At 39.3% G+C, this 57671-nt stretch carries 58 protein-coding genes, 1 pseudogene and 1 other annotated feature (1 of these 60 running past the window's edge); of the genes and pseudogenes, 18 read left to right on the forward strand and 41 right to left on the reverse strand.

All coding sequences use genetic code 11. From position 1 onward, the window contains the following. Positions 1 to 394: the 5' portion of a hypothetical protein gene (locus tag G8782_RS15190; protein ID WP_172372732.1), read on the reverse strand. 23 nt of this gene lie to the left of the window's left edge; the window shows 394 of its 417 coding nt (coding positions 1-394); the start codon lies at positions 392 to 394; the stop codon falls past the left edge of the window. A gap of 176 nt (positions 395 to 570) precedes the next feature. Between G8782_RS15190 and G8782_RS15195 the strand changes: the two genes are divergently transcribed. Further along, a complete protein-coding gene (locus G8782_RS15195) occupies positions 571 to 762 on the forward strand; it encodes a CsbD family protein (RefSeq protein ID WP_172372733.1) in 192 nt (63 codons plus the stop codon). A 50-nt stretch (positions 763 to 812) separates the two neighbouring features. Here G8782_RS15195 and G8782_RS15200 read toward each other — a convergent pair whose 3' ends face one another. After that, positions 813 to 1283 (reverse strand): general stress protein, encoded by a 471-nt coding sequence (locus G8782_RS15200; RefSeq protein ID WP_172372734.1) that lies wholly within the window; start codon positions 1281 to 1283, stop codon positions 813 to 815. A gap of 129 nt (positions 1284 to 1412) precedes the next feature. Here G8782_RS15200 and G8782_RS15205 point away from each other — a divergent pair, with 129 nt between their 5' ends. Continuing rightward, the gene (locus G8782_RS15205) at positions 1413 to 1661 is read left to right on the forward strand and encodes a hypothetical protein (protein WP_172372735.1); all 249 of its coding nucleotides are present in this window, start codon (positions 1413 to 1415) and stop codon (positions 1659 to 1661) included. 62 nt (positions 1662 to 1723) lie between these two features. On the opposite strand, the gene G8782_RS15210 is transcribed toward G8782_RS15205, so the two are convergent. From G8782_RS15210 to G8782_RS15225, 4 genes are read right to left on the reverse strand one after another with little or no spacing between them, the layout of a single operon-like run. Beyond that, positions 1724 to 2020, reverse strand: a complete 297-nt coding sequence (locus G8782_RS15210; protein WP_216667900.1) for a hypothetical protein — start codon at positions 2018 to 2020, stop codon at positions 1724 to 1726. A gap of 54 nt (positions 2021 to 2074) precedes the next feature. Further along, positions 2075 to 2857, reverse strand: coding sequence for an ABC transporter permease (locus tag G8782_RS15215; RefSeq protein ID WP_172372736.1), 783 nt, complete (start codon positions 2855 to 2857; stop codon positions 2075 to 2077). Then, the gene (locus tag G8782_RS15220; RefSeq protein WP_172372737.1) at positions 2854 to 3759 is read right to left on the reverse strand and encodes an ABC transporter ATP-binding protein; all 906 of its coding nucleotides are present in this window, start codon (positions 3757 to 3759) and stop codon (positions 2854 to 2856) included. The genes G8782_RS15215 and G8782_RS15220 overlap by 4 nt, the downstream gene beginning before the upstream one ends. After that, entirely contained in the window at positions 3756 to 3956 is a 201-nt protein-coding gene (locus G8782_RS15225; protein ID WP_172372738.1) for a PLDc N-terminal domain-containing protein, read from the reverse strand. Before G8782_RS15225 ends, G8782_RS15220 begins: the two co-directional genes overlap by 4 nt. A 258-nt stretch (positions 3957 to 4214) precedes the next feature. On the opposite strand from G8782_RS15225, the gene G8782_RS15230 reads away from it, so the two are divergent. Beyond that, positions 4215 to 5126 carry an EamA family transporter gene (locus G8782_RS15230; RefSeq protein WP_172372739.1) on the forward strand — a complete coding sequence of 304 codons (912 nt, stop codon included), beginning with the start codon at positions 4215 to 4217 and terminating at the stop codon, positions 5124 to 5126. Next, positions 5113 to 5673, forward strand: a complete 561-nt coding sequence (locus tag G8782_RS15235; RefSeq protein WP_172372741.1) for a GNAT family N-acetyltransferase — start codon at positions 5113 to 5115, stop codon at positions 5671 to 5673. Before G8782_RS15230 ends, G8782_RS15235 begins: the two co-directional genes overlap by 14 nt. 35 nt (positions 5674 to 5708) lie before the next feature. Here the strand turns inward: G8782_RS15235 and G8782_RS15240 are convergent, their stop codons facing one another. Continuing rightward, positions 5709 to 6263, reverse strand: coding sequence for an NADPH-dependent FMN reductase (locus tag G8782_RS15240; protein ID WP_172372743.1), 555 nt, complete (start codon positions 6261 to 6263; stop codon positions 5709 to 5711). 159 nt (positions 6264 to 6422) lie between these two features. Here G8782_RS15240 and G8782_RS15245 point away from each other — a divergent pair, with 159 nt between their 5' ends. Continuing rightward, on the forward strand, positions 6423 to 6953 hold the full coding sequence (locus G8782_RS15245; RefSeq protein WP_216667901.1) for an RNA polymerase sigma factor: 531 nt from the start codon (positions 6423 to 6425) through the stop codon (positions 6951 to 6953). Further along, positions 6953 to 7699, forward strand: coding sequence for a hypothetical protein (locus tag G8782_RS15250; RefSeq protein ID WP_172372745.1), 747 nt, complete (start codon positions 6953 to 6955; stop codon positions 7697 to 7699). The genes G8782_RS15245 and G8782_RS15250 overlap by 1 nt, the downstream gene beginning before the upstream one ends. Before the next feature lie 69 nt (positions 7700 to 7768). On the opposite strand, the gene G8782_RS15255 is transcribed toward G8782_RS15250, so the two are convergent. The 18 genes from G8782_RS15255 to G8782_RS15340 form a co-directional block, all read right to left on the reverse strand. After that, positions 7769 to 8155: a hypothetical protein gene (locus tag G8782_RS15255; RefSeq protein WP_172372747.1), complete on the reverse strand. Its 387-nt coding sequence runs from the start codon at positions 8153 to 8155 to the stop codon at positions 7769 to 7771. Between the two features lie 6 nt (positions 8156 to 8161). Continuing rightward, positions 8162 to 8671, reverse strand: a complete 510-nt coding sequence (locus tag G8782_RS18415; protein WP_216667902.1) for an MFS transporter — start codon at positions 8669 to 8671, stop codon at positions 8162 to 8164. A 183-nt stretch (positions 8672 to 8854) separates the two neighbouring features. Further along, complete coding sequence (locus G8782_RS15265; protein WP_172372749.1) at positions 8855 to 9076, reverse strand: hypothetical protein; 222 nt, start codon at positions 9074 to 9076, stop codon at positions 8855 to 8857. Positions 9077 to 9098: 22 nt separating this feature from the next. After that, positions 9099 to 9815 (reverse strand): hypothetical protein, encoded by a 717-nt coding sequence (locus G8782_RS15270; RefSeq protein WP_172372751.1) that lies wholly within the window; start codon positions 9813 to 9815, stop codon positions 9099 to 9101. A 73-nt stretch (positions 9816 to 9888) separates the two neighbouring features. Then, positions 9889 to 10611 carry a hypothetical protein gene (locus G8782_RS15275; RefSeq protein ID WP_172372753.1) on the reverse strand — a complete coding sequence of 241 codons (723 nt, stop codon included), beginning with the start codon at positions 10609 to 10611 and terminating at the stop codon, positions 9889 to 9891. A 170-nt stretch (positions 10612 to 10781) separates the two neighbouring features. Beyond that, a complete protein-coding gene (locus G8782_RS15280) occupies positions 10782 to 11204 on the reverse strand; it encodes a hypothetical protein (protein WP_172372755.1) in 423 nt (140 codons plus the stop codon). 63 nt (positions 11205 to 11267) lie between these two features. Beyond that, a complete protein-coding gene (locus G8782_RS15285; protein ID WP_172372757.1) occupies positions 11268 to 11777 on the reverse strand; it encodes a DUF5085 family protein in 510 nt (169 codons plus the stop codon). An 8-nt stretch (positions 11778 to 11785) separates the two neighbouring features. Continuing rightward, positions 11786 to 12229: a DUF5085 family protein gene (locus tag G8782_RS15290; RefSeq protein ID WP_172372759.1), complete on the reverse strand. Its 444-nt coding sequence runs from the start codon at positions 12227 to 12229 to the stop codon at positions 11786 to 11788. Between the two features lie 4 nt (positions 12230 to 12233). Then, positions 12234 to 13022 carry a hypothetical protein gene (locus G8782_RS15295; protein ID WP_172372761.1) on the reverse strand — a complete coding sequence of 263 codons (789 nt, stop codon included), beginning with the start codon at positions 13020 to 13022 and terminating at the stop codon, positions 12234 to 12236. A gap of 18 nt (positions 13023 to 13040) precedes the next feature. Then, positions 13041 to 14645: a T7SS effector LXG polymorphic toxin gene (locus G8782_RS15300; RefSeq protein WP_172372763.1), complete on the reverse strand. Its 1605-nt coding sequence runs from the start codon at positions 14643 to 14645 to the stop codon at positions 13041 to 13043. A 38-nt stretch (positions 14646 to 14683) separates the two neighbouring features. Continuing rightward, entirely contained in the window at positions 14684 to 14959 is a 276-nt protein-coding gene (locus G8782_RS15305; RefSeq protein WP_172372765.1) for a TIGR04197 family type VII secretion effector, read from the reverse strand. Between the two features lie 6 nt (positions 14960 to 14965). Then, positions 14966 to 15379 (reverse strand): YwqH-like family protein, encoded by a 414-nt coding sequence (locus G8782_RS15310; RefSeq protein ID WP_172372767.1) that lies wholly within the window; start codon positions 15377 to 15379, stop codon positions 14966 to 14968. A gap of 16 nt (positions 15380 to 15395) precedes the next feature. After that, positions 15396 to 19847: a type VII secretion protein EssC gene (essC, locus tag G8782_RS15315; protein WP_172372769.1), complete on the reverse strand. Its 4452-nt coding sequence runs from the start codon at positions 19845 to 19847 to the stop codon at positions 15396 to 15398. A gap of 30 nt (positions 19848 to 19877) precedes the next feature. Continuing rightward, entirely contained in the window at positions 19878 to 21161 is a 1284-nt protein-coding gene (essB, locus tag G8782_RS15320) for a type VII secretion protein EssB (RefSeq protein ID WP_172372771.1), read from the reverse strand. 30 nt (positions 21162 to 21191) lie between these two features. Next, the gene (locus tag G8782_RS15325; RefSeq protein ID WP_172372773.1) at positions 21192 to 21443 is read right to left on the reverse strand and encodes an EsaB/YukD family protein; all 252 of its coding nucleotides are present in this window, start codon (positions 21441 to 21443) and stop codon (positions 21192 to 21194) included. A gap of 13 nt (positions 21444 to 21456) precedes the next feature. Beyond that, positions 21457 to 21957, reverse strand: coding sequence for a type VII secretion protein EssA (gene essA / locus G8782_RS15330; RefSeq protein ID WP_172372775.1), 501 nt, complete (start codon positions 21955 to 21957; stop codon positions 21457 to 21459). Beyond that, the gene (gene esaA, locus G8782_RS15335; RefSeq protein ID WP_172372777.1) at positions 21932 to 25375 is read right to left on the reverse strand and encodes a type VII secretion protein EsaA; all 3444 of its coding nucleotides are present in this window, start codon (positions 25373 to 25375) and stop codon (positions 21932 to 21934) included. The genes essA and esaA overlap by 26 nt, the downstream gene beginning before the upstream one ends. Positions 25376 to 25512: 137 nt before the next feature. Continuing rightward, complete coding sequence (locus tag G8782_RS15340) at positions 25513 to 25809, reverse strand: WXG100 family type VII secretion target (RefSeq protein ID WP_172372779.1); 297 nt, start codon at positions 25807 to 25809, stop codon at positions 25513 to 25515. 490 nt (positions 25810 to 26299) lie between these two features. On the opposite strand from G8782_RS15340, the gene G8782_RS15345 reads away from it, so the two are divergent. Beyond that, a complete protein-coding gene (locus tag G8782_RS15345) occupies positions 26300 to 27487 on the forward strand; it encodes an alanyl-tRNA editing protein (protein ID WP_172372781.1) in 1188 nt (395 codons plus the stop codon). Between the two features lie 164 nt (positions 27488 to 27651). Here the strand turns inward: G8782_RS15345 and proS are convergent, their stop codons facing one another. From proS to G8782_RS15360, 3 genes are all read right to left on the reverse strand, one after another. Beyond that, positions 27652 to 29088, reverse strand: a complete 1437-nt coding sequence (gene proS, locus G8782_RS15350) for a proline--tRNA ligase (RefSeq protein WP_172372783.1) — start codon at positions 29086 to 29088, stop codon at positions 27652 to 27654. A gap of 45 nt (positions 29089 to 29133) precedes the next feature. Beyond that, positions 29134 to 29345: a binding site (T-box leader), on the reverse strand. 29 nt (positions 29346 to 29374) lie between these two features. After that, positions 29375 to 29875 (reverse strand): DUF3231 family protein, encoded by a 501-nt coding sequence (locus G8782_RS15355; RefSeq protein WP_172372785.1) that lies wholly within the window; start codon positions 29873 to 29875, stop codon positions 29375 to 29377. A gap of 195 nt (positions 29876 to 30070) precedes the next feature. After that, positions 30071 to 30688 (reverse strand): cyclase family protein, encoded by a 618-nt coding sequence (locus G8782_RS15360; RefSeq protein ID WP_172372787.1) that lies wholly within the window; start codon positions 30686 to 30688, stop codon positions 30071 to 30073. 337 nt (positions 30689 to 31025) lie between these two features. Here G8782_RS15360 and zwf point away from each other — a divergent pair, with 337 nt between their 5' ends. The 7 genes from zwf to G8782_RS15395 all read left to right on the forward strand — a co-directional run bounded on the left by zwf (position 31026) and on the right by G8782_RS15395 (position 37467). Then, positions 31026 to 32477, forward strand: a complete 1452-nt coding sequence (gene zwf, locus G8782_RS15365) for a glucose-6-phosphate dehydrogenase (RefSeq protein ID WP_172372886.1) — start codon at positions 31026 to 31028, stop codon at positions 32475 to 32477. A gap of 25 nt (positions 32478 to 32502) precedes the next feature. Beyond that, the gene (locus tag G8782_RS15370; RefSeq protein ID WP_172372789.1) at positions 32503 to 32844 is read left to right on the forward strand and encodes a zinc ribbon domain-containing protein YjdM; all 342 of its coding nucleotides are present in this window, start codon (positions 32503 to 32505) and stop codon (positions 32842 to 32844) included. Positions 32845 to 33241: 397 nt separating this feature from the next. Next, on the forward strand, positions 33242 to 33838 hold the full coding sequence (locus tag G8782_RS15375; RefSeq protein ID WP_172372791.1) for a GNAT family N-acetyltransferase: 597 nt from the start codon (positions 33242 to 33244) through the stop codon (positions 33836 to 33838). A gap of 242 nt (positions 33839 to 34080) precedes the next feature. Continuing rightward, positions 34081 to 34929, forward strand: coding sequence for an alpha/beta fold hydrolase (locus G8782_RS15380; protein WP_172372793.1), 849 nt, complete (start codon positions 34081 to 34083; stop codon positions 34927 to 34929). A gap of 76 nt (positions 34930 to 35005) precedes the next feature. Continuing rightward, the gene (locus G8782_RS15385; RefSeq protein WP_172372795.1) at positions 35006 to 35692 is read left to right on the forward strand and encodes a CoA transferase subunit A; all 687 of its coding nucleotides are present in this window, start codon (positions 35006 to 35008) and stop codon (positions 35690 to 35692) included. Continuing rightward, on the forward strand, positions 35689 to 36330 hold the full coding sequence (locus G8782_RS15390; protein WP_246231709.1) for a 3-oxoacid CoA-transferase subunit B: 642 nt from the start codon (positions 35689 to 35691) through the stop codon (positions 36328 to 36330). The genes G8782_RS15385 and G8782_RS15390 overlap by 4 nt, the downstream gene beginning before the upstream one ends. Positions 36331 to 36351: 21 nt before the next feature. Continuing rightward, entirely contained in the window at positions 36352 to 37467 is a 1116-nt protein-coding gene (locus G8782_RS15395) for a muconate cycloisomerase family protein (RefSeq protein ID WP_172372797.1), read from the forward strand. Positions 37468 to 37523: 56 nt separating this feature from the next. On the opposite strand, the gene G8782_RS15400 is transcribed toward G8782_RS15395, so the two are convergent. From G8782_RS15400 to G8782_RS15440, 9 genes are all read right to left on the reverse strand, one after another. After that, positions 37524 to 38438 carry a nucleoside hydrolase gene (locus G8782_RS15400; protein WP_172372799.1) on the reverse strand — a complete coding sequence of 305 codons (915 nt, stop codon included), beginning with the start codon at positions 38436 to 38438 and terminating at the stop codon, positions 37524 to 37526. A 29-nt stretch (positions 38439 to 38467) separates the two neighbouring features. Beyond that, a complete protein-coding gene (locus G8782_RS15405) occupies positions 38468 to 39427 on the reverse strand; it encodes a nucleoside hydrolase (RefSeq protein ID WP_172372801.1) in 960 nt (319 codons plus the stop codon). Between the two features lie 29 nt (positions 39428 to 39456). Beyond that, positions 39457 to 40386 (reverse strand): ribokinase, encoded by a 930-nt coding sequence (rbsK, locus tag G8782_RS15410; RefSeq protein WP_172372890.1) that lies wholly within the window; start codon positions 40384 to 40386, stop codon positions 39457 to 39459. A gap of 18 nt (positions 40387 to 40404) precedes the next feature. After that, complete coding sequence (locus G8782_RS15415) at positions 40405 to 41382, reverse strand: LacI family DNA-binding transcriptional regulator (protein WP_172372803.1); 978 nt, start codon at positions 41380 to 41382, stop codon at positions 40405 to 40407. 221 nt (positions 41383 to 41603) lie between these two features. Beyond that, the gene (locus G8782_RS15420; protein WP_172372805.1) at positions 41604 to 44015 is read right to left on the reverse strand and encodes a heavy metal translocating P-type ATPase; all 2412 of its coding nucleotides are present in this window, start codon (positions 44013 to 44015) and stop codon (positions 41604 to 41606) included. A gap of 96 nt (positions 44016 to 44111) precedes the next feature. Beyond that, on the reverse strand, positions 44112 to 44312 hold the full coding sequence (gene copZ, locus G8782_RS15425) for a copper chaperone CopZ (RefSeq protein WP_172372807.1): 201 nt from the start codon (positions 44310 to 44312) through the stop codon (positions 44112 to 44114). 68 nt (positions 44313 to 44380) lie between these two features. Further along, the gene (locus G8782_RS15430; RefSeq protein WP_172372809.1) at positions 44381 to 44668 is read right to left on the reverse strand and encodes a metal-sensitive transcriptional regulator; all 288 of its coding nucleotides are present in this window, start codon (positions 44666 to 44668) and stop codon (positions 44381 to 44383) included. A gap of 221 nt (positions 44669 to 44889) precedes the next feature. Next, complete coding sequence (locus G8782_RS15435; protein ID WP_172372811.1) at positions 44890 to 46074, reverse strand: MFS transporter; 1185 nt, start codon at positions 46072 to 46074, stop codon at positions 44890 to 44892. Between the two features lie 87 nt (positions 46075 to 46161). Next, positions 46162 to 46539 carry a hypothetical protein gene (locus G8782_RS15440; protein WP_172372813.1) on the reverse strand — a complete coding sequence of 126 codons (378 nt, stop codon included), beginning with the start codon at positions 46537 to 46539 and terminating at the stop codon, positions 46162 to 46164. Between the two features lie 413 nt (positions 46540 to 46952). Here G8782_RS15440 and serA point away from each other — a divergent pair, with 413 nt between their 5' ends. Further along, on the forward strand, positions 46953 to 48545 hold the full coding sequence (gene serA / locus G8782_RS15445) for a phosphoglycerate dehydrogenase (RefSeq protein WP_172372815.1): 1593 nt from the start codon (positions 46953 to 46955) through the stop codon (positions 48543 to 48545). A gap of 14 nt (positions 48546 to 48559) precedes the next feature. Next, positions 48560 to 49657: a 3-phosphoserine/phosphohydroxythreonine transaminase gene (gene serC / locus G8782_RS15450; protein WP_172372817.1), complete on the forward strand. Its 1098-nt coding sequence runs from the start codon at positions 48560 to 48562 to the stop codon at positions 49655 to 49657. A gap of 94 nt (positions 49658 to 49751) precedes the next feature. Here serC and ahpF read toward each other — a convergent pair whose 3' ends face one another. Both ahpF and ahpC read right to left on the reverse strand, forming a co-directional pair. Then, entirely contained in the window at positions 49752 to 51287 is a 1536-nt protein-coding gene (gene ahpF / locus G8782_RS15455; protein WP_172372819.1) for an alkyl hydroperoxide reductase subunit F, read from the reverse strand. 134 nt (positions 51288 to 51421) lie between these two features. Further along, the gene (gene ahpC / locus G8782_RS15460; protein WP_172372821.1) at positions 51422 to 51991 is read right to left on the reverse strand and encodes an alkyl hydroperoxide reductase subunit C; all 570 of its coding nucleotides are present in this window, start codon (positions 51989 to 51991) and stop codon (positions 51422 to 51424) included. A 489-nt stretch (positions 51992 to 52480) separates the two neighbouring features. Here ahpC and G8782_RS15465 point away from each other — a divergent pair, with 489 nt between their 5' ends. Further along, positions 52481 to 53113: an FMN-dependent NADH-azoreductase gene (locus tag G8782_RS15465; RefSeq protein WP_172372823.1), complete on the forward strand. Its 633-nt coding sequence runs from the start codon at positions 52481 to 52483 to the stop codon at positions 53111 to 53113. Between the two features lie 325 nt (positions 53114 to 53438). Continuing rightward, positions 53439 to 53909 carry an inner membrane protein YiaA gene (gene yiaA, locus G8782_RS15470; RefSeq protein ID WP_172372825.1) on the forward strand — a complete coding sequence of 157 codons (471 nt, stop codon included), beginning with the start codon at positions 53439 to 53441 and terminating at the stop codon, positions 53907 to 53909. 398 nt (positions 53910 to 54307) lie between these two features. Here yiaA and tnpB read toward each other — a convergent pair. Both tnpB and pdxR read right to left on the reverse strand, forming a co-directional pair. Beyond that, positions 54308 to 55458, reverse strand: a pseudogene (gene tnpB / locus G8782_RS15475) (IS200/IS605 family element RNA-guided endonuclease TnpB). A gap of 717 nt (positions 55459 to 56175) precedes the next feature. After that, a complete protein-coding gene (gene pdxR / locus G8782_RS15480; RefSeq protein WP_172372827.1) occupies positions 56176 to 57612 on the reverse strand; it encodes a MocR-like pyridoxine biosynthesis transcription factor PdxR in 1437 nt (478 codons plus the stop codon). Positions 57613 to 57671 lie beyond the last annotated feature (59 nt).

Raw genomic sequence — 57671 nt, forward strand, 5'->3', positions numbered from 1 at the left:
TTTCAAATCCGAGGATTGGAATTCGATCATCTTTAATTTCAAGAGCAGTATACGGAATTTCAATTATGTATTCTGATTTACCATACGGACGTACTGGCAATTTATTTTTAACAAACGGGTTATTTGTTACGAGCGAAACCATCGCAGTACATTTATTATAGCCTTCTACCGCAAAACGATGCCCTTTAACCATTGCATATGGAAAGACCTCATAAGCATCCTCCAATTCATCAATGTCAATATTCTTAATGAATATATTTTCATCATTCCGCATCTTTATGAAGCCGTTTTTCAAGTCATCCGAATCATTAGACTTTAAATAATACTGGCCTTGATATGAGGCAAGTTCATATTCCTTGCTGTTTGATAGGGCGAAGCGTCCTTTTTTTAACATGATAACCCCTCCCATATTTTTCATATCCTTATTTTTAAGTATACAATAGGAAGCAGGAAAAAAGATACATTCATTTTGTTCCATTTTTCAAAAAACTTATTGGGCATTATTCCCTATTGTTTACTGTGTTTTATATGCGGGTATACAGTAAACACATTACAAAGGAGGGCTTTTCAATGACAGACAATGGATTTTCCGAAAAATTAAAAGGTGTAGGGAATAAAGCCAAAGGCGAAGTTAAAGATGAATTTGGTAAAGCCACGGACAACACGAAGTTGCAAGCCGAAGGTAAATTTGATAAAGCTAAAGGTGAAGTGCAAGAAAAAATCGGAGAAACAAAAGATAAGATTTCTAATCGAAACCATTAATAACAATAAAAGAGCTATTTCTCAATGAGAAATAGCTCTTTTTATTTATTTTACAGATTTTCTGTTTTCATTCGAGGTGTGGTTCCATCACTATGCAGTAATTGTTCGTCGTTTCCTCGACCATCCAGCACTTCACCACTAGAACTAATGTCCGCGCTGCTATCTGCATCGTTCAATTCATTCCCAAAAGCAGCATCAACAAACATGGCAATTCCGCCATTTTCAACTTCATCTAGGTAATGCTTTGATTCTTGCTCTGAGAATCTCATCGAATTGAATGCATTATAAACCGGTTCTTCAATTCCTAAAAACTCATTAAAACCCTTTCTCCAATCTTCGCCGTAAGATCCATTTAAATTCATCTTTGTCTGTCCTTCTAGCATTGCAATATTATCTTGTTCACGTGTAAATACATGAATCGTTTCCTCTTCATAGCCATTCGCTTTCATTTCCATTAGTTTATAAAGGACCGTATCAATCGAATGGAATATGCCAATAAACTTCCTGTGTGACATTGTCATAATAACTCCTCCTATGAACGTTCTTTCTATTATTTTACCCTTCAAAACTCTTTGAAAACATCTAGTGTGTTATGTATGTTTAGCCTTGCCCATAAGCGTGAATCATATAAGTAAGGAGGATGACTTGTTATGACGAAAAAGAAGCCCTTTACTGAACGAGACCGAAAAGATGCAGAAGGTCCATTCATGGACAATCCTGAATATCTTAAAACGGACAAACAAAGCATTTACGATATGCACGAAGACATGAAGTTCGTTGACCCGATTCCATTAGAGGATGCACGAATGGAATGGCGCGAGGAAGAAGCTCATCTGGATACAAAAAGTAATTCATCCACTGAAGAAATGTCACCCGGATCAGAAAAAATGGATCGCTAAACAAAAAAACTACAACCCATTTCGAACTTAGGGTTGTAGTTTTTATTTGATTGCCAAAGGGTTTAAAAGAGGTGAACATAACTAAAGTTCGAGAAAATTCCCGAAGACATTCCCAGCAATAGCATCAAAATGATAAGGAAAATCCATAACGCCAACACGACTCCAATAATAATTAAATTCGCGCGCGCAAAGTTTCGCCGTTCACTCGTTACATCGAAAGCCCATATGAATAACATAATAAAATTAACAAGTGGGATGGCTAGTATTATTAAGGTAATAATCCAGCTTCCTAGGGACATTTGCGGTGGAATTTGTTTTGATGATACGTGCTGTTCGTTTACCCGATCGACCGCTTCCATAACCTACACTCCCATTCAAGCAAACTAGAATTCTTTTCACAACCATGACACTCTTTAGACAGTCGTTTTGGCTGCATTCCGCTTAGACATATTAACACCGGCAAAAATCGAGACCAAAACAGCAATAAAAGTTATACAAACGCTCCACCACAAGCCTGCCGCATCATTGTTCCCGTTAAATACAGACGTTGCGTAAAACGGCAATTTCCACGGCGATATTGTCCAATACTCACCAATGAGCGAATCTACAATTTGAAAACCGATTGTCAATAACAGCGAAAGCGTTGCTGCAATACCTGTTGAAAACGAAGCGCTAAATGCCAAAACTGCTGTGACAACGAACATAATCCAAAGACTATACGTCGCAATAAACCCAAAAACTTCGAGCGCATTTACGCTGTTGAACAAAATAGAGATATAATACCATGCTGCAAGGAATCCTAGCCATACGCTAGCTAGCACGATACCATTCAGTACAATCCACTTACTTAAAAAATACGCGCGATATGAGATGGGACGAACATACAGAAGCGTTGCCGTTCCAGTTTTCCTTTCACCTGAAATCGACCCCATAAAAGCGAGCACGATGACCAAAATCCCAATGAATTGATATTGCCCAAGCAGTGACATGAAAATTTCTTCACCCGTGAATTCAGGCCATAAAAATTCCGCCCCTTCAGGCATATTGCCGACACTCTTCATAATTTCCGGCAAATAGTAATTGCTAACAGGCTCCAAGATTCCAAGAATGATAAAAACAAGCGGAATCCATAATACTTTAAAGTTTCTCGTCTGCTCTTTCCATTCTTTTTGCAGCAACGTCATAAATCCAGTCATGATTGAATCACCGCCACTTCCATGAATATCTCCTCGAGGCTCGCTGTTTGTCGTTCCACTTTCCGTATTAAGAAACCTTCTTTATAAAGTATCGCTAAAACGGCTGGCATTTCAACCTTTTCTGCAACAATATCGATTGCGATCGTACGCCCTGTTACCGTGAGTTCCCATGGAGTGAGCGCTTTAAAGCGTTGTATATCCTCTAGTTTTTCGAATTCAATGAGGATTCGCGGTTTCGCATAGCGTGTACGCACATCCTCAAGTGAACCGTGTTCAACAAGAGCCCCTTGGCGCAAAAATAGAAGCTGGTCCGTCATCTCTTCCGCGTCGTTTAGTATATGTGTGGAATAAAGAATTGTTGTTTCAGCTTGCAGTTCCTTCAATAGATTCATCACTTGTCGACGGCCGGCCGGATCTAATGCCGAAACGGGTTCATCCAGTAATAGAAGTTTCGGCTTATGAACAATCGCTTGTGCAAGTCCAAGCCTTTGTTTCATCCCGCCCGAAAAAGCGCTCGTTTTCTTTTTCATTGCATCGCCAAGACCTACGAATTCTAACGTTTTCCTTGCCTCTAGTGTCGCTTTTTTTGCTTCTACCCCGCTCAAACGCGCGGCCATTTCTGTGAATTCCAGTGCCGACAGCCAAGGAAAAAACTTCGGGTATTGTGGCAAAAATCCAATGATTTCACGAATGTCCGATGTTTTATTATTATGAAATGCGATTGTTCCGTTGGATGGTGAAACTAATCCGGCAAGCATGGATAACGTCGTCGTCTTCCCTGCCCCGTTCGGACCAATAAGTGCTGTTGAAGTATGTTCTTCTAAAGCAAATGAAATATTGTCCGCAGCTTTCTCTTGACTATATGATTTCGTTAGATTTTTCACTTCGAGTAATATGCTCAATCGTTTTTCCTCCCGAAGACAAAATAAATAATCGAACCAATCAGACTTCCGAAGGTAATGATAAAAATCCACATAATGTACGGTCCATTTGTGCGCTTATTCCGAATGACGTCAATTAGCGCAACAATCATCAGGATAAATTGAAGCACGAGTAGCGGAAGGATTAAGTTCCATGGAACATCAGCAAGTTCTGACATAAGATCAATCCCTTTCTTTCACTATTTTATGAATCTAGCAAATATATATTTCTTTCTCTCAATATACCACAACTGTTCTATTCAGTATATAACAAAGTGCCCTTTTTTATTACATAAAACATTCTTCTCAATTTTTTCCATCGTAACATGAAGCGACTATGGGGGCTAGGATTGGTAAATGATAAGTTTCAAAACATCCAGCAAGTCATTGTTTATCATTCATGGTATACTGTCATGATGGAACAGGAGGGTTTTCACATGAAACAATGGATATATCCGTTAATGATCGTCTTTGCGGCGAGCTCTTACGGTATTCTTTCAACAATTATAAAGCTAGCCATTCATGATGGCTTTACGGCATCTGAGGCCGTAACAAGTCAATACTTTACGGGTTTTGTTCTAGCGGCCCTGATTTATATACTAGTAAATCGTTCGATACCTAAATTTGGCGGTGGCATGACATTACTTCTCGCCGGATTATTTACTGCGACAACCGGGACTGTATACGGACAAGCCGTCACGTATATGCCCGCATCAATCGCTGTCGTCATGCTCTTTCAATTTACATGGATTGGAATGTTTCTGGATTGCATCGTAAGCCGCCGTCTGCCAAAACGAATCGAAGTAATTTCGCTTATTCTTCTATTCGGAGGAACGATTTTTGCAGCAGGCGTCATTGGTGCAGATATTAGCGGGATTCCATGGCAAGGTTGGGCATGGGGCATGGCATCAGCCGTTAGTTTTTCACTATTCGTTTTGATCAATCAAAAACAAGTGAAAGGCATGGATACGGCAACGCGCTTATTGTTCACGTCATTTTTTGCGTCGGTAGCAATCTTTTTCTTCCAATCACCTGAAATCGTTTGGAATGGAACACTATTTGGCAGCGGACTTTGGATTTACGGCTTGATTTTAGGCTTCTTCGGAATCGTTATTCCCATTTATTTATTCTCAATCGCAGTGCCAAAAGTGGGAACGGCCACAGCATCGATATTGAGCGCGATAGAACTTCCGGTTGCCGTTACGGTTTCGGTACTGTTATTGAGCGAACCCCTTAGTGTTTCTCAAGTTATCGGGATTATCATTATTCTTATCGGAATGACATTGCCCACATATCTTCAGCGGCGGAAAAATAATAAAATCGTAGGTGAACAAAATGACAGTCATTAGAAAGTCAGTCCCGTCTGACGCAGAAAAAGCGGTTCCGCTTATCATCGATGCGATCGGCGATATCGCAAAGCGGATGACAGGTGAAAATGAACCTTTAGAAATCAAAGAAGGTTTATGTGAATTATTTAGACGCAGCGATAATCCTCATTCTTACTTGTATACTTATATCGCGGAAATCGACGGCGATGTCGCGGGAACAATGGTGTTGTATTCCGGAAAAATTGCACCGCAACTCGATAGGAACTTGAGTAAATGGTTAAGTGAAAAAGGCGCTGAGGTTTCAGAGATTGACCCTGAATCGCTTTCCGATGAGTTATATATTAATACGATTTGCGTCAATCCGGGATTTCGCGGAAAAGGGATTGGTTCACAATTACTCAGGTTTGCCGAAGAGGTTGCAAAAGAAACAAACATTTCAAAAGTATCCTTGAATGTGGAAACAGAAAAAGATGCAGCTATCAGACTTTATAAGCGAAGCGGCTATGAAATCGTTTCGCCTTGGACAATTATCGGTGAACCGTTTTATCATATGGTGAAAATTGTTTAATGAAAAACCCCACACAAAAATGTGTGGGGTTTTGCTTATCTTTCCTCTTTATCACTTAGCTCTCTCACAAATCCAACAAACCGCTCCATCACTTCATCCAAAAACTCTAGCGTGACTTCATGTTTTAGTTCTCCGTTTTCAAATTTCTTATTAGCAAATCCAATAAGAATTTCATTGCCAGCGGGTGGTAGTGTGATGGCTTGGATGCTCAGTAGGACTTGTCTCAAATGCAATTGTGCTCGAACAGTTCCAAGCCCGCCTTGGGTGACCCCCATCGGAATTACCGGCTTGCCTTCGATCGGCTTTTCCATTCTAGATAACCACTCCAACGCATTTTTTAACACACCTGGAATTGACCAATTATATTCGGGTGCACTTATAAGTACCGCATCCGCTTTTGCGATCAACTTCTTAAATTGTTCGACCTCCCTGGGCGGAGCGACTTCGTTGTCTTCATTGTAATAAGGCAAGGTTCCAATTTCCGCAATATCAAGATCAAAAAGCGTGCTATATCTTTCTTTAATCGTCTTCACCAACTGCATATTAAATGAATCTTTTCGAAGGCTTCCGACCAATGCTACTATCTTCATAACCAATCTCCTCTTTCACCCTAATTTAATATCCAGTATGTACAATAATTCATTCGCGTAGTAATAAATATATTTATTCCCGAAAACTTTTCAGGCTTGCCGAGGGTATATATAGTAAGAGCAACAAAGTTCCGTTTTTCCGAAAGGAGTGAGTGTCTCATGGAAATAGACGAATGGATTGTCACGATAAAAAACGGCGACAAGGAATCATTCCGCCATTTTTATAACGCTTATTCGGAGTCTGCCATCCGAACAGCCAACGCCATTACACGCAATCGAGAAAAAGCAAAAGATGCTGTACAGGAGACTTTCATACGCGTCTATCGCCAAATCAGTAGCTATAATTCCGAATTGCCATTTGATCCGTGGTTTTATCGAATATTGTCGAATGAATGCCTGCGATTGTTGAAGAAAGAGGCGCCTCTTTCAAAATTCGCTCCTGATTTAGAAAATGATCCGTCATTATCGGGAGAATCTTTCGATCAGCTATCCGATTTATACGCCATAATCCAATCGCTAGATGATGCACACCGAATCCCACTCATTTTAAAATATGTAAAAGGATTTAGTGAAAAAGAAATTGCAACAATACTTTCGTTGAACCAAAACACAGTAAAATCACGGCTGTTTAAAGGTAGGAAACGACTGAAAGAACAGTTGAATCCGGCCGGAAAGGAGGATTCATTATAATGAGCGATTTCGACAAGCGAGTAAAAGATGAACTCCATAAACGAACCACTGAAGAGTCAAACGGGTTGAAGGATGAAATATGGAATGAGCTCGAGAAGAAATTATTTAACGAAGAAAGAGGAGACGTGAGGAAATTGAAAAAGAAAGGCCGTATTATTTCAGTGATTGGTGTCATTGCAGCCGGTCTGCTTATCGCATTGAGTTTACAAACCGATACGGGCAGCGCATTTATTAAAAGTGTGAAGGATATGTTTGCACCAGAAAAAGAAATTACGCAAGGGACCGAAGGACAAGACGAGGAAACCGAGGTCCATTTAAATGAAGGAAAAGATTCCGAGTACATTATCTATGTCGACGAAACTCGCTATAAAATGATAAAAGGCGAAGACTCGGACGTCATTACGACAATAGAACCCCTTCCAGAAAAGTACCCGGAAGTGAAAATGGAAATAACACAAGTGGCGAATGAAAAACCAGAAGATCTCGTAAAGAAAATCGAAGCCGAATTGAAAGCAGATTTTCCTGAACTACGTGAAATTGAAAATGTTACCAAACCAGTGGAAGGCTATTTACTCCACGGCATAAACGGCAGTGAATGGGACTCAAATGTTGTACATTTGTATGTAATTAGTAACGGAAACGAAGGAAGTTTTGTTATCAGGGAAGATTATTTCCTTGAAGCCGCGGAAGGTCACGGCGCTAGGTTCCACTTTATGCTTGAGAGTTTTGAGATTGTGGAAGAATAAAAAAATGGAGGGTGCGTAAGCCAAAATGGTTTTGCACTCTTTTTCGTTAACTTTTATAAATAGCGTTTTTTAAATGAGCTTTATATCTTTTCTATCTTCAAATATTTCCACTTCATTTTTCGGGACCCATTTTTCGTAATAATACTTATCCGTTCTCTCTAAACCTAATTTTTGAGCAAATTTCGTGTTTGAAGTGCCTACATAATATTTATCCTTATCCTCATTTGAAACATTAATAATTTCGCCTTTAAATTTCCCTTTGGTAGTGACTTGATAACAATTAATTAATTCACTAGGTTTGACCCTCTTGCTATACACGCCATTCCTATATTTATCTACAAACCCTTCTTTTATCATATGAGGATTTTCAGAAACAATTAATAAATTCCCTTCCATATCGCTTGTAAATTCAAATTCTCTATTTTTATATATACAATACTCCCCATTTCTAATCATTCTTTCTCACCTCACAATGATCTGTTCCCTTTTCCCACTAGGTTTTTCTATTTCTGGTTTCAGGTTATTTATCCACTTAATTAATATGATAATATGAAGAATAAATCCACTGATCAAAACAGTTATAACTAGAGGTAGGAAGGAGTGATATCTTCCCTCGTCTTTGCTAAACATTAAAACCATAAGAAATGGATCTAGTGCTGCCTTATACGTGAAAACCACCATACCAACACTTAACAGCTTTTGACTAAAAGCGTTATTCCACCAACAAAGTAAGAGTACAAGCAAATGGATAATGAACAAAACCGCTTCAGCGTAGTAAATCCTGTGCCAACCAGTAGATAGTGTATCCCAGCCAACAGTATTGGCATTTGCAACAGCCAACGATATACCTACGAAAATACCAGAAGCAATAAACAGACCAATAAGATAGACCCTCATCCCAGATATCGTCAGTCTGCCATCTATTAGTTCTTCTTTAATAGCTGAAAAACTTTCTTCCGATAATTTACCCATCAATATCACCCCGATTTTGTAATGCTGATTAACAAACAGGGATATGCCCACCTAATTTTGGAGTGAAAATCCCAGAATTAAGTAACATACCCCCTGCTTACCAATCTTTTATTTGGCCGATTCAAATGTAAAATTATCGAATTTCATTACTTCTAGTTGTTTAAAATCATCAGCATCATCTACTTAAACCATTGTATTAAGCCCCATATAATAAGTGTATTTTCCAAAAGCAGGCTCATTAGCCATCTCTTCAACTGTAAAGATTACCAGACTTGTACTATACACTTCTTGATTTCCTATATTACTTCTTAAACTAAAGGCATGTTTGAACCAATCTTCATGCGGTATTATTTCTTCAACGCAAATAGCGTTCTGAATGACTAATGCCTCTTCCCTAACAACCATTATGTTTCCATCTTTTCTATTTTTACTTATCAAAATTCCTTACCAAAAATGAAGGGTATTTAAAAATGCAATACATGGCAATCAAAAACTCAACAGCAGCAATTAATAGACCAAATGAGACAACTGTTACAAGAAACACCCCAAAACCAAGTTCGTAATCCCCTAGCAAACCATTTTTAATCACCGTGGATGTTAATGCTGTTAACAGGAAAATGGCTGGAAATAATATGATAAACTTCGAGTCTTTTTTCCCTTTTGATTTTCCAACTTTGTTGTTTTTCTGTTTCAAACTATTTATCCACTTAAACAAGACGGTTAGATGAATTATTATTCCGATCAATAAAATAATTAATACCACCGGTAAATACGCGTCATACATTCCTCTATCTTTACTAAACATTAATATCACCAGATAAGAATCCAACACGGCCTTGTACGTAAACAATACCATCCCAACACTTAACAGCTTTTGAATAAAAGTATTATTCCACAATAAGAGTATCAACAGCAAATGTAGACTAAATAAAACTGCTTCAATATAGTAGATTGTATGCCATTTTGCAGACAACGTATCCCACCCTATTGTATTAAGGTGTGCAGCAAAAAAAGATATCCCAACTACTATTCCAGAATAAAAAAATATGCCAATTAGGTATTCCCTCATTCCCGACACTGTTAATCTTCCATCGTGTATTTCACCTTTAATTGCTGCAAAACTTGCTTCGGATAATTTAGTCATGAATATAACCACCTAACATTACAATCTTTTGAAACTGAACAATTGTAACCGATGTATCATTTTTCTTCTTTCTCTACTTAATATTAAAATTTTTCACAGAAAATGAGGGATATCTAAAAATGCAATACATTGCAATAATAAATTCACAAGCGCCGATTAACAGGCCAAGATACATTACAGTCATAATAAATACAACAAAAACAAGTTCATAATCTCCTAGTATACCGTTTTTAATTACCAGAGTTGTTAGTGCGGTTAGTAAAAGGATTACTGGAAATAATATGAGATGCTTCGAATCTTTTTTCACATTTGACTTTCTTCCATTCCCAGTTTTCGGTCTTAGGCTGTTTATCCATTTATCTAACACAACTATATGAAGTATCAATCCGCTAGCTAAGATAATAAGAGTAATCGGTAAATATAAATGATAATTACCTTCATCTTTACTAAACATTAACACCGTAAGATAAGGATCCAATGCCGCCTTATACGTGAAAACCACCATACCAACACTTAACAGCTTTTGACTAAAAGCATTATTCCACCAACAGAGTAAGAGTACAAGCAAATGAATACCGAACAAAACCGCTTCGGCGTAGTAAATCCTGTGCCAACCAGTAGATAGTGTATGCCAGCCGACTGTATTAGCATTGGCTACAGCTAATGACACGCCTACAAAAAGAGCCGACATAAAAAACAGACCAATAAGATAGCTCCTCATCCCAGACATCGTCAATCTGCCATCTATTAGTTCTCCTTTGATAGCAGAAAAACTTTCTTCCGATAACTTTCCCATTAATTTCACCTCAACTTTGAGGATTGTTGATTCCGTCTAGCACCATTTAAACAAAACAGGGATATGTCGCTCCTAATTTTGAAGTTAAAAATCCAAATTAAGGTAACATATCCCCCTGCCAACTATCTTCATTTCTTATTTATGTATTTTCTATTGAATCACTTATGTCTTCATATAAAGCTATTTGTTTCTACTACTTGTAAAACATTCGGTAGGTTTCTCTTATGCCAACCTGCACCTATCATTATTTTATTTAATTTAAATCCTGCGTTTCCTGCTGGCGTTTCAATTGTAAGGCGATGGTGGGTTAACTTACTTTTCAAATCTAGTTTATTAATTTGTTCTTTTGGAATAAATGCATGCTCTCCCTCCACTATTTTCCCAGTAACATTATCTATTGCTAGAATAGCAATCCCCTTATCTGATAAATTAATAACATTATATTTCGTCGAGAGAACCGACGCTGCACCAAATAAAATATAGTCCAATGTGGAAGGCATGGTTATTCCAAAAACCGTATGATTCTCACCTGATGGATCAAATAAATCGTGCTCCTTTAAATAACTAACAATCTGTTCTTCTTTTAATAACATTTTAAAACCTCCATTTTATAATTATCTGACGCTGAATTATCTTGATTTAATTCGAATAAAATATTACTGATCAAACATGCCTAATAAAGTATCCCAGCTTCTTGCTTCCTTCTCAAAAAATTCATCATCGTTTTCTGAAAAAACTTTTGCTTTTAATTCTACCCACTGCATCTCGTCGTCCCCTCTCATTACATGAAATATCGGGGAGACTATCTTATACTCATTATCAATAGCATATTGCAGTAATTTTTGATAAGCAAACTCTGTATCAACTTCAAAGTTACCTTTTACTCTCGTCATTAGCATCTGATCGATATAAAAATAGCTTTGAAAATGTAAATCCATGTCTTTGGGCACATAAGATTGCTCTACTGGCATATAAATATCAATCACCATAATCTCATCTAAAGGAATATTGTTTAATGCATAAAACAGTGGCCCTGTTACTGTTAATTTTGCCCGTACCAATTTGTCATTGAAGTCTTCCAACGCCCTTTGAAATTGACTATAATGAATCTCATATGTGTGCCAGACAACATTTTTATACATAATTGTTTCATATTCCATAATCATTACTAAATCTACTCCCCTTTTATCCGGGCATAAATGTCCATTACTACACCATCGAAGACATCAAAACAGACATGATAAAAAGAATCTTCTATTTCTAAATCATTCTTTTCCGCATGTTTTCTCAATAATTCATATGCCTCATCCAATTCTTCTATTTCAGCGCAACGTACATAGATGGCAGGATATATTTCTAAAAAGTCTAGTTGTCTAAACTCTGCATCCTTTGCTACTTCTACTTCCGTGTTGATCCCAATATAATACGTATACTTACCGAAGGCAGGTTCATTTTCCATCTCTTCTGCTTTAAAAACTACCGGGCTTGTATAGTAAATATCCTCATTCACCAAATTCCTACGTAAGCTCAGCGCGGGTTTGAACCAGTCTTCATGCGGGATAATCTCTTCTACACAAATCACATTCTTCAAAATTAACGATTCTTCCCGTACAATCATTTTGTCACCTCCTTTTTCGATTCCTATTCTTTTTCTTTTTCTTATTCTTTTTATTATTTGCATGTTGCACATTTTTTCGTTTAGGTGCATTCACGGAAAAGGATGGGAAGCGGAAAATACAATAGCAAGCGATTATCAATTCACAGACTGCATATAGCAAACAAATAGTTAGAATTACAAATATAAACAAGATTATCAGGAGTTCACTATCTCCAAGAATCCCACTTTTAAAGATTCCGCCCGTAAATGCAACTAATAAGAATAAGATTGGCATTAATATTATAAATCTTGATTTAGCAAGTTTTTTTGATTTACTATTATTAAACACTCCCGCCTTTAAATCTCTCATCCATTTCACTAAAAAAAACACATGAAGTATTAAAGCCCCCACAATAATCATTAAAATCCAAGGAGCAAAAGAATCAAAAATCCCTCTATCTTTACTAAACATTAATATAGTTAGGTATGGGTCAAACGCTACCTTATACGTAATTACCACAACTGAAACACTTAATACTTTTTGATTGAATGCACTATAAGACCAACAAAGTAGAATGATTAGTAAATGGAGGCTTAGTAAAATTCCCTGCACGTAAAAAAGTGCATGCCACCCATTGGATAATGTATCCCAGCCTACCGTATTCGCATTAGCAACTGCAAATGCTAATCCAACGAGAAAAACTGAGAAAGCAAATGTACCAAGAAGGAACCTCCTCATTCCCTGGATGGTAAGCCTGCCTTTCAAAACCTCTTCCTTTATTAGTACAAAGTCCTTTTCAGTAAGTTTCCGCACTTTTACACCTCAAACTTTTTATTTAAACCAACCTGTTATCTTTTTCCCAATTTCCTTGCAAGCCTTCTGCGCAGTATCCACTGAACTATTAACTAAGTCTTTTGTTCGATCAGTAACACTCTTTGGTGGATCCCCCCACCCAATGTTCGTCAGAGCATTTACACCCACGCCAACGACAGCCCCAGCGACTGTTCCTATAGGCGGTATTATAAATGAACCAAAAGCTGCACCTGTAGCGGCTGCACCTGCACTAAATGCAGTATCAACAGCAGTACCTACAACAATCTTTTGAGTATCCCCTTTATTGTCCTTAATATTTTGGTCAACAATAATACCCAAAGAGAGGACACCAAGACCTTTACCGGCAATTTTCGCACCTTTACCAAGTGGATTCTGGGCCTTAAAATCAGTTATAGCTGATTTCACACTTTGTTTTGTATTTTCAAACGCCACTTTCGGATTTTTCCACTCTGTTGTTGCCCTAACCTTATTTAATACAAATTCATCGGCAAATGTAGTAACTGCTGTTTTTGCTTTTCCTAGCTTCGTAAGTTTTTGTAGTTCCCTATACTTATCTAGTCCATACAATTTGTCAAACTCTTTACTCATCGCCAGTTTTCCACGTTCTGTTCCATAGGGTTCCCATCCTTGAGTTAATCCCTTTAACGTATCTTTATTTAGCGCCTTTGTTTGATGCTGTTTAAATAGATTCATTAATTCTTTTGAATTGTACTTATACATCCCGAATGATAATTTATTATTTATCATTCTATAGGCTTCTTTTGTAAATAAATACGTTCCCTTACTTTTCAAAAGACTTCTGGTTTTCTTATCTAGTTTAGAATGAATATATAATTGACTAGGTAACTTCAAATAGTTTTCTGAATCGATATTAGTCATAAAATCTAGGAACAAGCCCGCTCCCAGGTATATTCCTTTTGATTGTTTTTTCGAATCGCCTTCAGAATCCAATGACAATTCATTTATTTCATTGTTATTCCGTTGAATCAAATTAATTTGGTCGGCATATGAGTGAATTCCCATTAAACGGTTCAATGTTTGCACACCTATTTTAGATTGGATTTGTCCCACCGCTTCTTGACTATCTTCAATTATTTTTAATGCACTTTTATCAAATTCGTTCAACTTTTTATTAACACTAGTAACATACTTTTGTGAAGTATCTACACTCTTTTTGAAACTCGTAATGTTTGGATTTGGCAACGGAACGATATCTGATACATTTTGAATCACTTGTTTTCCTTCTTCATGTGTATCCAATATACCATTCTGTATTGTTACTACATTTTTATTTAGTTGATTCAAGTAATCATCAGTAATGACTGCCGTGGAAGAGTTGTCTATAGTATTTGCAAATTCGATAAGGACCTTGTCATAATTCTTCCGTAAACGGTTAATCGTTTGTTCTAACTCATCCAAAGAATTAACATGGACCGATTGAAAATATGCTTTAGCCGCAGTAGCTGTTTTCCCTTGAAATGACGCTAGTTTATTAATGTCGTTTGTTTTACTTTTAACAATCTGTAGTTTGGCAGTTATCATTTTGAGTTCTTCATGCAATTTTGTTTGAATATCTATTAATTCTACGATTGCTATTTTCATTGAATTATTACAACTCCCTTCCCTGATTTAACAACCAATCATTTTAGTAATGCTGATCCTAGTTGCTCGTCTTGTGTCACCATCTCATTACCTACTGTTGTTAATTTTTCCAAATCTATTTCTAACAACTCAATATATGAATCCATTACTTTTTGAAAATCCTTTATTACTTCTAACTGTTGTTTGATGCTTTGTAAATCAGTCTTTTCCAGCGATTTATCACTTATTTTCAGTCCTTTCAAATCGGCAGCCGCAGATTTGATGTCGTTTACCACCGAATCAAAAACAACTTTATTAATCGAAACCTTACCCATTCAGCATCACTCTTCTTTCAATGAATTAATTGTCATAGTAATATTTGCAATACTCGCATTCAGATGGGCAATGTCGCTTTGACAGTTAATTAACTGGGTTGTTAACCGCTCAATCTCGTTATCTATTCCATCTTCTACTTTCTTCAAATGTACTATATAGCTGCTGATTGACTTTTCCATAGCGTTTTGGTGGTCACTTTTATAAGTTTTTTCCGTTTCCCCTTGCCATAATCCAGGATCAATTTCAAGATTCGTTATTTTTTTCTTATAATTATTGGAGTCATCAATAATGCCGACAAATTCAACCTTTGCTTTCTTTAAGCGTTCCAACTTTCTTTCGAGGGCATCTGCTTGTAATTGTTTTTGGGACCTCTGATTTCGATATCCCCATCTTCTATTAATAAGCTCCGTTTTAGTCATCTTTTATCACCACTTTTTAATTAAATTGGCTAGCAAACTTGAACCTAACGTGCTTACCTTCAGAATATAGATACGCTCCGTCCTTTTCCGGTTCCTTTTCATTTCTGATATACTCATTGCCTAATATACTTTGATCGGTTAACTTCATTAGAACAACGCCAGAAGAAATAGTCGTGCGACAACTTTTCGGGAAATCATCATAATTATTCGAGATATAGTCGTGCTGTCCGAAAATAATGAATTGTATGCCACGACGTCTGCCTTTGGATAATATTTGTTCAATTTCATCATCAGGTAATGTTAACGTATTTGAAAAGTCTCTACAGTCTGCAATGACAACAACAACATCCAAACCTTCATTATCTTCTTCACCCTCGGGTGGATTTACAATATTACTGACAAACTGATTAATATTACTTCCGTCCGCCAAATACATATCCGCGTAATCTTTATAGTCCGTCAGTGAAAGTTCCGAGTCGTCGATAAATACGACTTGTTTGTTTTCAATCATGTCCAAACCTGATGCAAAGGCTTTCTTGAATTGGATTAGACGGTCAGCTTGATTTGAATACACTAGGAGATGATCAGTTTTATTTAAATCAAAACCTAAACCTTCTACATCTTCATAATCATAGCCAAGCGGCAAGTAATTATTATCAATTAATCGTTGAACTGTCCGATTACGTTTGAACTCTTCAAACTGGATAATTTCAGGCATCATCGGTACTCGTATTGGTTTATCCCCTTTCCAATGGGTATCCATTTCCTTCGCCAATTTTTGTATGTTTTCAATCGTTTCCAAAGCTTCTTCGCCCGCTTCTGGCAATACTGCCTGAAATACAGTTGGTTGTTCCATATTCACCAAGCCGCGGCCGGCGATTTCTTCGATTTGCAATTCCGTTCTGCCGACAATAGAGCGTGCTTCTGTTGGATCGATTAAATACAGTGGGATTTGAACTTTAATATTTGAAAGAAGCGGTATTCTCATCGCATTTTGTCGTCCCGCACTAATAAGTAGATGCACGCCGACACTTCCGCCTTCACGAGCGATTTGGGTGATTAGTCTTTCGAATTCATCCACAAAGTCGGCCTCGCGAACAGCATCATAATTATCTAGAACAATGACGATAGTTGGCACACTTTGCCCGCTTGCTTTTTCATACATATCTAAGTTTGCAACGCCGTATTCGCTTAACTTTTGTTTGCGTTCTTTTAATATACGTTCCAGAATGCGAATTAGTTTCCCTATTTTCACCATTTCATCAATCATTATTGTATCTGCAATATGCGGCAGGTTTTTTAATGGCAATAACCCATTCGTACCAAAATCCAATAGATACACATGCAATTGCGCTGGATTATGTTGCTTTGCCAAATCCATCACTACCGTTTGTAGAAACGTTGATTTCCCGTATCCTGGACTAGAAAACACCGCCATATGACCGTCTTTAGTTAAATCAAGCATTAATGGATTTTGCGCCTGTAATTCCGGTTGATCTAAAAGTCCAATGGTTGCTTTCAATGCTTTTTTCGGTTCTTTCCAAGCTTTCTTAAAATCAACTGGATGCAAGTCTTGTGCAAATATCCGTTCTGGTAGCGGCGGTAACCAAGGTCTTGCCAGTTGCTCAATCCCTTGCTGAATCGTATATTGATGCACGTAATCAATAACCGCATCAAGTTCGGTCGGAATTTTTTGTATTTCCTCTTTTCCGCCTAGACCGCTTAAGTCTTCTGACAAAATATCATATTGACCCAAATCATTAATCGCATAAACAGTGCTATCTACTAACTCTTGGTCTTCTTTTTCGGGAATATAATCCGCACCGCTCCATGCGCTTTGAAAAAGTTCATAGATTTCGTTATTCCCGACTTGTAAATAGGCGCGGCCCGGCAGTGTAATTTCTGCTGCATCGGGTGTTTTCAGTATTTCATTGGAGTCGCTCGCGTCTTGAACTTTGAGTGCTAGTTTAAACTTCGAGTTCGACCAAATTTGGTCATCGACGACGCCGCTTGGTTTTTGCGTTGCTAGAATTAAGTGAATCCCTAGTGAACGACCAATACGTGCTGTTGAAACAAGTTCTTTCATGAAATCCGGTTGCTCTGATTTAAGTTCGGCGAATTCATCGGAGATTAAAAATAAATGAGGCATCGGTTCGCTAGCTTCGCCTTGTTTAAAGAGCTTTTGGTATTGATTGATATGATTGACGTCATGTTCGCCAAATAGGCGTTGACGCTTTTGCAATTCCGCTTTGATAGAGGCGAGTGCACGCATCGATTGCGCGCCGTCCAAGTTCGTGATTGTTCCCATTAAATGCGGTAAATCTTTAAATAAGTTCGCCATTCCGCCTCCTTTATAGTCAATTAGTAAAAAGCCGACTTCATAAGGGTGGAAATTGACTGCTAAAGAAATAATATAACTTTGAATGATTTCTGATTTACCGGAACCAGTCGTACCCGCAACTAATCCATGCGGACCATGGGCTTTTTCATGTAAATTCAAGTTCACGATATCGGCTTTTCCGCGTAAACCTAATGGAACAGCTAAGCTTTTATACGTTTCATTTTTCGCCCAACGCGCTGAAATTCCAAGTTCTTCTACTTTTTCCACACCGTACATTTCAAGAAAAGTTACACTTTCTGGAATCGAGTTTTTCAAGCTTTGTAAGTGGTTTAACGGTGCTAGTGCCCGCGAAACATCTTCTTTATTGAAACCCTTTGGAAAATGATCGAGTGTAAAGTTACGGTTTACAAGCTCCGCTTGTTCGAGAATGATATTTCCATTTTTCGCATCCCGAATATCGATGACTGTCTTAACATGCTCTGGCAGTGATTGCATGACTTCTTGAACAAACACAAGTGAAACACCGAGTTCACTTGGATCTTTATTGAAAAACTCCATTACGATATGATCTAAAATCATTTTTTCATCTGTGATCAAGACAACGTAATGGGGAGAAAAATACATTTTTTCGTTTTTATTACCTTTATCATCAATGGCTTGTTTTCGTTCTTTTAGAATTTGATAGAACGAGTTTAGTACCTGATCACGCGAACGTTCATGGTAAACAAATCCGCGAACATTAATCGCTTGAATGCTTGCATGTGGCAACCATCGCATCCAATCCCATTCCGCCTTCTCTTCTTCCGGAAAAATCGTGATGAATTGCAGGTCGTGGTAACTATGGAATAACGCGGTTTGCATAACAAGTAACTGTAATTGTTCCAATACGAGACTGCGTTGGCCGATATAACCAACCGGACCATTTACTAAATCAGTCACGATGGGAACATCAACTAATCTCAAATATTGCGAACGAAGATCGCGTGCCGCATCCACTAATTCGTCTTTATCTAACGTAAATTCCTCTTCGCTAAAATCGAGTTCAAAACTCGAATCGACTTGGCCCAAACCAACACGATACGTTAAGAAATCATGATGAAACATTGTCTTTTCATACGTACGCGCATCGACATTTAATGCCATATCGCGTATTTTTTCGATTTCAGGATAGTGATAGTTTAAAGCGTGGCGTTGCTCTTCACTTGCGCTGTATAACTCCTTTGTTTTTGTCTTTAAATATTCACGGTATTTAACATCGCGTTCTTTTGTATCGATACGGTACTGTTTCACACTTTTCACATAGGACGTTATTGAATAAATGACCGTTACGACCGTCATCGAAAGCATAACGAGAATATAAATTCCATTCGCCCTAAAAAATGAAACGAGTATCATTGCAGCGATCATAACCAGCGGCGGGACAATTACACGTCCAAGCTGTTCGCTCGGTTTGGATGGCTTGCTGGACGGATTCGCGATTACAAGTTTTTCTTCTGGTTCACGGTATATTATCCGCGGAGAGCGATGATAATCGGGATAATCCTCACCAAATTCGTTCGCTTTTTCCATCAGTCGCGCCAATTTTGTTGTCACACGATTTTTGTCTGCAAGAAATTGTATGTCATCTCTTCCGATTTTAATCAGTACACCATCAACATAAAGTTGGTCGCCCGGTTCAAGCATGACACTCCCAGTTACAAGGGAGTAGTTATGATACACTTGCCCACTGAATACTTTTAGTTCATACGCTTCTTCAAGATGTGTACGACTGAATAAAAAATCGGCTGTGGTGTTTTCGATTTTCACTTCATCGTAGTCATTCGGACCGAACGTCAAACTATAGGTCGAGGCAACATCATAAATTGCCCAGTCATTTGCTTCGAGCAAATAGAAATTCATAGCATGATCTGAAACATTTTGCGTTACCTGGGTATCTGGCTTCAATAATTCTTTCCCGATAAGACAAGATTCCCCGTCCCATTTTATCGGAATTTGGGTTTCTATATCTAAAAAGGTCACAGTGTCGGACCAATTACTGCCAACTGTCGCCGACTTTAATTCGCCTGATGGCAGTTGGATTTTATGAAGTTCTTTTTTATAGTTAAGCATTAGTATGTGTTGCGCCATCTCGTTCTTCCTCCTCAAGCACATCAATCATTACTCATCTGTCGGATCTGCATCGTCTGTTTCGGGCTTTTCAGGTTCAGTTTTTTCTTCAACGCCACCCTGCTCCGCCTTACCTGGTTCATAGTCAGAATCAGGATTTGTTAAGTCATCTTCTGGCAGCAAATTATATTGCTCTTTGTAATTTTCAAGTTGCTCTCTTAATGATTTAACTTGCTCTTCACGCTCCGAGCCCGTTAATTTCGGATTATTGTTTACTTGCTCGATTTGTTTGATAAGGCCATATAAAATCAGGACTGGATCATCCATGTACTTCGCTAAATCCGTCGATTCTTCAAGTTTTCCGCGGCCATTGTAAATCCAATACAATAAATAACTACTGTCGCTTTTCAGGCTAATATTTTTCATGATGACTGACTTTTGAGCAGGATCCAATACCTCTGCATCAATGTATGAGTAAGCAAGTATGTATTTTGTAGAGTTTGGTAACTTCTCAGCTTTTTGTCCTTCCAAATCACTAATTACTTTTGCGTAATCCGATGCGAGAAAATCGTGATGCGCAGCTAATAGTTTGTTTTGATACGGCATTTTTACAAAGCTGAAATAAGCGAGCGGAGCGGCAAGTATGACCGACAATACAATCATCATCATTGAAAGTTGCTTAAATAAACGAAACTGTTTTTTCGGCACGAGCTGCATCGTACGTTCAGTTGCCTTTTGTTCATTTTCATAATTTACTTCTAAAAATTTTATAAGTGCGGAAACATCTGTGATTTCGCCGATCTTACGCTCAAATTCGGTTTCTTTCGCATTGTTTATTGAGCCATTGTACAGTTCGTCAAAGCTATACTTTTTTGAAAAGAGTGCAATCGCTAGACATTTATACTGATGAAGAAACTTTGAAGAGTCATTTGTATAGGGCGGCACTAAATCGCGAATGCCCCGATAAACAATAGAGGGAATAAGATTATCATTAAATACTAGATTGTCTGGGTGAAGAAAAAATGTCGTTCGCGTTGGCAGACATTCTTGAAATCTAGCCACGTTGCATAATGCGCGTAATTTGTCGTTGCGCCCTAGTTTTTTTATATCTGTCCACTTCTTCATTTTTTCATTTACTGTAAACGAAAAAACATATAAATCATGTTCTTCCTTAACTGCAGCAGGCACAAAAAAATCTGTTCGTTCAGTAATAAGAGCTAGTTGTCGAAAATCCTTAATAGACGTCTGTGATTTCGCGAGACGCAACTTCCAACAGTCTTTTTCTATTTCAAACTGATAAGTCATTGACTCAAGTTCAATTGTTTTTTCGTTCATCTCCAAAACCCCTTCATGAAAATTAGGTAGTTATAACACGATTAATATATCGCCGTCCGTCACTTGATAGTCTAATAACCGATCATCATCCGTTAATAGTAAGTTTTTTGTCGGTATTTTAATAGCACATAGCGAGGCTCGTGCAGGGTCTAGCTTTAGCGTTTCGACTAAATTCATCAATAACTGTTTGATTGGTTGGTGCACCGGAATACGTAAATCGTATTCCGGCTCGCCCCAATTGCCAAAATCAACAGTCACATTAATATGCGTATCGTTTGGCATGATTAACTCCCTTTCACTCCACCATTTTTCTCATGACAGCAAATAACCCGCCACATATGAGAGCGACCATCCCGATTAACGAAGAAAACAATGTGTTGCCCATTATTCCGCCATCACTTTCATTTATGTCGTAATTGGCAACCGATGCTTTGGGAACCGTGTAATCACTCGCAAATAATGTTTTCATTGTTTCTTTCATCGTTATATCATGCTCTGGCGCTGTTAAAAAAAGCATTTGCTTTAAGTCATCAGCTTCCTGATCAAATTCTTTTTGCTTTTCTTTAATGACCGCTTGTGTTTCTTCTTTAAATAAGTGAGGAAGACTATTTTCAAGTTCCGTCTTTTTATCCACCTGCGTATTCGACTTTCCATCTTTGCCGATACGTTCTGTTTTCAAACGCAATTTCCCGGTAGGATTGGTTGTATCCTCCGCCGAAGCTTGAAAAGGCACCATTAGGAGGAATCCGATTGATAAAACAATGAAAATACTACAGTGCTTCAGTAATCCCCTCATCCTTAATCCCCTCTTCCTTTCTAGAGCGGTGCACAACGAGTAAGTTAGCGGCTAGCGCCAATAAAGCTAAACCAATAATCACAAAAATAATCCCCTGATGATCTGCAACGCCTTTAGCAAAACCAGTTAAAAGCGATTCGATATATTGCAGTGGTGAATACTTCCGGATTGTTGATGCGAGTGATAACTTATCAAAGTCGGATCCGAGTGCTTCTGTTGAGAATAAATACAAACTCAACATAACTAAGAGCACGAACATACCAATCATTTTTAATTGTCTTAATAAATAAGTTGAAATTAGAAGCATCACGAGCATCGTTAATACGGTCAACGCCACCCATAATAAAAACTTGGCTGGTGCTATATTTAATAAATTTCCTGATACAATTCCTATGACTAATCCCTCAACTAGACCAATACTCGCTGTAATCAATGTGATTGGCGTATTCTCGCCAATTAATGTTTTCTCTTCTTCAAATGAATCCTTTTGCATACGTTTTCTATCGTTCGTCGAGATTGCATACGCAGTAAATAACGATACGATGAAGCAAATTAAGACTAAGAAATATGGCGGCAGCGTATTCCCGGTGGAAATAACACCGGCATTTTTTGATTGAACCGGGTTGGACAAGAAGCTATAAAGATTTTCGTTCGGCCTTTCCCCAATTCGACTGTTTTCTAATACTCCCGCAAAATTATCTGCGAAACTCTGATTCTCGATCAACTTATCTGTCATATTCGTAGCCAATGTATCAGCTTGGGAGACCAATGTCGTCCCGCTCTCTTGAATAAGTTTTGCTTGGCTATCAATCGTGTCAAAGGTTTGGTATACGCCATCCGCAGACTGCAGATTTCCTTTTGCCTGTTCTGCTAGCGACTGGCTTCCAGCTAATAATGACGAGAACTGACCATCTAAAGAAATAAGCGTCGCCTGCTCTTCGTTTTCATTTGAAGCAATGGCTTCTTGTTCTTTAAGCAACGCAATACTTGCTTCACGCCATTTCATCAATTCGTCGAGCGTTTTTTCCAACGCGCCATTCATGACATGCGCCTGTTCTGTCGTGTCTGTTAAAATAGCTGCCATCTGTTCCGAATGTTTATCGGCATCCGATACGAGGCCTCTGTACTCGTTTATACCGCTTTGCAGACCCTCGACTTGTTCACGGACTTGTGCTGTGATGTGACCATTTATATTTCCTACTACGTAATCTGTAAGTATTTCAACAATGTCTTTTTTATTGAATAAATAATAAAGTGATGAATTTTTCTTTGTTGCTAGCTCCTCTAATCCCTTATCTTCCAATTGCTGAATCAGTTGTGAACTTTCCATTTCAAGACCAAAATAAACATCATACAACATTAGCATTTTTTGATATTCCCTAATAGTATCTGCAGTAGCGCCAATAACTTCTTCGGTAGCATCACTGTCATTCTCCATAAGTGATGACATGATTTTGTTCGTGATGATGTTGTTTGTAATGGTTTTTGGTTCTTTTGGTTCTGGTTCTGGTTCTGGTTCTGGTTCTGGTTCTGGATTTGGCTCGGTTTCTACGGGCTCTATTGGTTCAGTATCGCTTTCTCCAACGATTGGGCTAGCTACGTCTTCAGCATCGGTACTTTGAATGTCTTCAACAGCTGAATTTGCTGGTGCCTCTAAATTTTCATCGTCTTCGATTTGGTTACCAGCATCTTTGTTTGACACCTCAGAATTATCCGGTTTTATCGGATCTATAGGTTCAACAGGAACAGGGTCTGGTAAATCAATATTTCCCATCTCTTCAATATCCTTTTGGTGCAGCTTCCAACTCCACTTAACGGGTTGGAAAACATCAACAATGTTACTGCCCGCATCCGTTAGTTTAAGAATGACTAGAACATCGAATTTCCCCGCTGAGGTAGCCTCTAGCCTAATTTTGTTATATTTTTTATAAGCTCTCGTATAATTACGTTCTTTTTTACCTGGTAACTGTAAAAATACGCCAGTAACTTCATACTCTTCAGGGATTGCTAATGTAAATTCTTGGCCCCACTTTTTGGTTGCTTCTATTCGAACCGAGTCCGTTACTTCTATCCCCTTATCCGATAGCCGTTTTTTGATGTCGTTTATTTGTTTGGCTAATGGCACACTATTTTTGGGTTGAATGTGTGAATCTTTATCAACAAATTTCTCTTGATATTTGCCAGTAACAGCAATGACATTATTCAATTGTGTGATGCTAGTTTCCGATAAACTTAGTCCCTCAAGGTCCCCGGGATTCAGCGTTGGCAATTTTGCAATTTGTTTTTTTATAATTCCATGAATATTATTATCTGGTTGCTCAAATAGTTTAATTAAATTTCTATCTTTTCCTTCAAAGGATTTCTTAAAGGCATCTTTTAAACGCCCCGCTACTTTTTCATTTAACTCGGAATCGAGCGTTTCCTGTAAATCCGCATTAAAACCACTTAACATTTCATTTGTCATTTTAAAATACTCTTGAATCGCGGAAGCTTCTGAAAGTATTGTAGGATTATCGTTGCCTGCTTTTCTTTCTTGGAATTCATCATAAATCGCCTTATTCGTGAGTTCCAAGTTTTTCAGTTGTTGAAGGAGCTCATGATTATGCATGCCGCTGTCTAAGCTGCTAAGCTGGTTTGAAAAGTCTTTTAATGTAACCGTGTTTAGTTCGTGCATTTTCGCTAAATCATTAAAACCAGTTAAATAGTCATTCTTTGTAGAGACGTCATCCTGTAAAGCTTCTTCAAATGCAAGTAAAATTTCTTTTAGACCATCGAAACTGTCTTTTGATACTTGTGTATTATCTTGAATGTTTTCAAATTGAGATGTGTATTGCATAAGAGGACTATGAACCGCGTTTTTATAAGTGTTCGTATAGACTGCTTCTTTTTTCACAATTGTACTAATATTGTCTTGTGCTTCTTGCAAGTTCCCAATGACACTAGCAAAATAAACGTCAATAATTCGACGATTGAAGTCTCCTAAAATGGCACTTGCCGTTTTTTCTGCTTCCGCAACAACATCTTTATTTCCAGTTGCGTTAATTTTATAGTTTAAATTGATTTTCTCAGGAAACTCATCATCAATGGATAATGCCTTTTCAGAGAAGTCTTTTGGAATTACTATCATCATGTTATAGGCACTGTTCTCAAAACCATTTTCAGCAACCCCCCGACTCACGACATACCAATCATGTGTAGGGTCACTTTCAATGCTTTTAATGAATTCATGTCCGAAATCGACTTTTGTTCCGTCGAACATTGCCCCCTGATCTTCATTTACAATTGCGACGGTCATTTTCAAGACTTCGTCGTCATTTTTACCGGCAGAAGATTGGTGTAGAGCTAAATATGTAATCCCGCCAGAGAGGACAAGTATCAAACTTAAGAACAACAAAACCTTACTCTCTATTTTTTTCATTCGCAATTTACCCCCGCTTATTCTTCTTTTTCTTTGGATTTATCATGAACAAGAGCCACACAACAATAGTTGCGTGGCTCATTGTTAGACATTCTTTGTTAATTACCTCTAGATTTTCATATATTTTTAAATTATACTTAGCGTAGCCCGAAGTTACGCGATAATTCTTCGTCTTGTCGAGCTACTGCATCTGCTGTCTTCGTTAATTGCGCTTCAATTTCACGCATAAGTTGAGAGAAGTTTTGCACCTTAGGGGATAGTTCATCAAACTGAGCTTCAAACTGAGTAAATGCCTTACCTTCCCACTGACTTCTTAAATCACTTTGCAGGCTTGTTAAATCCTTTAAGATTTGATCAATTTGGTCCCCACTGCGTCCGTAACGTTTTGCTTTGTCCGCTAATTCCGCTGGACTCATGCGAATTTGTCCTGACATGTTTCCCATCTCCTTTTTGAATTTCTCATTAGACCTTTATAAACTTTTCACAATTATCACAATTCCAATATTCACCACTATAGTATATGATAAATTTACTAGCGTCAACACCATTCAGATTAAAACTAACAAAAAGCACTTTAGTTCCAATAATTTCAATTTGAGATTTTGGGCTTCATCAAATAATTAACATTAATTTCAATAATTAAATTAAAAGAGTGTTTTTTTTATTATTATTGGTAACAAAGAATCATTTACGACAAATTAAAGGATGCTGACTCACTACTTTGCGCATGGACCTTTACTCACAATAATACTGTTAGCTCAACAGCTTTTTTCTCGAAAAATATAAATTTGATTAGCGTTCAATGATATTGTTTTGTTGGATACAACATGTTCAATTTGCAAGAAAAAATACAAGTACAACTTTTCTCCATTTCATTTATTAGTAATGGTAAAATAGAGGGAATTATCGATAGGAGTTGCCATCATGTTAAGAGAGCGCCTTTATTATTTAGACCCATATCATAAAACTTTTAACACCCGCGTGATTGAAGAATCACATGATTTGGAAGGGAATATTTACGTTGTGCTGGAAAACACCGCTTTTTATCCAACCGGTGGAGGTCAGCCGTATGACACGGGAACTTTGAACGGTGTCCAGGTACTAAATGTGGAGGATATAGACGGTGAAATTCGTCATATCTTGGCGGAAAGTCTTGGTACGGACGTCGAAGTTAAGGGTGTTATTAATTGGAAGCGTCGTTTTGATCATATGCAACAACATGCAGGACAACATATTCTATCTGCCGCATTTGTCGAGCTATACGGATTTCCGACTATAAGCTTTCATTTAGGAAGAGAAGTTTTGACGATTGATTTGGATACGGAGGATGTTTCTCCAGAACAGCTACATGCAGTTGAAAAATTAGCAAATGACATTATTTTAGAGAATCGAGTGATTGAAACAAAGTGGGTAACTGAAGATGAGCTAGAACAATACTCGCTCCGCAAGAAATTGGCAGTAACAGGTGAAATCCGTCTTGTTATTATTCCTGGTTTTGACTATAACGGCTGCGGAGGGACCCATCCGAGTTCAACCGGACAAGTTGGCGGTATCAAGATTTTAGCGACAGAAAAACATCGCGGGAAAATTCGTGTCCATTTTGTCTGCGGCGATCGGGTGTTACAACAATTGCATCAGAAAAACCATATATTATCGGAAACGTCAAAATTACTTAGTGTGCCTGAAGATGGTGTAATTGAAGCTACTCAAAAATTGCTCGAGACGAATCATGCGCTAGTAAAGTCGTTGAATGAGAAAGAAGAACAGTTATTGACTTTCGAAGCAAAAGATTTATTACATATTAGAAATCAGGGTATCGTGAAGGCCTTGTATTCTGGGCGGACCATTCAGCAACTACAGAAATTGGCCCGATTGCTTGTGGCGGAAGCGGAGGATGTCATCGTACTCCTAGTAGCGGAAAGCGAAGATCGTTTACAGTTTGTCGCAGCCCGTGGGTCTTCGGTAGAAAAAAGCATGAAACAAGTTTCGATTACAGCACTTCCCCTCATTGACGGTAAAGGCGGCGGAAACGATGCATTCGTACAAGGTGGAGGACAACGCATTATGACAGGAACTGAATTGCTGAAGGTCATGGAAGATTCATTGGGTTGAACGTAAACAATGAGCCTGCATACTTCTTATATATCGTAAGTATGGAAGCAAAAGAAATATTTCTTACAGCAAAAAGCTATCTATTTCATAGGTTCATTGATTAAATATAATGGATAATAAAAATACTCCTCTCGATTTTTTAGAGAGGAGCATTTTTTTCATCATTAATAAGCACGCGCAAACCAAACAGTGTGTTTCGACTCTTTTCCACAATTAATGCAAGCTGATTTCGTCGTCGGTGGATTGAATGGAATATTGCGTGTTGTGAATTTCGTTTCGTCTTTCACTTTTTCTTCGCAAGCATCTTCTCCGCACCAACCCGCGAGAACCCATCCAGGGATTTCCCCTTTTTCTGCATACTCCGCAATATGTTTCGCCAATTGTTCGAGTGAATCGACATGCGTATGGGAATGGTTTTCACGGAATGCGCGTGCTTTTTCAAGTAAACGCGTTTGCATTGTATTCAGTGCGCCTTCAACGCAATCCGCGATTGTAGGCAGCGCAACTGCAACTTTCTCTTCTTCATCACGCGCTTTAATAAGCGCTTCGTTTTTTTCCAGATCACGCGGACCCAATTCGACTCGAACCGGAACACCTTTCAACTCCCACTCATTGAATTTGTAGCCCGGGGATTGATCGGAATCATCTAAACGTACGCGAATTACTCGTTCTTTTAATTCAGCAAAAACTTCATCTAACTTTTCCATGATTGCAGGATTTTTCTTCCATGGCCCGACTGGTATTAAAACCACTTGTGTCGGCGCAATCCGCGGCGGCAAGACAAGGCCTTGTTCGTCACCATGCGTCATAATGACCGAACCGATTAAACGAGTAGATGTTCCCCAAGAAGTTGTATGAACGAATTCATGCTTGTTTTCTTTCGTTAAATATTTAATATCAAAGGCTTCCGCAAATTTTGTGCCTAAATAATGTGATGTACCCGCTTGAACTGCTTTCCCATCCTTCATCATCGCTTCAATCGAAAATGTATCAATCGCGCCAGCAAATCGTTCAGAAGGGGTTTTTTGTCCATCGTAAACCGGTATTGCCAGGAGCTCCTCCACCACTTCTTTATAAATGTTCAACATTTGCATTGTTTCTTCGCGTGCTTCTTCTTCATCCGCATGCGCGGTATGTCCTTCTTGCCATAAGAACTCAGAGGTGCGAATGAAAGGAAGTGTTTTCTTTTCCCAACGGAAAACGTTTGCCCATTGGTTTATAAGAACAGGTAAATCACGATAGCTTTTGATCCAATCCGAATAGAGATGCCCGATCATCGTTTCGGAAGTTGGTCGTAACGCTAAACGTTCTTCTAACTTCTCCCCGGCCGCCTCCGTAACCCAAGGAAGCTCCGGCGAAAATCCTTCGATATGATCTTTTTCTTTTTCAAAGAACGATTCCGGAATTAACATCGGAAAATACGCATTGCGATGCCCCGTTTCTTTAAAACGTCGATCCATTTCTGCTTGAATATGTTCCCAAATTTCATAGCCATCCGGTTTAAAGGCAATACACCCACGAACTGGCGTGTAATCCATTAAATCAGCCTTTTGAATCGTGTCGATATACCATTTCGAAAAATCCTTTTTTTGCAGACTCATGATTAAATTCCCCCTTTCATAATAAAAAGCACAAAGTTGTCCTTATAAAAGGACGTCTTTGTGCTGAATAGACGTGGTACCACCTTAGTTTAGCTTAACGTTAAGCCCTCTAAACGTTTGGTAACGAAAACGACTCGGTTATGTTGGCATAACGTCTCAGTGGTAGGTTTCGATAAGTAGCGGTGATATAGCTCTCAGCTTTCGCTATACTTTCTGTTTCACATTTCTTATTTACTTGGCCACGTCGAAGATTTCCCACTATTATAACAATTGTTCAACTAAATTGCTAATTTGAAGTAAGAAGTGGCGGCGGGATAATCCATCCCTTATCTTTATTCATTCGCAATAGCTTCGCGCCGAACATTATTTTGTCCTTTAGATATTTGGCGAACATCGCAGCAATATCTTCTCTCAGGCACTGCCCCATCACCTGACTTATCGACACCATTCCTTGCCCGACATTTATCGACACGGCGGCACTAATTTCTGGATCCATAAATCTTGCTCCTGTAGGAATGTCTTCTGCATTCGCTGTTCCCCGACTAGGTAATGAGGGTGGAGGGGTAATTCCATTCTCTTTCAAGAGGCTCTCGAGTTCCTTCACTTCCGATTTCATCGTTTGAATCGCTTCTTGCAGAAGTTTTTTTAAATCTTCATCCCCTGCGTGGTTAACGAATGCCTCATAGCCGCTGATTAAACCATTATTCGCGCCAATATATGCCCATACTCCAATAACTTCGCCGTAATGCATCGGTTCTTTTTTCGGATTTCCTTCCATAACGCCCATAAATAACATTCCTCCTGTTGATATTTTTCAAAGTTCTATCGTAAAGAGTATGTACTATTAAAATTTCATTATGCAGTTTTTGACTAACTTATTTTCCGAAAAATCGAAGAAGCTGTCTAGAAAATCAATCTTAACTGATTTTCTAGACAGCTTTAATTCATTGGCTTATTGGCGTTTAGTTAACGATAAATAGGATTATTTTAATCCTTCAAACAGCAACACTCTTGCGGGCGATCCATCAGTACCCGTTAATTTTAATGGTGCTGCAACCATAAAGTATTCCCCTTGCTCAACTTCCTTTAAGCGAAGTCCTTCAATGATAATTATTTTATCTGCAAATAATGTTTTATGAGTAGGATGTCCCTCTTGACTCCGTTCGATTCCGAGTGTGTCGATTCCAACACCTCTTACACCTAACCCGGCAAGATATTCTGCTCCGTCTTGGGCAAGATAAATAAAATCGAAATTAAATGCATCCTCATATGAATTTTTCGTTTTCAGAAAGACAAAGTCGCCTTTTTGAATATCAAATTGCGCTAAGTCTTTTTTTGAAATCCCGTCTTCCACTTCTGTTAAATCGAACAATTTACACTGCCCTACCAGATTTTCCATCGGGACCGATTCAAACGTATCGCCGTCTAGAACCATGTGGCGCGGCGCGTCAATATGCGTTCCGGTGTGCACATCCAACTCCACCCGAGTTTCAGTCACATACCCATTCGTTACTGTATTAAATGTTGGTTGTTTTTCTGGTTTGTCCTTATAAACTGTCATTCCTTCGTAAACTGTACCTGTTACATCATACATTTTCATATTATCAACCCATTCATTATGTATTTTTAAATCCGCTTATAAACTATGGTCGCATGTTCATGATAATTTTGTCTAGCGAAATTACTTTAGCTGACCTATAATTGCATGAAGAATTAACTTTGCGATTTGTGATGAAATAAAATTATTTCAAAAGTTAGTTGTATTTTCTTTTCATAATAACAGACGATAGTATACTAAGAACTGATCTAATTATTATCCGAGGCATAACAAATACTGACTTATAAAAAATAGGAGCGAATCAAATATGGAGAACGATAGCCTATTGGACGAATTTAACGTGAAAAATTCACAGACTGATGTCCAAGAAAAGTGGATCATGGAAGACCTGACTTTTGTTTTATTTGGAGCTACAGGCGATTTAGCAAAGCGCAAGTTATTTCCAGCTTTATATAATTTATTTCTTGAAGGAAAAATACCTGCCGCATTTTCTGTAATCGGGTTAGGAAGAAGAGAATGGTCAAACGAGTTTTTCCAATCCAAAGTGGAAGAATCACTTAGAGCTTATTCGAGGAGAGATGTTCAACCAGCGGGATTAAAGGAATTTCTAGCTCATTTTCAATTCTGTGCATTTGATGCGACGGATAAGAATTCCTATCGTCTTTTGCACGAGCTCATCGAAAACAGAGAAACCGAGTTAGGCATACCAGGAAACCGCCTTTTCTATTTATCTGTTGCGCCTCAGCTAGTCGAGGTCATTACGTCAAATCTTAATAAAAACGGAATCAACAGAACCAAAGGCTGGAGACGACTCGTTGTAGAAAAGCCATTTGGCAGCGATCTAAAATCAGCTCAACAATTAAATAAGAAATTGAGTGAAGCCTTTAATGAGGTAGAAATTTATAGAATCGATCATTATCTCGGAAAGCCGATGGTCCAAAATCTTGAATCATTAGTATATGCTAATCCGGCTTTAGGTTCATTATTAGATCTCAAGCAAATTGCCAATGTCCAAATCACAGCAAGTGAAACAGTCGGCGTTGAAACTCGCGCCGCCTACTATGACCAAGCCGGAGCCATCCGCGATATGGTTCAGAACCACCTGCTCCAATTGGTCATGATGACAGCTTTACATCTTCCAGAGAAAATAACAGCAAGAGAAGTTGGACTTAAAAAAATAGAAGTTATCGAATCCCTTCGCCCCATCTCAAAAGAAGATGCATACAGGGATGTTGTTCGCGGTCAATATGAATCGGGCGTCGTTCTTAACACACGCGTTGACGGCTACCAAGAGGAACCCGGCGTTGAAGCTGGCTCAAATATTGACACTTATTTTGCAGCTCGCTTATATATTGATAACCCTCTTTGGAGCGGTATTCCTTTTTATATTCGCACAGGGAAACGACTCAATAAGAAATCTACACGCATTGTCATTGAGTTTAAGAATAAAAAAACAGAAATTGACGTGCTCCCAGATGAAGGGACTATCCCGAACCTATTGATACTCAACATTAATCCAAACGAAGGTATTTCTTTAAGGCTGAATATAAAAGATCCTTCAAGTAATCGTTTCGAACCCGCTTGCATTAACTTCACAACCGATTCCGACGATCAGTCAGAAGCGTACGAACTTCTGCTATTTGATGCGATGCTCGGGAATGCAACATTCTTTGCGCATTGGGAAGAAGTTGAATTATCGTGGAAATGGATTCAACCGCTACTTGAAGCATTCGAAGCGGATATGTTGCCTTTACATCCTTACACGGCGGGCTCAACAGGGCCAGAAGCAGCGGATCAGCTATTGCAATCCGATCAATTTAATTGGTGGTAATTGAATAATTGGAGGGACTAATTTTATGAATGAATTACCAAATTGCCCAAAATGTAATTCTGAATACACATATGAAGATGGGAATCTATTTGTTTGCCCTGAATGTGCGCATGAGTGGACGTTAGAATCGGAATCTGAACAGATTGAAGAGCAAAAAGTTTACAAAGACGCGCATGGAAACATTTTAAACGATGGGGATTCCGTCACAGTCATCAAAGACCTTAAAGTAAAAGGCAGTTCGTTTGTCGTGAAAAAAGGTACAAAGGTTAAAGACATCCAACTAGTCGATGAAGACCATGATATAAATTGTAAAATTGATGGAATCGGTGCGATGCAGTTGAAAACTGAATTTGTGAAAAAACTATAAGAACCAAAAATGAGTCTTGCAGATAGCAACATCTGCAAGACTCATTTTATTTGACTGTTTTCGATACGCGAAATAGCTCATTCATTTCTCGCCTCTGTCAAGTTTTCTACGTGGTAATAGAGGCAAAATCCGCATTAAGGACTTAAGGAAAAGCCGTTCATATCGTTGAACAATTACATTTAAATTTGACGAAAAAAAATTATTTAATTTTAGCAAAGTTTCACTTCATTTTTGTGACGATTCACCTTATAATTACATTACATAAAAGGAAATCACAATAATATACAACAAAATAATTTGTTGATGTCGTTTGATTAAGCCCATGTTTCCCTCTATGTTTGCAGGGTCACAAAATTGGGGATAGATAAAAAAATACTAAAAAAAAAGGGGTCCTGTGATGAAAAATATTGAGCTTGTGAATGACATTGTTACAATTAGATCCATGCAACTTACTGATATCGATGCCATTTTCGAAGCAGGTAATTACAGTGAAATATGGACGCATTTGGTGGTAACGATTCAAAGCCGTGAAGATGCTGCAAGATTCGTTGAACAATCATTATTAAATCAAGAATTAGGCAAGGAACATCCATTTGTCATTATTGACAATAAGACAAATCGCGTTATCGGCAGTACGAAACTCATGAATCCCGACCCTTATCACAATCGCATTGAAATTGGTTTTTCATGGCTCTCCCCCGCTTATTGGAGAAGCCCGATCAATTCAAATTGCAAGTATTTATTAATGAAATATTGCTTCGAAGAGCTTAATCTTAACCGTATTCAGATCCAAGCGGATGAAAGAAACGAACGCTCGAGAAATGCAATTGCTCGGATTGGTGCCACACAAGAAGGCATTTTACGTGATCATATGGTGCGTAAAGACGGCACGCCTCGAAACACTGTTATCTTTAGTGTTATTCGTCCAGAATGGCCAATGGTTAAATTGCACATCGAACAATTATTAATGAACCAAATGCAACCCATTAGATAAATAGATTAATTTCCTTAAAAATCCTGTAGCTCAATTGCAGGTTTTTTTTATTTGAATTTTAGATTTGCCACTACTTTCAGTATTCCCATCGGCGAACACTTCGTCCTTTATATTGTGGAGAAGCTATCAAGAGAATCTTAATAGCTTATTTTTGATTATTAGATAAATATTGGGTGATATCCTAGAGATGTTTTACGTAAGTTGAGTTAAGGTACACACTGCTTACAAAGGAGGGTGAAGCAATGGAATTTTATACTGTGAACATCAATGGAAATGACATTCAATTAGCAGATTACCCCGGTGAAAAAGGAACGATTATTGCTATCCATGGATTAACTGGAACACATAAAAACATGCATTATTATGCGGAAAAGTTCAAAGGAACTTACCGATTTATAGCAGTCGATTTACGTGGTCGCGGAAATAGCGCTGAAACTGATGATGAGCCATCTATTTTCAAGCATGCAGAAGATATCTTAGGTTTGATTCGAGAGCTGAAAATCGAAAACCCCATTCTATTAGGCTATTCAATGGGCGCTTTTATAGCGGCAATCGTTGCAAGCAAATTAAAATCTACAAAAGCTGTGATTTTATTGGATGGCGCTGCGAAAGCATCTGATCATCAAAGAAGCATTGTACAACCTTCTTTAGGCAGGCTAAGTAGAACGTATACATCGAAGGAACACTATGTAGAGGAAATACAAAAGATTTACACGAACTTGGGCATCCAATGGAATGATTTGATGCAGAATACCGTGGAATATGAAGTAGGACCTGTTGGCGATCACTGGGAAACTAAATCAACAGAATTTCGTATTATTGCTGATTTTGAGAGCTTCTTTACGTTTGACCCAGAAGAAATTTGTGCACAAATCGACTGCCCTGTCTTGCTTGTTTATGCCGAAGGAGATATCGGGACCATGCCGCCATTATTTTATTTAAGCGATTACGAGCAAACTAGGAAATCTACGAAAACCATAGAAACAGTGATTTCCGATTGCAATCATTACACGATGGTTTTTGAAAACCGCGAAGACATTAACGGGTATATAGAAGACTTTCTAAACAAACACGTGAGGGAAATTAATTAGTAGAGGATTGGTTGTATCTCAACAGCCTAGATTTATTTCTGGTTTGAATCTAGCGAAAAAATAAGGAGCGTCATAGATGACTAAAGTTATGAATAACATTCAAGATGCACTGTCCTTTGTAAAAAGCGGTCACACCATTTTAGTTGGCGGCTTCGGATTAATAGGGGCTCCTCTTTCATTAATAGACGGCTTAACAGAAAAAGATGTTAAGGATCTTACAATCGTGAGTAATAATCTCGGGGAGTCAGGAAAAGGGCTTGGCATTTTATTGGATCAAAATAAAATAAAAAAAGGCATCGGTTCTTATTTTACTAGTAATCGGGATGTAGGCGACAAATATCAAAAAGGTGAAATTGAATTGGAACTACTCCCCCAAGGCACATTAGCAGAATCGTTACGTGCCGGGGGAGCTGGTCTTGGGGGCTATTATACGACAACGGGTGTTGGGACGGATTTAGCAATAGGAAAAGAAGAACGCGAAATCGAAGGCGTGAAGTATATTCTAGAAAAAGCCATTCGTGCTGACGTAGCGCTCATCCGTGCGCATAAGGCCGATACTTTAGGAAACCTCGTCTATTACAAAACAGCGCGTAATTTTAACCCGCTGATGGCGACCGCTGCAAAAAAAGTTATCGTAGAAGTGGATGAAATAGTGGAACCAGGCGTGTTGAATCCCGAAGAAATCGTGACGCCATTTCTATTTGTCGATGTCATTGTCGAAGCAACCCAAATATTGACGAAGGAAGGGGTTGTGGCGAAATGACAACAAAGTTCAATAAAGCGAATATGCAACACTTAATTGCAAAGCGAGTGGCTCAGGAATTAGAAGGACCCTGCGTCGTGAATTTGGGCATTGGAATCCCAACGATTGTCGCAGAGTACCTGGCCAAAGATAATATTTATCTGCATACGGAAAACGGCTTGCTCGGCGTGACGGATGTAGAAGATGAAGACGTAGATCCGAACCTTGTTAATGCAGGAAAATTGCCTGTCGGAGAAGCAATCGGCGCTTCTTATTTTAATAGCTCAGATTCGTTCTCCATGATCCGCGGGGGGCATGTAGATGTCGCGATTTTAGGCGCACTTCAAGTAGATGAAACCGGCATCATCGCTAACTGGGCGGTTCCCGGGAAAAACATCATGGGTGTAGGCGGCGCCATGGACTTGTTGGTCGGAGCGAAAAAAGTATTCGTGACGATGAGTCATACTTCGAAAGACGGCAGCAGCAAACTAGTAAAAAAATGCACCTATCCAATCACCTCAACTAGAAGCGTCGATATGATTTTCACAGAATTAGCGGTGTTCAACATTGAAGATCAACAGTTAAAGCTAGTGGAACTCATGCCGGGCGTGAGTATCGAAGAAGTAAGAGAGAAAACAGAAGCCGAATTTAGCGAATAAAATACAGTATGGAGGCCTACCATGAAAATACGTTCCGTTGATGTATATATACTAGACTTGCCGACGATTCGACCGCATCAACTGGCCATGCACACGATTGTTTCGCAAACGATTGTTGTTGGTTGTATCACGGATGATGAGGGACGCGAAGGTTGGTCCGAAGTGGCGACGATCGGTGGCGCATCTTATGGGGAGTCAACACCAGAAGCCATAAGAGCGAATATTGACACGTATATTGCGCCATTGGTAATTGGAGCAAATCCGATTCATTTCGACAAAATCATGTTCGAAGTGTCAAAACAAGTTCGCGGCAATCATTTCGCAAAAACTGTAGTAGAAGCAGCCATCATCGATTTGGCAGCGAGAAGTATAGGAGTCCCCGCTTACGAGTTATTCGGGGGGCAAATCCATTCATCTCTACCGATTGCTTGGACGCTTGCCAGCGGAAATACAGAACAAGACATTGAAGAAGCCAAAGAATTTTTGCACCAAAAACGCCATAATATCTTCAAGTTAAAAATCGGTACTGGCGATCCGTTTAAAAACGTGGAACATGTCCGAAAAATCAAAGAAGCGATTGGCGATCAAGCGAGAATCACAGTAGATGCCAATCAAGCATGGGATGAGGACACAGCGAATTATTGCATCGAAGCTTTAGAAGACGGCGGGGTATCCATGATTGAGCAACCGCTGCCGATATGGAATTATGAAGGAATGTCAAGATTGACTGCTAGATTTAAAGTGCCGATTATGGCAGATGAAGCTGCTAATAGTATTCAAGATGTTTTCCAAATCTCGAAGCACCGAGCAGGTAATTGCATTGCACTGAAACCTTGTAAGGCTGGCGGATTAACACAAACGAAGAAAGTGGCAGGCATCGCGGAAGCTGCGGGAATTGGTTTATACGGAGGAACGATGATCGAATCTAGTCTCGGAACAGCGATCTGCGCGCAATTATATGCGACCATACCGGAAATGAAATTCGGAACGGAGATATTCGGTCCTTTATTGTTCAAAGATAATATTACCGTGAATGACATTCAATATGAAAATTTCGAAGTCATCATACCGAACGGGCCTGGCTTCGGCATGGAAATCGATAAAGAAAAACTTCATCATTATGCGCGGCAGCTATAAATATCAAAAGGAAGCACAACACAAATCTTTGTCGTGCTTCCTTTTTCACAACTAAATCATATAACTCTTTTCAGAAAATGCTCCAAAAAACGATTCGCATCGACTTCTGTACATACACGGGTTGTCGCCTCTTCTTGATGGGAACCGACCGTCCTTCCAGCCTCTTCCCCTTCTGTCACAACTTTGACGTTCATCGTCTCCGTCTTAACAAAACTCGAATCGATGGCAACACCAACCGCTAGCGGATCATGAAGTGCGCACCCCGCAATGCCAGGACATCTTTTTTCATAAGATCCAATATAAAACTCGGTCATGTCTGCAAAGAAATAACCTTTTTCGTTACCACCAGTACGCCATTTTTCGATCTTTGATTTTGGCAATAACGTTTTCATCGTTACATCAAGTCCGACAAGCGTCAGATGTATCCCCGAAGAACAAACATATTCCGCGGCTTCAGGATCGGATATGATGTTAGCTTCACTGTATTCATTCACATTCCCTGGAACGTTTACAGCGCCGCCCATTACAATAACCTCTTTGACGAGTGGGATGATTTCAGGCGACTTTTTAATTGCAAGCGCCAAGTTGGTCAACGGACCAACAGCAATCACTGTTATTTCATGTGGACGTTTCTTCACCTGTTCGATGATGTAATCCGGTGCAAATTGACTTTCCGCTTCGGTAATAGGGTCGCTGATAAAACTATCCCCTAAACCGCCTTCTCCGTGGACGTGTTTCGGCCAGTTTTTCTTATCTCGGCCCATGAATGTTTGAGCTGCCCCCTGGTAAACCGGAATACGCTTCTCTACTTTTTCTAATACTGCAAGTGTATTACGTGTCGCATCTACTACCGGCACATTACCGAAAACAGTCGTAAAACCGAGCACCTCTAGCTCCGGAGAGTTTAATGCGTATGCCATCGCCAAAGCATCATCAATTCCTGTATCTACGTCAAATATAATAGGTTTCAAATCGTTTCACTCCATCCAATTAATGCAAATCATCTTGCGGCATAAACTTCTTTATAACTTTCAAGTGCGTTTACCACCATATCCCAAAACTTAGCATGTTCTAATTCCAGCGCTACATTTACATTCGGTTCAAGTCCCGTTACGCCGTGTATATCCACGAGTGTCATTCCGTAAGTGAGCTCTCCTTTTGTCTCCACGTCCACTCTTAGTTTCTTCGTTTTAACAACGGATGGATCGATACAATAAGCTACACAACAAACATCATGAACAGGCGGATGTTCAAATCCGAAAAACTCTAAATAGGTTTTACGGAAAAACACCAGTAATTCGCTGACAAATTTCGCAGCAGGATTTCCAATTTTATCGATGCGCTCGCAAACCTCTTCTGTTGCCAAAGCCTGATGAGTTAAGTCAAGACCCATCATTGTAATGGGAACTCCACTTTCAAAAACAACCTTCGCCGCATCGGCATCAACGTAAATATTGAATTCAGCCGCCGGTGTCCAGTTACCGAAAGTGCCGCCTCCCATAATGACGATTTCTTGGATTTTGGATAAAATAGCTGGTTCGCGTCTCATCGCCATCGCTATATTCGTTAATGGACCTGTCGGAACAAGTGTAATATCCCCATCTGATTCCATAAGCTCTCGAATAATAAAGTCAACAGCATGTTCTTCCCCTATTGTTCTAGTCGGAGCCGGCAGTTCCGGACCATCCATTCCGGAATCTCCGTGGATATCAGGAGCCGTTTCACGTTTTCTGACAAGTGGTTGTCCAGCGCCTTGTAAGACTGGAATATCGTAGATGCCGGCAATCTCGCAAACTTGCAGCGCGTTCGTCGTTGTTTTTTCAATTTCCGCATTCCCTGCAACAGTTGTAATCCCAACTAATTCAATGTTCGGATTGCCTGCCGCAAGTAATATAGCAATTGCATCATCATGTCCCGGGTCGCAGTCAAGAATAATTTTACATCTCTTATTTTCTAGCATCTAATGATACCTTCCTTTTTCTCAGTATTTTATTGCTTCGCTGAATTTGAAATAAATCGTTCAGCTTCATCCAAGTCCGGCATTGAAACTTGGGCTCCTGAACGAGTCACAGTTAATGCGCCAACCGCATTCGCAAACCCGGTTGCCGACCATACATCTTTGCCGTCCACAAGCGCTGTCGCCAACGCACCGGCAAATGCATCTCCAGCGGCTGTTGTATCAACAACCTCGACATCATAACCTTCGATTAGAAAAGTTCTATTTTTATTTGTCACCACAACACCCCGGGCACCGAGCTTTGAAAATACGGTATTAACCCCTTTGCTTAAAAGCTCTACGCTAGCTACTCTTGCCGAACGCTTATTGGAAACAGCGATACCCGTTAATTCAGCGATTTCACTTTCATTTGGAACGATGTATTGAACCAATTCATAAAGCTCATCTGGCAGTTCCCTAGACGGTGCCGGATCGAGCATGAATGGAATGTCATATTTCTTTGCTATTTTCGCTGCTTCCATCACAGATTCCAATGGAATTTCCAGCTGTGCCATGACAAGCTTCGCCTGACTGATTACGTTTTCATGCTTTCTTATGTATTCAGGCGTTACATGATGATTAGCCCCCGGAGCAACAACAATACTGTTATCCCCATCGCGATTAATATTAATGAGTGCCATCCCCGTCGATTCATCTTCCACTCGTTCAATACAAACGGTATCCACTCCGACCCGCTCCAAATTTAGGAGCAGTTGATCGGCAAAAATATCGTTTCCAACCCGGCCAATCATCGCGACCGATGCACCCAGTTTGCCCGCGGCATATGCTTGGTTACCACCTTTTCCTCCCGGACTCATAAAAGAATCGCTACCGAGTATGGTCTCTCCCCACTTAGGTTGCCGACTAACGGTAACTACCATATCCATATTTATACTTCCCACAACGACAATGTCTGAATTCATCACACTTAGTCCTCCCGACTATGATTCTCTTTGAATAAATTCGTGCTCCAAGAGCAAGTTCTCGGCTGCTGATTTTTTTCCCTTAATCCGTTCAACAAGCATACCAACTGCTTTCACACCAATTTGATATGCCGGAACGGAAATAGTACTCAACTTAGGAGTGCTCATTTGTGCAAATAAAATATCATCGCAACCAATAACGGAAATATCTTGTGGAATCTTCAAATTTTGTTCTTGAATGGCATTCATTGCACCCAAGGCCATTAAATCATTTGCCGCAAATACTGCTGTTGGCGTTGATTCTTTCAAAATCGAGGTCATAAGCTGATAACCAGACTCATAACTGAATTCCCCAACTCGAATGCAAGGTTCAAGATTGTGCTCTTGAATGGCATCGCTATATGCCTGCCTTCGCATTTCTGCTGACTGAACCAGACTCGGTCCCGAAAGATGACAGATTTTCCGATGACCATTCCCTATTAGGTGCAAAACCGCCTCATACGAAGCAGTATAATGATCAATCGATACAGTATCAAATGGCGTATCAGCCAAGAACCTATCGCATAGAACGAAAGGGATTTTTAATTCACATAGTTCATTTACTTTTTCCTCATCCAAAATGGAAGAAATTAAAATAATACCGCCGACTTGCTGGCCCGCCATTTTCTGGATATATTCTTGTTCGATATCAGGACTATTATCCGTATTGCTTATAAACAACGAAAAGCCTTCCTGATGTGCCGCATCCTCAATCCCTCTCGCAATGACAGGAAAATATGGATTTGTAATATCAGGCAAGATCAGACCAATTACATTAGAACTGTTATTGGCTAAGTTTCTAGCAAAGGCATTGGGGCGATAACCTAGTTCCTTAATGGATTGAAGAACTCTTTTCCTAATTTCATTTGCAACCTTCGGATTATGGTTGATAACTCGAGACACAGTCGCTTTTGAAACATTTGCATGATTAGCCACATCCATGATAGTTACCTTCATATTTCCAACGACCCCCGCTTTTTGGTGAAACCGGTTACAAAGATTAAAAATCCGAAGAAACCGGTTACTTGAAAAAAGTATATCATGACATTCTAGTTAACTCAACCTTCTAATTTGACGTAACATTTGAAAACCATTGATGAAAAAATCGATTTTAATTCCAACATAAAAGGCATTCCACTCGCCTAAAGAACCGCGAATGAAATACCTTTATAAAAATTTTATAATTTAACTTTTTGCAACCTGAGTGCGTTCAAAACAACTGATACTGAACTAAATGCCATCGCCGCGCCTGCGACCCATGGAGCCAATAAGCCGATTGCTGCGATTGGTATTCCTACTGTGTTGTAGAAGAAAGCGAAAAACAAGTTTTGCTTTATATTGCGCATCGTTTTTCGGCTCATGATAATCGCATCTGCAACACTATTCAAATCTCCTCGCATCAGTGTAATATCTGCAGCTTCAATCGCGATATCTGTCCCAGTTCCGACAGCCATTCCGATATCCGCTGTGGCGAGTGCCGGAGCATCATTGATTCCGTCACCGACCATGGCCACTTTCTTGCCCTGATCTTGGAGCTTTTTAATTTCATCACTTTTTTGTTCCGGCAATACTTCCGCAAGAATATGATTTATACCCACTTGGTTAGCAATCGCCTCGGCGGTCCGTCGGTTGTCGCCTGTCAGCATAATCACATCGAGACCTAATTCTAACATCCGTGCTATCGCATCTTTAGAAGTTTCTTTCACCGTATCGGCAACAGCCACGACACCTGCTAGCTTCTGATTCACTGCAATCAACATTGCAGTTTTTCCTTCAGCCTCGAGTTTTTCCATCGCGATTTCCGAATTTGAAATCTCGATTCCACGTTCTCTCATGAGTTTTCTAGTACCAACCAACACTTCTCTCCCACTGACATTCGCTTGAATTCCGTAACCAGGTAAAGCTTCGAAATCAGCGACATCAAGTAGTGCCAAGTCTTTTTCTCTTACACCTTTTACAATCGCTTGCGCCAATGGATGTTCCGACTGGTTTTCCGCTGACGCAATTAATTGCAGAACTTCATCTTCAGTAAAATCTTCTGTTACTGTAATATCGGTTAAAGCTGGTTCACCTTTTGTAACTGTTCCTGTTTTATCCAAGACAACTGTATCAATCGAGCGTGTGTTTTCCAAATGCTCTCCGCCTTTAAAGAGCAACCCCATTTCAGCTGCTCTCCCTGAACCAGCCATAATCGACGTCGGCGTAGCCAAACCAAGGGCACATGGACAAGCAATGACCAAAATCGAAATCGTTGGAATCAATGCCGAACGGAAATCACCAGGTGTCACCGCAAAGTACCAGATGAAAAACGTCACAATCGCGATTACTACGACAACGGGTACAAAAACACCAGAAATTCTGTCTGCTAAACGCTGAATATCCGCTTTCGATCCTTGTGCTTCTTGAACAACTTTTACAATTTGCGCCAAAGCTGTATCTTTACCCACTTTGGTCGCTTTGATTTGCAAGGAACCATTCTTGTTGATCGTAGCACCAATGACCACGTCACCCGCAACTTTATCAATCGGAATACTTTCTCCCGTAATCATTGATTCGTCAATTGCAGAACGCCCTTCAATAATTTCTCCGTCCACCGGAATTTTTTCACCCGGTTTCACGATGATTGTATCGCCTGCAAGTACTTGTTCAATCGGAATTTCTTTTTCAATTCCGTCTTTCAGAATTCGAGCCGTTTTCGCTTGCAAGCCAAGCAGTTTTTGAATCGCTTGACTCGTTTTTCCTTTGGCGCGAACCTCAAATAGTTTCCCAAGGACGATAAGCGTAATAATGACCGCAGATGCCTCAAAATATAATTCAGGACTGCCTACGCTGCCGGCATTCAGCCATTCAATCGACAAATAGAGACTGTAGAAATATGCTGCACTCGTTCCAAGTGCCACCAAGACATCCATATTGGCGCTTTTATTTCTAAGCGCATTAAGTGCCCCTTTATAGAACTGCGCACCTACAATGAACTGAACCGGTGTAGCAAGCGCTAGTTGCAGCCATGGATTCATAAGAATTTCCGGCATGTAGATAAACGATAAAAAGCTAAAATGTGCGACCATGGTCCATAACAACGGAAGGGTCAAAATGGCTGAAAAGATGAACTTTCTTTGTTGCTTTTTAATCTCTTGTTCTTTATGATCCATCTTATCTTCGTTATCTTGCTTTGGGGTTAATTCATAACCCATTTTCTTGACCGCATTTATCATATCGCCCGTTTCAACCTGATTGCCATCATATTCAACTGCAATCGTTTCGAGCGCAAAGTTTACATTTGCTTTAGCGACGCCATCCATTTTGTTAATTCTTTTTTCGATTCTAGTCGCGCATGCTGCACACGTCATTCCGGTTATGTCAAAATCTACTTTTTCTAGGACAACACCAAAACCCAGTTTTTCAACTCTTTCCTTAAACTCGTTTACATTTGTTTTGGTTGGATCGTAGACTATCGAAGAACGTTCCAAAGCAAAATTAACATTCGCTTTCTCAACCCCTTCGATTCTTGAAAGACCTTTTTCAATTCGGCTTGCACACGCTGAACATGTCATACCACTAATTTTTAAAGTTTGCTCTTTCGTCGTCATTTGTATCTCCTCCGATACTTATAGGGGGTATATTTATTCCGCAAAGGAGGATTATACTTAAAAGTATAATCACCCCATTGTAAGAAACCCGCTTATTTAAACAAGATCATAGCCTTGGTCTTCAATCGTTTCTTTCACTTTAGCTAATGTCGCCTCGTCACTATATTCCACGGATACCTCTTTATTGCCGAGATCTACTTTGACTGCCGAAACTCCCGTAAGTTCACCAACGCTTGTTTCGATTGAGTTCACACAATGATTGCAAGACATGCCTTCTACTTTTAAAACTTCTTTCATGATTAAAAACCTCCTATTTAAATGTTTGTATTTAATTTACAATACTTTATCATCATGACCAATACAAATTACTTTGTCATTGTCTTCATAACGCTCATCAATTCTTTAATCGCCTCGTCACCATCTTGCCCCTTAATCGCTTTCACGACACAGTGATGGGTATGATCCTCTAGTAGCGCAAGGGAAACTTTATTCATCGCTGATTGAATGGCGCTTATTTGATGCAAAATGTCTACACAATAACGGTCATTCTCAACCATTTGATGAACGCCTCGAACCTGCCCTTCAACCCGTTTCAAACGGTTTAGAAGCTGTTGTTTATTCGGCTGGACTGTTGTTTTTTTTGTTTCTTCCATAGATTCCCCTCCTCACCCAGTACATATACCCCGTACCCCTATATTACCGCTTTAAATATGAAATTGCAACTTATCTGTTTCTTCTGTAATTCGAAAAAGGAAACCCCATCGGCTCCCCTTTTACTTGTATATTCAGTTTTATTTGTTCCCTTACAAAACGAATGCCATGCACAAAGTATAATAATCATCTATGCACCAAACACTTTTTGAAGTTCCTTTAACTATCGAGATTGAAAGTATTTTCGAATCAAACCGACATACACAATAGGCAATGTCATTGTAAAGATAACAATGCCTTTCCAACCAACCGACTCCCAAAGCGGACTCAACAACGTACTGCCGCCTGCCACACCTATATAATAGGAAACCAGATACAAACTAGACGCGCTCCCTTTATGATGTTGCACTCCCCTGCTGACAGAAGCCGCTGTCACCGAATGTGCCGTAAAAAAGCCGAGACATGTGACACAAAGCCCGATTACAATCATAGTTACAGAGCTACTCATCGTCATTAAAACCCCGAATGACAAGACGAATACACCTGTAACCCTGACTTTTCGAAGTCCTAATTTATCCGCAAGCCACCCTGCCAGCGGTGAACCAATGACCCCCAGACCGTAAGCTAAAAATGTATAGGAAACCGTTTCAAGAGAAAGTGAAAACGGCGGCGCCATTAAATGGAACGGCAAAAATGTCCATACCCCCGTGAAAGAAAGCTGCAAAACGATTCCAAGTCCAAACACCACTAGTAACGAAGGATTTTTCAAATGAAATAAAAACCCTTCGATATCCTTCGTAAAACTCTTATTCGTCGGTTTAAAATTTCGCGACCCGGGCAGTGTGAAAAGAATGATGACAAAAATAATGGTCCCCGCTGCCGCCAATATGTAAAAAGCGGCTTCCCACGAAAAATGCTCCGTTATATAGCCAGTCATAACCCGTCCGAGCATACCGCCAAGTGCATTGCTTGAAATATAAAGGGCTGTTGCAAAACTAGCAAATTGCTTATGAATCTCCTCACTTATGTATGCCAAAGCTGCCGCTGGAACACCAGCAAGAGCAAATCCTTGGATGAATCTCAAAATAATAATGAATAGAAAAGAATCGGTCAGCGGCATCAATAAAAAAGGAATGACAGAACCGATCAACGATAATTTAATATAAAGTGCACGTCCGTTTCGATCCGAAAAGAAACCCAGAACAATGAGGCCGATAATTAATCCTAGCGTCGACATCGACAAGGACAAACTTGCAAAAGAAACCGGGATATCGAATTCTTCCGTAAAAACTGGAAGCAATGGTTGCACCGCGTACATTGCTGCAAAGATAAAAAGTGATCCTACTCCAAGACTAATAATAATTTTCCAGAACTCTGAATCTCTTATCGAATAACCTTCATGAGCCAAAATAACACTTCCAGTCACTATACTACCGGGAAACTTCCGATAAAATCATTGTAACGCTTTATAATGTGTTTGTACCGATTATAGTTATTATCTAATCTTATCTTTCACATCAAATGCTAGTTCGCCATTCGATTCTTTTTGTGTCATTGTTACGGTAACTTTTCCTTGATATGATTTTTCTACATACTCGCTCAGCATAACAGTTTTTTCTTTTCCTTCTGGATTTACATAATGCAACACTAAACTTATTGGGTCATTTTCTAGTGAATATTTGATCGTTTTTTTCTGTCGTTTCGGGATATCGAATATGAAATCTTCTTTAGGCGGAAGCCAAATCGTTTGCGCTGATAAGGTGTCATTTTGAACAATCACTTTTACTTTTCCCGGGGAAAAGTAAAACTCCTTGATGGAAATTATAGTAACTAATATGATACCTATTATTATGAGTGCAAATACTCTCCTCATTTTCTCCAGCTCCAGTCTTAGTTAGTAGTGTTTTATAAGTCTATAGAGATATTTCAACCAAATGTATGAAATCTCCTTTATAAATTTATTTCAGAAATACAAATGGGCTGACAAGTCAATTTCATAACTGTTTATAATAACCAATAAAACGAACATTCACATCTGATAACAATTAAATATTCGTTAATGCAGACTTATCATTCCCATTGATTGGAGAATTATTAAAGTTCGTTCGGATTTAACGATAAATTTCTCTCTTATGAAATTGACTCTCATAAGTAATAAGTGTTAATATAAAAAGAAATACGGTTGGGGAATACTAGCCAAACGTAAAGTAATTATTATGCCACTGATAAGTAATGTCTTGGCTTAATTGTAATTATCGCCCTTTACATAAATGAGGAGGAATGCTGATGTTTAAAGTGTTAGTGTCTGACCCGATTAGTGATTTTGGACTTCAACAGTTAATGAATGATGATGATGTGGAAGTAATCAAGCAGACGGGGTTAAGCGAAGATGAAATCATATCGATAATAGGCGACTTCGATGCGCTGCTTGTCCGTTCTCAAACAAAAGTAACTGAACGCATCATGGAAGCCGGCGTCAAATTGAAAGTGATAGGCCGTGCTGGAGTTGGTGTTGACAATATCGATTTAAATGCTGCAACGAATCAAGGAATTATTGTTATTAATGCACCTGACGGCAACACCATTACAACGTGCGAGCATACTTTTGCAATGATGATGGCATTGGCTCGGCATATCCCTCAAGCTTACGCGAAAACAATTGACGGCGAATGGGACCGTAAATCATTTCTCGGCGTAGAATTACGCAACAAGACACTCGGTGTGTTCGGATTAGGACGCATCGGAATCGAAGTCGCTAAACGAGCAGCTGCGTTCGGCATGACGATTCTTGGTTATGATCCGTTCATGTCAGAGGAACGCGCGAATCAATTAGGGATACAGTTGGCAAGTCGCGAAGAAATTGTGCGAACAGCGGATTTTATGACTGTTCATACGCCGCTTACAAACGAAACGCATCACATGATCAGTAAGCAGCAATTCGAAGTGATGAAACCAGGTATGCGCATCATAAATTGCGCACGCGGCGGCATCATCGACGAAATGGCACTTATCGAAGCACTCGATGAAGGTATTGTAGCAGGAGCGGCATTCGATGTATTCGAAAATGAACCTCCAGCGCCAGATCATCCTTTCTTTAAACATCCGAAGATTATTGTTACACCGCACTTGGGTGCATCTACTATGGAGGCGCAAGAGAATGTAGCGATTGACGTTTCCGAACAAGTAATCCATATTCTGAGAAATGAACCATTTAAAAATGCAGTGAATATGCCATCGATTTCACCCGAGTTATTAAATAAGCTGCAACCATACTTCAAATTATGTGAACATCTTGGAAATTCACTTGCACAGATGACTGACGGTGCAGTTCGGGAAATTACGATTGAGTGCGAAGGTGAATTAGCGAATTTAGACACTTCTCCTTTAAGTCCATATGTACTCAAAGGAATACTTTCCCATCATCTAGGTGCAGAACAGGTAAACATCGTAAACGCTATCCATTTGGCCAAGCAACGCGGCATCCAACTTGTTTTCCAAAAGTCGCTTTTCAATCAAAATGCTTCTAGCAAGATTACAATTCGCTTAAAAACAACAGAGGAAGAACGTTGGGTGACTGGATCTGTGGTTGCAGGTGTAGGAGAGCGTCTCGTTAAAGTCGGACCTTATCCTGTAGATATCGCGCCAAAGGGTCTTATCTTATTAATTTCACATACGGACAAGCCTGGTTTAATCGGTCGTGTCGGAACCGCACTCGGAGTTAACGACGTTAATATTGCCAGTATGCAAGTAGGACGCCAAGAAATCGGCGGATCTGCGGTCATGATTTTAGAAGTCGATAATAAAGCCTCCAAAACAGTCATCGAGGAATTAGAAGCGATTCCGGAAATCAAAAGAGTTCGCGAGGTCAATTTCGATTGAAAGGAGAGGTTAATTTGAAACAAAGTATTCGCTCTGTTTATAACTTTAACGCAGGTCCATCCGCATTGCCGCTCCCGGTTCTAGAAAAAGCTCAACAAGAACTTGTCGATTTTCGCGGCACCGGGATGTCGATTATGGAGCTTAGTCATCGAAGCAAAGCTTATGATGATGTACATAATGAAGCCATTGCACGTTTAAAAAGATTATTTTCGATTCCCGATAATTATGAAGTACTATTCCTGCAAGGCGGCGCCAGTCTTCAATTTTCGATGATTCCAATGAGCTTTTTAAACCCTGGGCAAAAAGCGGGCTATGTCATGACCGGCGCATGGGCGGAAAAAGCATTCGATGAAGCGAAACTATTCGGGGAACCTTATCAGGTTGCTAGCACAAAAGAGAATAATCACAGCACAATTCCCGGGGTAAACGATTTGCAATACAACGAAGATGATGCTTATGTCCATCTAACTTCAAACAACACGATTTACGGCACTCAGTGGAAAGAGTTTCCTGACACAGGGGATGTTCCGCTAATTGCGGATATGTCCAGCGATATTATGTCTAAACCAATTGACGTGAGCAAGTTCGGCTTGATTTACGCAGGAGCCCAAAAGAACCTTGGACCTTCTGGGGTTACAGTCGTCATTATTCGGAAAGATTTGCTTGAGAGATCAAATCAAGAGATTCCAACTATGTTGAACTATAACACCCACGCAAAAAGCAATTCGCTTTACCATACACCGCCCACTTTCGGCATCTATATGTTAGGAGAAGTGCTCCGTTGGATTGACGAATTAGGCGGATTAGAGGCTGTAGCAAAACAAAATGAAGAAAAAGCAAAATTGATTTATGATGTTATCGATGGCAGCGGCGGTTTCTACCGCGGTCACGCGGAACCTGAGAGCCGTTCTCTCATGAACATTACATTTAAACTCGCTGATGAGTCGTTGGAAAAGAAATTCTTGGATCAAGCCAAAGAAGCAGGCTTCGTCGGTTTAAATGGACATCGTTCCGTCGGCGGATGCCGAGCCTCTACTTATAACTCAGTGCCTGTCGAAGCATGTCTAGCGCTAAGTGAGTTTATGACTCGTTTCCAGAAGAACAACAGCTGAAATCCATAACAAAGAAAAGCTTCTTTCCCTACAATATCTACTGTAGAGAAAGAAGCTTTATCGTGTTTAAACTATTATTAAACAGTTCAATTCATTAGTTACGAACGAGGTAATCAAACGCACTCAATGCAGCAGTCGCGCCCGATCCCATTGAGATAATGATTTGTTTATGGGCACTATCCGAGCAGTCTCCTGCAGCAAATACGCCTGGGACGTTTGTTGCGCTGCGCTTATCGACAATAATTTCGCCGAATTTATTGCGTTCAACCGAATCGCCCAACCAATCTGTATTTGGCACAAGACCGATTTGAATAAATACGCCTGCTAATTCGATATGGTGCTCTTCATTTGTTTCACGGTCGATATACGTAATTCCTTCTACGCTATCAGTACCGGTAATTTCTTTTGTTTGAACATTTTTCAGAACTGTTACGTTCGGAAGGCTGTTAAGACGATCTTGTAATACAGAATCTGCTTTCAGCTCTGGCGCAAACTCAAGAACTGTCACATGCTTTACAATTCCTGCAAGGTCAATCGCCGCTTCAATACCGGAGTTACCGCCGCCAACGACCGCAATATCTTTGCCTTCAAACAACGGACCATCACAGTGCGGGCAGTATGCGACGCCTTTATTTCTAAATTCCGCTTCGCCAGGTACGCCAATATCTCTCCAGCGAGCACCTGTTGAAAGGATAACGGATTTACTCTTGAGAACAGCACCGTTTTCCAATTCTATTTCGATGAGATCTTTCTTTTCCAAACGCTTCGCACGTTGCAAGTTCATCACATCGACGTCATACTCTTTCACATGTTCTTCTAGATTAGCAGCAAGTCTTGGACCCTCAGTGCGATTCACACTGATAAAGTTCTCGATCGTTGCTGTATCTAAAATCTGTCCGCCGAAACGATCAGCTACAATCCCTGTGCGAATGCCTTTACGCGCTGCATATATAGCTGCACTTGCACCTGCGGGACCGCCGCCGACAACAAGTACGTCGAACGGATCTTTATTTTCAAATTCAGAAGCATCTGGCGCACTTCCCATTTTGGCTAGGATTTCTTCCAATGTCATGCGACCGCCGCCGAACTCTTCTCCATTTAGATAAACCGTAGGAACTGCCATGATATTCTTGCTTTCGACTTCTTCTTTAAATGCTGCACCGTCAATCATCGTGTGCGTGATGTTCGGGTTAAGAACGCTCATCACGTTAAGTGCTTGGACAACTTCTGGACAGTTTTGACAGCTTAAGCTAATATATGACTCAAAATGATATTCGCCCTCAAGATTTTTCACTTGGTCGATAAGCTTTTGATCGACTTTTGGAGCGCGTCCGCTTACTTGTAATAATGCAAGTACTAATGAAGTAAATTCATGTCCTAGCGGAATCCCGGCAAAAGCGACGCCAGTATCTTCCCCGATACGGTTTATACTAAAGCTCGGCGTTCTTTCTAATTCAGCTTTTTCCACTTTGATGCGTGGTGACATGCTCGTTAATTCGTCCATTAAACCATTCATGACATTCGAAACATTATCAGATCCCGTGCTGACTTTTAGCAGCACATCGTTTTCCATCATTTCAAGATATTGGGCTAATTGTGCTTTTATATCTGGTTCTAACAAATTTATCATACTCCTTAACTTATTCTTCATTAAATAAATTTCGGCGAGATTGCGCCAAATTTTGAACTAGGTTCGTTCGATTCAAAATCTGAGGCATCCGCCGAAGGCTTTAAAAAAATAGCGGGGAGCCCCGCTATTTCAAATTAAATCTTACCTACTAAATCTAGGCTTGGCTTAAGTGTTTCTCCGCCTTCTTCCCATTTCGCTGGGCAAACTTCGCCTGGATTGTTACGAACATATTGAGCTGCTTTGACTTTACCTACAAGCGTGCTTGCGTCACGTCCGATGCCGTCCGCATTGATTTCCGCTGCTTGGATAACACCGTCAGGATCAATAATGAAAGTACCGCGTTGAGCAAGACCTGTTTCTTCATCCAACACATCGAAGTTGCGTGAAATTCTTTGTGAAGGGTCGCCGATCATAATATAACGAATGCTGCTGATTGCGTCTGAGTGATCATGCCATGCTTTATGTGTAAAGTGCGTGTCTGTTGAAACAGAGTACACTTCTACGCCAAGCTCTTTTAATGTTTCATATTGGTTTTGAAGATCTTCAAGTTCAGTTGGGCAAACGAATGTAAAGTCTGCTGGGTAGAAGCAAACAACGCTCCACTGACCTTTTAAGTTTTCATCAGTAACGTCGATGAACTCCCCGTTGCCTGCATTGTAAGCTGAAGCTTTAAAAGCTTCTACTGTTTTACCGATTTGTGACATAAATAAATTCCTCCTAAAGATTTTTTATTACAATTAGTTTAGGCTAGATAATCTAAACCTAAACCGTGGTAATAATTAAATCACTATCGCTAAACGATAATAATTCTAATTAAGTATTTATTATCATATAAGCTTGGTTGTTTGTCAACCATAACACTCCAATAGACGGCCATTACAGTCGTTGGAGCGATGAAACCCTTATCCCCATTCTATCTTTACCTTATAATAAATAAAGAAAAATGCTTCTCAACCCATCTTTAAATTCTCGTTTGAATTATCAAGTTCTCAATTAGCAAATATTCGGATGAATTAGAAAACCGTTCCCCCCTTAACAATTAACACCATATGATGATCTATACACTTCTCTCTACTATCCCAACTGAAAACTGCATAAATAATACGAGATTAATTGTTTGATGTTTTGTTTCAAAAAATATATAGTATGAATTCAAGATAAATTTATCTTAGAAGACAAAAGGGGATTTAACAATGAACATATTAGTCGTAAAAGCAAATAACCGTCCAGCTTCAGAGGCTGTATCAAGTAAAATGTATGAAACATTCATGAATACAATAGAAGGCGGCAACGTAACAACTTTCGACGTCTTTGCAGAAGATATGCCCTATCTTGGCCAAGAACTATTCGATGCTTTTGGTAAATTAGAATCAGGCGAAGAAATGACTGACATCGAACAACGTATTCTAGCCGCAAAACAAAAAGCGATGGATGCATTAAAAGCAGCGGACGTTGTTATATTCGCATTTCCATTATGGAACTTAACAATCCCGGCTAAATTACAAACATTCATCGATTATGTATACCAAGCTGGCTTTACATTCAAATATGATGAAAATGGCCAAGCTGTCCAATTAATGACTGATAAAAAAGCGATCATACTGAATGCACGTGGTGGCGTTTATTCCACACCGGAAGCAGCACCGATGGAAATGGCTGCAAACTATATTAAAAATGTTGTTGGCGGCGTGTTCGGCATGGAGATTGTTCACGAAGTTATCATTGAAGGTCATGCGGCTGCACCAGATCAAGCTGAAACAATTATTGCTGAAGGATTAGCGAAAGTGGAAGCTATAGCAAAAGAATTATCACCTGCATTGGTGTAACGATATGAAGCCTTAATCAAAAAACAGGTGGAGAAAATTGTTTCATTTTTCTCCACCTGTTTTTATGTTGAGGACTTATAGAAAGCCCTATTTCTTTAGTTTTCATTCAGAAAATACTTTTGAGGCTTTCATCACCTGCCGGTCTCGCTTTATCAGCCAATTTTCTTACGTCAATGAATATTAAGCTAGGTTAAAAAATAGAATAGTAGTGCTTAAAGAGTTTGACCTATAAGAATCACGCTTCTTCTCCAATATAAATCATTTTAAAAATATTGCGAATTCATATTTGGTTGGGTATGATTATCTAAAGGGGAGGGAATATTCCATGGCTAATGGTAATGAAGACTTGTTTGATAATGAAAAACCAAATTATCCGAAAGTGAAAGTAGAAAGAAAAGAAGGAGAACCAACTTCAGCTTTCAAGGGCGCTTCTTGGGCAGCGCTATTGATAGGAGTATCTGCTTATCTCTTAGGTTTGTACAATGCTGCGATGCAACTGAATGAAAAAGGATATTATTTTGCAATTTTAATCTTCGGACTCTATGCATCTGTTTCTTTACAAAAAGCAGTCAGAGATAAATATGAAGGTATACCTGTTACAAGTATTTATTTCGGCATTAGTTGGTTTGCCCTTATTATAGCTATTTCGTTGATGGCGATCGGCTTATTCAATGCAGGAAGTATTGATTTAAGTGAAAAAGGGTTTTACGGCATGTCTTTCGTTCTTAGTATATTTGCAGCAATAACTGTTCAGAAAAATATTAGAGATACAGAGAAAGCTAGAGAAAGAGATTAAGTTACTTCTTTTCTCGTTAAACAATATATACCCCCGTTCTGAATCTAGAACGGGGGGTATATATTTAGGCTTCTCTAGATATCGGGTTTATACAATTGCCTAACTTCCATAAATCGTCGGTGACAATCGTCGAGTCACTCAATTTCGCTAAAGAGAGCTTGATCACTCTCATTCGACATCAGACTACCAATGCAGTTCATTTTGGCTGGGTAGACATGCTTTTTAAACGCTCCTGTCAAAGAAGACTTTCGATACTTTAAACGCATCAGCCTGTTGTTCTCGGCATACCCTTAAGAATTGTGTCATGCACAGGTACTCGCTACTTGAACTACCCCCACTTTCACTTCGTTTAGAAGTGGGAGATTCTTAGGTTATTCACTCTATCGGGCGAAAGTTTACTAAGCTATCCCCGCAGTCCCTGCGGTTTGAAGTCTGATTGCTTCATTTTTAAGATTGATACTTGCGTTAATATCTCGATCATGACGGGTGCTGCATTCCGGGCAATCCCACTCACGTAATGCCAGATTCTTAACGTCTTTATTTCGATAACTGCAACATGAACATAGTTGACTTGATGGGAAGTTTTTTGCTACAACTACGACTTGTTTGCCATACCATTTTGCTTTATATTCAAGCATTGTACGAAATTGAGACCAACTTACTTCACTAATGGCTTTTGCTAATTTCCGGTTTTTTAGCATAGCTGACACTTGCAAGTCTTCAATGCCGATGATGTCGTGGTTTTTGATTACATCGGTAGAGATTTTTTGCAAATAGTCTGTTCGTGAATTACTGACTTTTTCATGTATACGTGCCACTTTCACACGTTGTTTTTGATAGTTTTTCGCTTCAAACAAAGCTTTCTTTTGACGTATCGCTTGTTCTTTTCGTCTTGAAAGAATACGTTGTGCTTTTGCTAGCTTCTGTTCTAATGTACGAAAATATTTAGGATTGGAGTATAGGGTTTGATTGGAAAGAATCGCAAAATCCTTTAATCCTACATCAATACCAACAACAGAATTTGTTTTGGGTAGTTCTTGTACTTCTGTTTCAACGAGGACGGAAACGAAATATTTACCGCTTGGTGTGCGCTTGACTGTGGCATTCAAAATACGACCATTCACCTCAACACTTTTTGCGAATCGGACATTTCCGAGTTTGGGTAATCTTATTTTATCGCCAATGATTCGAATGTTTCCGTTGGTTTGCTTTGTCGTATAGGATTGCACTGGGTTTCCTTTTGATTTGAAACGCGGTGGATCATTTTGTCCTTTGAAGAAGCGTGAAAAGCTTCCCCTAAATGTTTTACTGAGGTTTGAACGGCGATGCTATCGACTTCTTTTAGCCATTCAAATTCATGCTTAAGTGCGGGCAATTCAGCGGAGCACGACTTGTATGACAAGCCTTTACCCGTCTGTTTATAGGTATTGTTCCACTTAGCTAGAAAATGATTAAAAATAAAGCGGCTGCATCCAATCGTTTTTGCGATTAAAGTTCGCTGTGCTTTGTTTGGGTAGAGTCGAAATTTATACGCTTTATTAATTAACATCACTTATCACCTCACAGAACGGAATGTATGTTCTCACTTAATTATAATTGATTTGTTCTGAAAAAACAATTTTAGGCTCCGCCTAATCGACATTCATCTCCCACTTACTCATTGGGCCTTGCCCTTCACATTCCTTGAAGTGGGAGTCTTCTGTCGTAGAGTTGATAAAAAGTGGTTGGTGTAAATAATCCCCAAGTGGATGGTTCCCGAATATGTTTTATATTATAGAATTATAACGTATAGAACGAAGAAATTTATTTCTAAAAAGGAGGAAGGCATGAAGGTAGCCCTTATTGTATCAATGATTTTCGTGGTCATTATTTTAGCTATCGGACTAATTTTGACCATATCCGCTGCTAATTCTATGAATAAAAATTACAGTAGCGAAAAAAGTATGTCTAATTTGCTGTGGATTTATGTTTTATCAATCCCATTTATTGTTATATTGACTCTTATAGCTATATTTATATTTAATTAACAACGGAGGACGGTTCGGGACCAGTGAAAAAGCATATGTTTTTTTCGAGTCTCAGGAACCGTCTAAGCCCACTGAAAAAGTTCGTATTTCAATGATACATTGTTTAGATTCTCCCTGTAGACTCTTTGACCGAGGGGTGGATTATTTACAATCGCCCCCAAAATTATGTTGTTGAAGTAACAATACCACAACGACACAATTCTAGGGAAATTCAAACATTATCCGAGAGTAAAATACCGTTATATCCCATAACTTCTCAGCGCGTGAACAAACCTTGAAATGCCTTCTTGTATTGAAGCTCCGTTACCTTTTCCATAAGTAAATCGAACGTATCCATTTGTTGAACCCATTATTCTTCCAGGTACAAATGAAACGCCTTTTTTCATAGATTCTTCAAGTAACTTATATTCATCAATTTCGTGATTTATTTTACACCATAAATGAATTCCGCCTTGTGGCACTAAATATGTAACCTCATTTTTAGATAAACTGTCCAATGCTAAAATTAACGCATTCCTACGCTCCCTCAGTTGAATCCTTAAATTTGAAACATGTTTGTCAAATTGAGGGGAATCTAGAAATTGATTCGCTATCCATTGAGGAAAAACACTATGACCAAAGTCAATTTGCTGTTTGCCATCTGATAAACGCTTAATCACTTTTTCTGGTCCAATAATCCAACCAATGCGTAATCCTGATGCAACAACTTTTGATAAAGAACTAATGTATACAACATTTTCATTATCGTCCATTGACTTTAACGTGGGTCCAATGCGCCCATCGAATGACGTCAAATTATAAGGATCATCCTCTATTATGGGAATACCGTACTTTGATGATAACTCCAATATTCTCTTTCGACGTTCCAGAGACATTTTTGTGCCAGTAGGATTTTGATAATCAGGATTTAAAAAAAGCATACGAATTCGATGTTTTCTTTGTAAAGCTACAATATCATCAGGATTTAAGCCATATTGATCAACTGGGAGTAATAGCGTTCTAATACCAAACGATTGAAAAATCGGTAAAGAGAATGCGTAGGATGGATCTTCAATCGCTACTGTATCACCTGGTTTTAACAGGCATTGAACGATTAGGTGGATTGCTTGCTGAGCGCCCGATGTAATCAGTATGGAGTTTGGCTCAACAACCATATTTTTATAGGTTTTTACATGTTTACAAATGGTCTCCCGTAATCCCGCATCGCCTAAAGGATGATCGTAACCTAAATGCTCATCAAAAGCATGCTCCTTAAGAATCCTAGCGAATTGGGCGTTAGGTAGTAAATCTGATGAAAGTTCCCCGCTTGATAGGTTAATCATTCCTTTTTGCTCAGTTTCATTACGAAGTTTCTGTACCAACGGAAGATTCGGAATAAATGAGCCATCCTCTAAACATCTACCCCAATTGGGAACTCTTTTATGAGTTAGTCCCCATATATCCGTATTTATATAAGTGCCGCTTCCTTTTTTTCTGACAATTAATCCAATCGCCTCTAACTCATCGTAAGCAGTCACAACTGTGCTCCGATTTATCTGTAACTTTTTTGCTAACTCACGTTCAGATGGCAATGGCTGGTCTTGAGATAATTCCCCCGATATAATCCCATTCTCTATTTGTTCTTCAATTTGTCTATACATAGGTTTTTTAATTGAGCGGTCTATTATAAATTCCATTAACCTTCATCCTCTATTTATAAGTTTTCAATATAATAAATTTCGTATTATGCTCATGA

Origin of the sequence: Sporosarcina jiandibaonis, assembly GCF_013184495.1 — a bacterium.
Lineage (GTDB): Bacteria > Bacillota > Bacilli > Bacillales_A > Planococcaceae > Sporosarcina > Sporosarcina jiandibaonis.

What these genes read in the sequence shown, in the direction of transcription:
- G8782_RS15345 (WP_172372781.1), top strand. Translation starts at nt 26,300, where the DNA reads ATGTTAAGAGAGCGCCTTTATTATTTAGACCCATATCATAAAACTTTT.
- copZ (WP_172372807.1), bottom strand. Translation starts at nt 44,312, where the DNA reads ATGAAAGAAGTTTTAAAAGTAGAAGGCATGTCTTGCAATCATTGTGTG.
- G8782_RS15375 (WP_172372791.1), top strand. Translation starts at nt 33,242, where the DNA reads ATGAAAAATATTGAGCTTGTGAATGACATTGTTACAATTAGATCCATG.
- G8782_RS15200 (WP_172372734.1), bottom strand. Translation starts at nt 1,283, where the DNA reads ATGACAATGTCACACAGGAAGTTTATTGGCATATTCCATTCGATTGAT.
- G8782_RS15210 (WP_216667900.1), bottom strand. Translation starts at nt 2,020, where the DNA reads ATGGAAGCGGTCGATCGGGTAAACGAACAGCACGTATCATCAAAACAA.
- G8782_RS15245 (WP_216667901.1), top strand. Translation starts at nt 6,423, where the DNA reads ATGGAAATAGACGAATGGATTGTCACGATAAAAAACGGCGACAAGGAA.
- G8782_RS15300 (WP_172372763.1), bottom strand. Translation starts at nt 14,645, where the DNA reads ATGAAAATAGCAATCGTAGAATTAATAGATATTCAAACAAAATTGCAT.
- G8782_RS15270 (WP_172372751.1), bottom strand. Translation starts at nt 9,815, where the DNA reads ATGACTAAATTATCCGAAGCAAGTTTTGCAGCAATTAAAGGTGAAATA.
- G8782_RS15405 (WP_172372801.1), bottom strand. Translation starts at nt 39,427, where the DNA reads ATGCTAGAAAATAAGAGATGTAAAATTATTCTTGACTGCGACCCGGGA.
- G8782_RS15215 (WP_172372736.1), bottom strand. Translation starts at nt 2,857, where the DNA reads ATGACTGGATTTATGACGTTGCTGCAAAAAGAATGGAAAGAGCAGACG.
- G8782_RS15230 (WP_172372739.1), top strand. Translation starts at nt 4,215, where the DNA reads ATGAAACAATGGATATATCCGTTAATGATCGTCTTTGCGGCGAGCTCT.
- G8782_RS15255 (WP_172372747.1), bottom strand. Translation starts at nt 8,155, where the DNA reads ATGATTAGAAATGGGGAGTATTGTATATATAAAAATAGAGAATTTGAA.
- G8782_RS15370 (WP_172372789.1), top strand. Translation starts at nt 32,503, where the DNA reads ATGAATGAATTACCAAATTGCCCAAAATGTAATTCTGAATACACATAT.
- rbsK (WP_172372890.1), bottom strand. Translation starts at nt 40,386, where the DNA reads ATGAATTCAGACATTGTCGTTGTGGGAAGTATAAATATGGATATGGTA.
- G8782_RS15290 (WP_172372759.1), bottom strand. Translation starts at nt 12,229, where the DNA reads ATGATTGTACGGGAAGAATCGTTAATTTTGAAGAATGTGATTTGTGTA.
- ahpC (WP_172372821.1), bottom strand. Translation starts at nt 51,991, where the DNA reads ATGTCACAAATCGGTAAAACAGTAGAAGCTTTTAAAGCTTCAGCTTAC.
- G8782_RS15280 (WP_172372755.1), bottom strand. Translation starts at nt 11,204, where the DNA reads ATGTTATTAAAAGAAGAACAGATTGTTAGTTATTTAAAGGAGCACGAT.
- G8782_RS15340 (WP_172372779.1), bottom strand. Translation starts at nt 25,809, where the DNA reads ATGTCAGGACAAATTCGCATGAGTCCAGCGGAATTAGCGGACAAAGCA.
- G8782_RS15250 (WP_172372745.1), top strand. Translation starts at nt 6,953, where the DNA reads ATGAGCGATTTCGACAAGCGAGTAAAAGATGAACTCCATAAACGAACC.
- G8782_RS15240 (WP_172372743.1), bottom strand. Translation starts at nt 6,263, where the DNA reads ATGAAGATAGTAGCATTGGTCGGAAGCCTTCGAAAAGATTCATTTAAT.
- proS (WP_172372783.1), bottom strand. Translation starts at nt 29,088, where the DNA reads ATGAGTCTGCAAAAAAAGGATTTTTCGAAATGGTATATCGACACGATT.
- essB (WP_172372771.1), bottom strand. Translation starts at nt 21,161, where the DNA reads ATGAACGAAAAAACAATTGAACTTGAGTCAATGACTTATCAGTTTGAA.
- G8782_RS15380 (WP_172372793.1), top strand. Translation starts at nt 34,081, where the DNA reads ATGGAATTTTATACTGTGAACATCAATGGAAATGACATTCAATTAGCA.
- G8782_RS15355 (WP_172372785.1), bottom strand. Translation starts at nt 29,875, where the DNA reads ATGGGCGTTATGGAAGGAAATCCGAAAAAAGAACCGATGCATTACGGC.
- G8782_RS15225 (WP_172372738.1), bottom strand. Translation starts at nt 3,956, where the DNA reads ATGTCAGAACTTGCTGATGTTCCATGGAACTTAATCCTTCCGCTACTC.
- serA (WP_172372815.1), top strand. Translation starts at nt 46,953, where the DNA reads ATGTTTAAAGTGTTAGTGTCTGACCCGATTAGTGATTTTGGACTTCAA.
- zwf (WP_172372886.1), top strand. Translation starts at nt 31,026, where the DNA reads ATGGAAGACCTGACTTTTGTTTTATTTGGAGCTACAGGCGATTTAGCA.
- essA (WP_172372775.1), bottom strand. Translation starts at nt 21,957, where the DNA reads ATGAGGGGATTACTGAAGCACTGTAGTATTTTCATTGTTTTATCAATC.
- G8782_RS15195 (WP_172372733.1), top strand. Translation starts at nt 571, where the DNA reads ATGACAGACAATGGATTTTCCGAAAAATTAAAAGGTGTAGGGAATAAA.
- G8782_RS15465 (WP_172372823.1), top strand. Translation starts at nt 52,481, where the DNA reads ATGAACATATTAGTCGTAAAAGCAAATAACCGTCCAGCTTCAGAGGCT.
- G8782_RS15205 (WP_172372735.1), top strand. Translation starts at nt 1,413, where the DNA reads ATGACGAAAAAGAAGCCCTTTACTGAACGAGACCGAAAAGATGCAGAA.
- G8782_RS15415 (WP_172372803.1), bottom strand. Translation starts at nt 41,382, where the DNA reads ATGAAGGTAACTATCATGGATGTGGCTAATCATGCAAATGTTTCAAAA.
- pdxR (WP_172372827.1), bottom strand. Translation starts at nt 57,612, where the DNA reads ATGGAATTTATAATAGACCGCTCAATTAAAAAACCTATGTATAGACAA.
- esaA (WP_172372777.1), bottom strand. Translation starts at nt 25,375, where the DNA reads ATGAAAAAAATAGAGAGTAAGGTTTTGTTGTTCTTAAGTTTGATACTT.
- G8782_RS15235 (WP_172372741.1), top strand. Translation starts at nt 5,113, where the DNA reads ATGACAGTCATTAGAAAGTCAGTCCCGTCTGACGCAGAAAAAGCGGTT.
- G8782_RS15275 (WP_172372753.1), bottom strand. Translation starts at nt 10,611, where the DNA reads ATGGGAAAGTTATCGGAAGAAAGTTTTTCTGCTATCAAAGGAGAACTA.
- G8782_RS15310 (WP_172372767.1), bottom strand. Translation starts at nt 15,379, where the DNA reads ATGACTAAAACGGAGCTTATTAATAGAAGATGGGGATATCGAAATCAG.
- G8782_RS15390 (WP_246231709.1), top strand. Translation starts at nt 35,689, where the DNA reads ATGACAACAAAGTTCAATAAAGCGAATATGCAACACTTAATTGCAAAG.
- ahpF (WP_172372819.1), bottom strand. Translation starts at nt 51,287, where the DNA reads ATGATAAATTTGTTAGAACCAGATATAAAAGCACAATTAGCCCAATAT.
- G8782_RS15385 (WP_172372795.1), top strand. Translation starts at nt 35,006, where the DNA reads ATGACTAAAGTTATGAATAACATTCAAGATGCACTGTCCTTTGTAAAA.
- essC (WP_172372769.1), bottom strand. Translation starts at nt 19,847, where the DNA reads ATGGCGCAACACATACTAATGCTTAACTATAAAAAAGAACTTCATAAA.
- G8782_RS15285 (WP_172372757.1), bottom strand. Translation starts at nt 11,777, where the DNA reads ATGATTATGGAATATGAAACAATTATGTATAAAAATGTTGTCTGGCAC.
- G8782_RS15265 (WP_172372749.1), bottom strand. Translation starts at nt 9,076, where the DNA reads ATGGTTGTTAGGGAAGAGGCATTAGTCATTCAGAACGCTATTTGCGTT.
- G8782_RS15430 (WP_172372809.1), bottom strand. Translation starts at nt 44,668, where the DNA reads ATGGAAGAAACAAAAAAAACAACAGTCCAGCCGAATAAACAACAGCTT.
- G8782_RS15440 (WP_172372813.1), bottom strand. Translation starts at nt 46,539, where the DNA reads ATGAGGAGAGTATTTGCACTCATAATAATAGGTATCATATTAGTTACT.
- G8782_RS15360 (WP_172372787.1), bottom strand. Translation starts at nt 30,688, where the DNA reads ATGAAAATGTATGATGTAACAGGTACAGTTTACGAAGGAATGACAGTT.
- yiaA (WP_172372825.1), top strand. Translation starts at nt 53,439, where the DNA reads ATGGCTAATGGTAATGAAGACTTGTTTGATAATGAAAAACCAAATTAT.
- G8782_RS18415 (WP_216667902.1), bottom strand. Translation starts at nt 8,671, where the DNA reads ATGGGTAAATTATCGGAAGAAAGTTTTTCAGCTATTAAAGAAGAACTA.
- G8782_RS15420 (WP_172372805.1), bottom strand. Translation starts at nt 44,015, where the DNA reads ATGACGACGAAAGAGCAAACTTTAAAAATTAGTGGTATGACATGTTCA.
- G8782_RS15305 (WP_172372765.1), bottom strand. Translation starts at nt 14,959, where the DNA reads ATGGGTAAGGTTTCGATTAATAAAGTTGTTTTTGATTCGGTGGTAAAC.
- G8782_RS15395 (WP_172372797.1), top strand. Translation starts at nt 36,352, where the DNA reads ATGAAAATACGTTCCGTTGATGTATATATACTAGACTTGCCGACGATT.
- G8782_RS15325 (WP_172372773.1), bottom strand. Translation starts at nt 21,443, where the DNA reads ATGCCAAACGATACGCATATTAATGTGACTGTTGATTTTGGCAATTGG.